The following is a 56,286-nucleotide window of genomic DNA, read 5'->3' on the forward strand; positions in this document are numbered from 1 at the left end:
ACACCGGGCGAGGGCCGCAGTGGGGCGGGACCCCACTGCGGCCCTCGCCCGGGGGTTGTCCCGGCACCGCCCGTCCCGGCGGCGCACCGCACCGCCCACGCCACGGCGTCCGAGACGGCCGGGTGCGGCCCGCGTATGCCGACCGCAGGTGACCGCCGGTGCAGTGAGGCGGGCATTCAGGTGTCCGGGGCACCTCGTGGCGCGGGACCGTGCCAGCGATGGTGGACGGGTACCCCTCGCCCGCCCCTCACCGCTGGAGCATCGTGAACGCGTTGATTATCGGAACATCCTATTCTGCCGCCACCCTGGCGCTGCCCCGGCAACGCGCGGCCTCCTTCGAGGCCGAGGTGTCCGACGATGTCGTCGCCGAGTTGTGCGCCGTCCTGTTATCCCTGCTGAGTCGAAGAGACCGCAGGCTGCGCGCCGAGCAGTACCTGCGCGGCCTGCTGACCACCCCGGGCCGCAAGTCCGTCCGCAACATCGCCGCCCACCTGGGCGGAGCGGGGGTGGAGCAGAGCCTGCACCACTTCATCTCCAGCTCCGCCTGGGACTGGCGTCCCCTGCGGATCGCTCTGGCCGACTACATCGAGCGCACCGCGCCGCCACAGGCCTGGGTGGTGCGGCCGATCCACATACCCAAGGCGGGGAAGCACTCGGTGGGAGTGGACCAGCAGTTCGCCCCCCATCTCGGCCAGGTCTTCCGCGGCCAGCAGGCCCTCGGCGTGTGGCTCGCCTCCACCGAGCTGAGCACGCCCGTCAACTGGCGCATGGTGCTTCCCGAACTCTGGACCAACGATCCCGAGCGGCGCGAGCAGGCCGAAGTACCCGAAGGGCTGAGGGCGGAGAGCGCGGAGGAGTGCGCCGTGTCCGCGGTCGTGGAGATGGCCCGGCAGTGGAGCGTTCCGCGCCGGCCGGCCCTGCTCGACCTGCGGCGCGGCGGCATCTCCGCCGCGACCGTCCGGCTCGCCGCGGGCGGGGTGCCCTTCATCGCGCGGATCAGCCCGTCGTGCCGGGTGGTCGTGGCGGACCCGGCGCTCCCCGGCCACCGGGCCGGCTCACTGCCCGCCCACCGCGTGCTCGAACTGGTCAAGGGGATGCGGGTCCCCGTCTCATGGCGCGACGCGGCCCAGGAGAACACCGTGCGCACCACCACGGCCGCGGTCGTCCCCATCACGCTGCCGGCCCCCGCGGGGGCCGGGTCCCGGCGCCTGCTGCTGCTGGGCGAGTGGAGCGGTCCGGCGCAGCCCCCTTCCCGTCTCTGGGTCACCGGCATGACCCGTGCACCGGTCGGGGCACTGCTGCGCGTCGCCAAGCTGGACGGCCGGGTGGAGCGGGACTTCGCCCGCATCGGTGACCGGACCGGACTGCGCGACTTCGCGGGACGGTCCTTCCGCGGCTGGCACCGCCACATGACGCTGGCCTCCGTGGCCCATACGGCGATCGCCCTGGGCGCATCCGACTGAGGGACCGTCCGGGCGCGGGCGGCGGCCAGGTGGACCGCCCGCGCCCGGACGGGCGTGCTTCCTCGCCCGCGGCACGCCGGTGGGGTCCTCCGGTCACCGGACTCGGGGGGGGCGGACCCGGGCCGTCAGGAGCCTGCACCACCCGGGGAGCGCAGGCGCAGTACGGCCCTCATCCGGTGCATCCGCAGGGCCAGCTGAACGTCCAGGACGCGGCTCGGCCGCTGCCACTCCCCACCGAGCAGCGCGGTGATGCGTTCCAGGCGCCGCGACACGGTGTTGGGATGGACGTGGAGCGTTTCGGCGGCCTTGCTCGGACTGGAGCCCGTGGCGAAGTACGCCTCCAGCGTCTCGGTGAGTCCGGTGGCGTGCGTGCGGTCGTAGTCGAGCACCGGCCCGAGGGCCGCTTCGACGAAACCGCTCACGTCATGGGCCTCGGAGAGCAGCAGTCCCATGAAACCGAGGTCCTCCAGGGACGCGGTGCTTCCGGCGGCGTCGAGCGTGGTCAGCGCCTCCAGGCAGCGCACCGCCTCCCTGTACAGGCGGCTGACGTCGGCGAGGCCCCGTCCCGGTCCGGCCGCGCCCACGGTCGTCGGATGGCCCAGCATCGACGTCAGCTCACCGCCCACGGAGCGTGCGACGGCGGACGCGTCCGTACCGGGCAGCAGAAGTATGATGCAGCCGTCCTGAACGGTCTTTAGGCCGCCCTGGCGGTGGGCGTGGGAAGAAGCCCACACGATGGCGCGTCCGTACCCCCTGCCCTCGGGCCGCACCGCCAGCAGGACGTGCGGCTCCGTCAGGTCCATACCAACCCCGCTCAGGTTCTGTTCGAGGCGGCGCGCCTGCTGCGGGGCTCGCGACGGCAACGCGAGCAGTTCGTCGAAGAGAGCGTCGTGCACCGGCGCCTGCGTCATCGCCGTGCCGCGCTGCAGGAGCAGCTGGAGCGCGAAGGACTGGGTGACCAGGCGCAACAGCTGCTGGTCCACCCCAACCAGCGCGGCGCTGGGGCGCAGCACGACGAAACCCAGGTTCTCGGCACCGGCCAGCACGGGCGCCACCCAGGTCTCCTCGTTGTGTATCACCGGGGCACGGTCCGCATGCGCCTCCCAGGACGCCTTGGCCATCGCGGCGTCGTCCAGGTCCGGCAGGTCTGCCGTGGCCGCCATGACCCGGCCCGCGGGGTCGCGCAGCTGCACGGTGCTGTCCAGCGCGTCGGCGGCGGCTCGGGCCACGGTGTCGAGGTCCGCTCCGGACAGCAGCAGGCTCAGCATGCGGCCGTGGGCGTCCCCGAGGTGTTCGAGTCTGGCCAGGGCCGTACGGGCACGAAAGCCGTCCAGTTCGAGTGCGTTCACCTCGCTTCTGGCATCCTGGAGCCGTTCCGCCCGCTCGATCGCCACGGCGCCGAGCGCGGCCAGCGAGCACACCAGCCCGATCTCGCCCGGGGTGAGGCGTCGCACCGAACGGGAAGCGCAGAACAGGACGCCCAGGGCGCTGTCGCCATGTATCAGGGGCACGGCCAGCAGTGACTTGACACCCTCGGCACGGATGAAGTCATCGGCCTGCGGGCAGTGCTCCAGGGCGGGATCGCGCAGGTAGTCGGCGATCCACAGTGGAGCTCCCGTGGCGATGGCCCGCTGCCCCGGACCACCCTTCAGACGCATTCCCGGTGTGATGGCCGTGGTGGCGCCCTCGGCGGCGCGCAGGCTCAGCGCGTCGTCCTCCTCGCTCAGGCAGATGTACGCGAGGTCAGCGTTGACGATCCGTCTGAGGCGCCGGGTGATGACGTTCAGGAGCTCGCCCAGGTCGTGCGGCTGGGTCATGTCGCGGGCCGTGTCCACCAGTTCGGCGAGCGCATCCTCACGCTGCCGGCGCCGGCCCTGGGAGACGTTGACGACATAGGCCAGCCTGACCGCCTGCTCCAGACGGAGCCGCTCGGCCGTGGAGCACTCCCGGTCCGCGCGCAGCAGGAGCTCCTCGTAACTCTCCAGTGGTGCTTCTTCCGCAAGGAACCGGAGCACAGTGAGTAAGTCGAGGCGGTCTGTGTCTGCTTCGTCTTCCATGCCCGCCCTCCCCCTGGCTGTGCGGCAGTGCCGAACCTAGACAGCGCAAGATCGGCCCGTCAAGCACACTTGTGCGTATCCGCGCCGCCGGCAGGTTACGGAGACGCGGTGGTGGGGCCGGACGTCCCGGCCGCGCCGTGCCGGCCGGATCCCTCCGGACCGCGGGTCAGGCGCTCCGAAGCCGCGCGACCCCGTGGGCGGCCGCGAGGCTGAGGGCGCGGTCGCTGCCGCAGGCCGTGCGCGCCGCTTCCCGGCCCGCCGCGGGGCGGTGTGCCGTGAGCTCCGGGGTGGCGCGGCGCCGGCGCAGATGCCGCTCGATCACCCCGGGTTCCTGGCCCTCGACCTCCAGTTCGGCCTTCAGCTGGGCGTACAGCAGTCCCGGCGAGCGGAACCGGGTGAGGATCCGCGCCAGGTCGGCGCACAGTTCCCGCCGGCGCCCGAGCCTGAGGTCCACGTCGATCCACCGGTCCACGGCACGCTGCCAGGAGTCGACGAGCAGGTCCGCCTGGGAGCGCAGATGCGGCCCCAGGGCCACCCCCGCGAACGGGGCGGCGGTCCACAGGTCCAGCGCCTCGCGCAGCCGTCTGCTCGCCAGGTCCAGGTTCCCCGCGTCCATGGCACGGTAGCCCGCCCCGGCCGTCCGCTGGAAATCCCGGGCGTCGCTGGAACCCCCGCCGGTGTCCAGCCGGTACCCGCCCGGCACCCAGGCCAGCACCTCCTCGGTGGTCCGCGCGCTGCCCTGTGCCCGCAGAGCCGCACCGATGACGGCGCGCAGCTGCCATACGTGCGTTTCCAGTGTCCGCTCCGCGTGCGCGGGCGCTCCCTCCGGCCACAGCTCCTCGGCCAAGGCGCATGTCGGCACGACCTGGTCGGCGGAGGCCGCCAGCAGCGCGAGCACCTGCCTGGTCGCCGCCGCCGGGGGAGAGATCGGCACTCCCCCCTCGCGTACTGACAGCTCGCCGAGCAACCTCAGGTCCATGCCGTCCCCCTTCGACCCGGGCCTCCGGCCCGACCGTTGCCGACCCAGCAAAGAGTAACATATTCATTTTTTTGTTTTTCGCGGTCCCTGGCTACGCTCGAACGCGGTTAATCTCGTGGAGCGTTCAGCGGCTGCGACAGCGTGGACGCAGCCCCGAGGAAGGGCGATGATGAGGCAGGAGAGGGCCAGTCGTACGCGCCAGGCCTTGCTGGCCGCGGCTGCGGGGGAGTTCGACCGCCGCGGTTACGCGGGGGCCTCGCTCGCCGGGATCGCACGGTCTGCGGGCATCTCCCTGGGAGCGCTGACTTTCCACTTCGCTTCGAAGGAGGAGCTGTCGAAGGCCGTGCGGGAGCAGGGCAACGCGGCCACTCGCGCCCTCGTGACCCGTACGGCGGCCGACCGGGAACCGCCCGTCCAGTGGGTCGTGTCCCTCACCGTCGAGCTGGTGGAACTCCTGCAACGGGACGCTTCGGTCCGGGCCGCCGCACGGCTGGACCGGGAGGCGGCCGATCCGCGGTACAGCTGGCGGGGCGTCTGGAGCCCGGTGATCAGCGAGCGCCTGCGGTCGGCGACCGAGGAGGAGCGGCCTGCGGGCATGGACACGGCGGTGCTCGCGGCCCTGGCCGTGCACCTGGTCTGCGGGATGGAGGCGACCCTGCCCCACCGCAGCCGGTCCGACGGCGACCACGGCGGCGCCACGCTGCTGGCCCGCATCTGGCGGCAGATCCTCCCCCGGGCGGTGCCGGCGGAGCACGGCGCCGGCCCCGCCGGCCCCGCCGGCCCTCCTGCCCCGCACACCCGCAGACTCTGACCGCGGCTGCACGGGCAGTCCCGCGGCACTCACACGGCGCTGCATCCCCCGTCCACCGGAACCGCGGCTCCGGTGACGAAGGAGGCATGGTCGCTGCAGAGCCAGAGCGCCGCGTGTGCCACCTCCTCCGGGTCGGCCAGCCGCCGCTGGACGGCCCTGGCGACGGCGGTCTGCTCCAGCCTGGGGACCTGCTCCATGGCCGCTTCCATCAACTCGGTGCGGGTGCTGCCCACCATCAGCGCGTTGACGCGGACGCCCTGCCCGCCGTACTCGGCGGCCGCGGCCCTGGTCAGGCCGAGCACCGCGTGCTTGGCCGCCACGTAGGCGGCCATCGCCCCCGTCGCGAACGCGCCTGCCGTGCTGGAGGTGTTGACGATCGAACCGGACCCCTGCCGCAGCATGACGGGGACCTGCTGCTTCAGACAGTTCCACACACCCCGCGCGTTCACGTCCATGATGCGCCCGTAGACGGCGTCGTCCGTCTCGTGCAGGGGCGTGCCGATCCCTCCCCAGCCGGCGTTGTTGAACGCCGCGTCCAACCTGCCGTGTACAGCGACCGTCGCACTCACGGCCCGCTCCACGTCCTCCGGCGACGTCACGTCCCCCGCCGCCACCAGGGCCCTGCCGCCGGCCGCCTCGATCTCCTCCGCCAGCGCGCGCAGTCTCTCCTCACGCCGCGCCACGACCGTCACCGCCGCTCCCTGGGCGGCGAAAAGCCGGGCCGCCGCCCTGCCTATACCGCTGGAGGCGCCGGTGACCATGACGACCTTGCCCTGTAACAGACCGTGCGCAGACTCCACCACACCGCTCCCTTGTCGAGGCGCCCGCCCGGGCGCTGCTCGGACCGTACGTGTACGGGCCGCACGGGCGCACCCGGATTCCCCCGGCCCCGCGGGAATCCGGGTGCGCCCGTGCGGCTTCAGCGGAAGCGCTCGGCGTGGTCCGCGGCCCAGTCGGCGAACGTCCTCGGCGCGCGGCCGGTGACGGCGGCCACGGAGCCCTCCGGGCGCGCGGCGTCCCCGGTCCCACGGCGGCGGGCGGCCTCGGCAAGCGCCTGCGCCACCGGCTCCGGCAGCCTTCGGCGCCAGCCCTCCAGCGCCTGGTCGAGGGTGAGTTCCTCGAAGCGCAGGGGACGCTCCAGTACCTCGGACAGCGTCCGCGTCTGCTCGCGGGGCGACAGCGCCTGCGGCCCGGCCAGGGCGTAGACCCTGCCCTCGTGCCCCGGTTCGGTGAGCGCCCGTACCGCCACGGCGGCCACGTCGCGCGGGTCCACGCAAGCGGTCGGCGCGTCGCCGCCCGGCGCGCGTACGACGCCCTCCCGGCGGATCACGGGCGCCCAGGCCAGCGTGTTCGACATGGGGCTGCGCATACGGAGCACCGTCCAGTCCAGGCCCGAGGCGTGCAGCAGCCGCTCGGCGGCGCGGTTCCAGCGGACGATGAGGTCGTCCGCGCCGGGGTCGGTGACGGCCAGCCAGGAAATCTTCACCGCGCGCCGTACGCGCGCCGCGCGCGCGGCCGCCAGAAGGTTCTCGTCGTGTTCGGGCCGCATCGGGTCCGCGGTCACGACGAACACCGAGTCGGCCCCCTCCAGGGCCTTCTCCAGCAGCGGGCGATCGGCGTAGTCCGCGGTCACGGTCTCGCCCCCGAGCCCGAGCGCGCGGGCCCTGCTCGCGTCCCGCACGAGCAACCGGGTCCGCGCCCGTCCGGCGAGCTGGGCGGCGACGTGCCGCCCCACGGCCCCGGTGGCCCCGGTCACCACAACCAACGGCCGGTCCATCACGCGCTCCCCGCCCGGGACCGGTCGAACTCCAGGCGCTCGACGACATCCGGCTCGGCCATGGCCCCCAGCAGGCACCGCCATATCTCCACCACCCGGTTCGGAAGGTCCCGCCGTCTGGTTTCGAGGAAGGAGTGCATCTGAGCGCCCGTGCACGCGTTGACCACCAGGCGGGCCAGCGCCTCCACGTCGGTCTCCGGCCGCAGTTCACGGCGCCGCCGGGCCTCGCACAGGTCCTCGGAGACGATGCGCGTCCACTGCTGGTGGGAGTTCTCCCCCGGCTCGACGAAGTGCTCCTGTTCCATGACCAGCCGCGCCCCGGCGAGCAGCACCGGGTCGTCGAGCAGGCGGTAGGCCCAGGTGAGGGTGACGTCCACCGCGTGCTGCAGCCCTATGGAGGGGTGCGGCGGCACCACGAGTTCCGGCTGTGAGAGCACGATCTCCCGGGCGAGAGCGCCCTTGTTCCGGAAGTGGAAGTAGATGGCGCCCAGCGTGAGGCCCGCCCGTTCCGCGATGGTCGACACGTTCGCCCCGGCGTACCCCGACTCGGCGAACACCTCCGCGGCGGCGCGCAGGAGCGTCGCTCTGGTCCGCAACGCGCGCTCCTGCCTGATCACTCGGCCTCCCATGACACCCTTTCCCGACCCTCGACAAAGAAAAGAACGAGCTTTATTTTTACCTGAGGTCGTTCCGGACGGTGATTCTTCCCGTTTTCCGCTGCACATCAGCCGCACGTCGACGTCCCGAGAGGGAAGGACGCACATGCCCAGCAGCGCACACACCAGTCTGTCCACCGCCGATCTACAGCGGTTGGCCCGCAAGTCGAACCCCGGCGAGCTCCTCGTCCGCCGATTACACGAAGAGTCCCCGCAGATCCACGTGGTCACCCTCGGCTGGCCGGGCCCCCACGCCTTCTACACACTCCGCGACGGCGCCACCAGCCCGCTGCTCCTCGTCGAGGCCGTCCGGCAGGCGCTCGCCGTCCTGTCCCACACGGTTCAGGAGGTGCCCCTGGCCCACCGCCTCGGGTGGGAGTACGCACGCTGTGCCTTCGCGCCGGCGGCCTTCTGGGAGCGCACGGCGCCCGCGGACGCCGAACTGCGCGTCAGGCACGGCGACATTACCAGGCGCCGGCTCGGCACGACCCGGTCCACCGCCCACATCGAGGCCTTCCGCGGCAACGAACTCCTCGGATCCTGCGAGATCCGCTACATCACCCATCCGCCCGCCATCTACGACCGCCTGCGCAGCAAGTACGCCGACGCGCAGCGGGCCTTCGCCGCCGCGCTGCCGCCGGCGCCGCCGGTCACTCCCTCGCTGGTCGGCCGCACCGACCCCGGAGACGTCGTCATCGCGCCCACGTCCAGGCCGCACCGCTACCAGCTGCGCACGGACACCTCGAACCCGGTCCTCTTCGACCATCCGCACGACCACGTTCCGGGCATGGTGCTGCTCGAAGCCGTGGTCCAGGTCGTGCGGGCGTCTGTCCCGGGGCACGCGCGGACCACCGCCCTGGACACCACGTTCCTGCGGTACGTCGAGTTCGACGCGCCCTGCTGGATCGACGTCGCACCGGAACCACCGGACGGGCGGGAACGTTCACGGCTGCTGGTGACCGCCACCCAGAACGGCCGGGAGGTCTTCTCCACCACCGCGACGTTCGAGTCCCGGAGCGTAGTCCTCGTCTCCGAGGCAGCGGAGGCGGCCGGAGGACCCGGAGACCTCACACAGCTGTGCGACAGGGCCGCACCGGCCGCCTGCCCGGCCCCGTAGCGCCGTGCGCCGTGCGGGCCGCCGAAGAGGACCGGGTGCCGGCGAAGACATCGGCGGCCGCTGCGAATCCGTCGGCCGCGGCCCGCACGAGAGCCAGGGGCCGCGGCCGACGCACCGGGGCGGGCGCGGAGACCGTCTGCTATGCCTTCACCATGACCTCCGTCCCCGCGGCCCCAGGCGGCACGCATCTCCCCCGGCCATCCCTCTTCCCGGAGCAGTTGGCCCGCACCCGCCGCTTCTCGCTCGGAGTCCCCCGGCATCCGGTGGTGTCTGCGGACGGCGCGCGCGTGCTGTTCCTCCGCACCGGGTGCGGGGACGACCCCGTCGGACGACTGTGGCTGTGGGAGGGCGGCCGTGAGCGGCTGCTGGCCGCCCCGCACGGCGCGGACGGCGGCACGCGCCCGGTCCCGCCCGAGGAGAGGGCGCGGCGCGAACGGGCCCGCGAGCGGACCACGGGCGTGGTGGCGTACGCGGCCGACCGGGAGCTGCGGCGTGCGGTGTACGCGCTCGGCGGCGCGCTGTGGGCGGTGGACACCGGCGGCGGCGCGCCGTTCCCGGTACCGGCGGCCGGTCCCGTGGTGGATCCGCGGCCTTCCCCGGACGGGGAGCTGGTCGCCTACGTCACCGGCGGCGCGCTGCACGTCACCGGCTTCGGCGGCGGTCTCGATGGCGACCGGTGCCTGGCCGCCCCCGAGGGGCCTTCGGTGACGTACGGGCTGACCGACCATGTGTCGGCCGAGTCGATGGGGCGGCTGCGCGGTCACTGGTGGGCGCCCGACGGCCGGGCCCTGCTGGCGGCCCGGGTGGACACCACCGCTGTGCGGCGGCGGTGGGTCTGCGATCCGGCGCGTCCCGAGATCCCGCCGCGCCCCATGGCCTACCCGGCCGCGGGAACGCCCAACGCCGACGTCTCCCTGCATCTGCTCTCCCTCGACGGCGGCCGCACCGAGGTCGTCTGGGACCGCGCGGCCTTCGAGTACGTGGTGGCCGCCGGCTGGGACGCCCACGGTCCGCTGGTCACCGTGCAGAGCCGCGACCAGCGCGTGCTGCGGGTCCTGGCCGTCGATCCCGCCACGGGCGCCACCCGTGTCCTGCACGAGCAGCGCGACCGGCACTGGGTGGAGCTGGTGCCGGGCGCGCCGTGCCGCACCGCCTCGGGACTGCTGGTGAGGCCCGAGGAGTCGGCCGGGACCCGGCGGCTGCGCGTCGGGGACGTCCTCACCCCGGAGGGTCTGCAGGTCACCGGGGTGCTGGGCGCGGACGGCGACGAGGTGCTGTTCACCGGGTGCGAGGACCCGCTCGAGGAGCATGTGTGGACGATGGGGCCGGGGACGGGCTGCCGCCGGGTCAGCGACGGGCCCGGGGTGCACTCGGCCGCCGCGGCGGGCGGCACCGTGGTGCTCGACAGCCTGACCCCGAACGGGCGCACGGTCGCCGTCCTGCGGGGCGGGAGGGCGGTGGGGCGGATCGCCTGCCTGGCCGAGGAGCCCGTCGTCACCCCCCGTCCCCTCTTTCCCGTACACGGCGCCCGGCGGCTGCGCAGCGCGCTGTTCCTGCCCTCGGGGTACGACCCGGGGGCTCCGGACGCCCGCCCCCTGCCCGTTCTGCTCAGCCCCTACGCCGGGCCGGGGATGCGGCTGGTGGTGCGGGCCCGGACGTGGTGGGCGTGTGTGGCCCAGTGGTTCGCCGAGCAGGGCTTCGCCGTACTGGTCACCGACGGGCGCGGCACCCCGGGGCGGGGCCCGGGGTGGGAGAAGGAGATCCGCGGCGACCAGCTCACCCCCGTGCTGGAGGACCAGATCGACGCCCTGCGCACGGCGGTGGCCGAGCGTCCGTATCTGGACGCGGGTCGGGTGGCGATCCGCGGCTGGTCCTTCGGGGGCACCCTCGCCGCCGCGGCCGTGCTGCGCCACCCGGAGGTCTTCCACGCCGCGGTCGCCGGAGCGGCCCCCACCGACCAGCGGATGTACGACACGCACTGGAAGGAGCGTTATCTGGGCCACCCGGAGCGGGAGCCGGAGAACTACGAGCGCTCCTCGCTGCTGCGCGACGCCCACCGGCTGCGCCGTCGGCTGCTGCTGGTGCACGGCACCTGCGACGACAACGTGGCCTTCGCGCACACGCTGCGGCTGTCGGCGGCGCTGCTGGCCGCCGGGCGTGAGCACGCGGTGCTGCCGTTGTCCGGCGCGGGGCACACCGGCGGCGACGGGACGGCCGCCGGACGGCTGCTCGGTTTCGAGCTCGGCTTCCTGCGCGACGCCCTCGGGCTCGGAACCGGGAGCGGAGCCGGGGCCGGGTGACGGCCGGGGGGTGACCGGGGCCGGACGGCCTCCGCGTCAGCCGCCGACACCGTCGGCGGCCGTGCGCAGCGCCTCCACCGCCGCCCGGATGGACGGCCTGCGGTCGGCGTCCTCCCGCCAGACCGCGTAGACGTGCCGCTTCATCGGGTGCCGCACGGGGGCGACGGCCACTCCCCTCGGCAGCGGCCCGCGGCCGAGGCGGGGCGCGACGGCGACCCCCAGTCCGGCGCCGACCAGGGCGAGCTGGGTGTGGTGCTCCCCGGCCGTGTGGCACAGCCTGGGCTCGATGCCCTGGCCTCGCAGGGTGAACAGCAGCCAGTCGTGACAGAACTCGCCCCCGGGCCAGGAGATCCACTCGTCGTCCGCGAAGTCCGCCAGCTCCACCCACCGGGCCCCGGCACGGGGATGGCCGGCGGGCATCGCCACATCGGCCGGGTCGTCCAGGAGCGGCTCCTTGGCCAGCCCTGCGGGCAGGGACAGCGGGCGGTTGTACCAGTCCAGGACGACCGCGAGGTCGATGTCTCCGCGCACCAGCGCCCGTACCGACTCCTCGGGCTCCATCTCCCGCATCCGGGCCCGCAGTTGGGGGTGATCGGCGCGCAGTGCGGCCAGGGCGGCGGGGAACAGTCCCCGGGCGGCGGTGGGGAAGGCGCCCAGCAGCAGTTCGCCGACGGCCCGGCCGCGGTGCGCCTCCAGTTCGGCCTCGGCGAGTTCGAGCTGGGACAGCACACGCCGGGCGTGCTCGGCGAGCAGGCGGCCGGCGTCGGTGAGGCGGACGCCGCGGCCGTTCCTGGCGAGCAGCTGCTGACCGGTCTCGCGTTCCAGTTTGGCCATCTGCTGGGATACGGCCGAGGTGGTGACGTGCAGCCCCTCGGCCGCGCCGCTCACCGAGCCGTGGCGGGCGACGGCGTGGAGGATGCGGAGCCGGTCCAGGTTCAACATGTAAGCGATGCTAAGCGGTTCACTCCAGGACTTCTCGCTTGTCCTTAATCGTTGAAGGCGCGATCGTTGACGCATGTCCGCCTCCGCTCGCGCCGGCACCGTGCCGGTCCCCGACTCCCCCGGCCCCACCGCCCCGGTCGCCGCTCCGGCCGCCCCGGTCGCCGCTCCGGCCGCCCCGGGCTCCGCGTCCGTCCGCCGCCCGCCCGCGGTCGACTGGCGTGTGCGCTTCGCCGCCCTCAGCCTGATCTGGGGTTTCAGCTTCCTGCTGATCAAGATCGGCACTCACGGCTTCGCCCCGCTCCAGGTCACCCTGGGGCGTCTGGTGTTCGGCACGGCCGTTCTGGGCGCGGTACTGCTGGTGCGGCGCGAGCGGCTGCCGCGGGGCCTGCGCACCTGGGGGCATCTGGCGGTCGCGGCGTTCCTGCTGAACGCGCTGCCGTTCACCCTCTTCTCCTACGCCGAACTGACCATCTCCTCCACCCTGGCGGGCATCTGCAATGCCACCACCCCGCTGTGGGGCATGCTGCTCTCCCTGGTCGCCCTCTCCGACGACCGGCCCACCCGGCGCCGGGTGGCCGGGCTCGGCATCGGCTTCGCGGGCGTCCTGACCGTGCTCGGCGCCTGGCAGGGGTTCGACGGGCAGGACCCCGCCGGCACGGCCATGGCGCTGGTCGCCGCGCTCAGCTACGCGGTCGGCTGGGTCTACGTGCGGCGCACACTGGCGGGCGCGGACGGTTCCAATGTGGCGATGGCCGGTTCCCAGCTTCTGCTCGGCACTCTCCAACTGGCGGTTGTCACGCCCCTGTTCACCTCCTTCCCCGCCTCGTTCCCCGCCGGGCCGCTGCTGGCGGTCGCGGCACTGGGGGCGCTGGGCACCGGGGTCGCCTTCCTGCTGCAGTACGGACTGGTGGCGGAGGTGGGGCCGACCACGGCCACCCTGGTGACGTACTTCATCCCCGTGATCGCCACGGCGGCCGGGGTGGCGCTGCTGGACGAGCGTCTGGCCTGGAGCACCCCCGTCGGCGCGCTGGTCGTGCTCACCGGCGCGGCCCTCACACAGAGCCGGACAGGGAGCCGGTCACAGGTCCGGACCCGGAGCCGGGCAGGGAGCGCGCGGCCGTGACAGGCGGTACGGTTCAGCCGTACCGCCGCGCCTCGCCGGGCCGGATCGCCGCCGCCACCGCGTCGGCGACCGGCCCGGCCTCGTTCTCGGACAGGGCCGAGACGGTCAGCCGGATACCGGGCGGTGAGGCGATCCGGAAGCGGGCCCCCGGGGCGACGGCCCAGCCGGCCCGCAGCAGCCGGGCGACCGCGCCGGTCTCGTCGGGTACCGGCACCCACACGTTCATCCCGCTGCGTCCGTGGGCCTCGACGCCCCGCGCGGCGAGCGCGTCGAGCAGCGCGGCGCGGCGGCGGCCGTAGGAGCCGGCCACCTCGGCGGGGTCGATCGCCCGGCTCTCCCACAGCGCGGTGACGGTGTGCTGGAGCAGATGGCTGACCCAGCCGGGCCCCAGCCGCTGCCGTCCGCGCACCCGGTCGACGGTGACGGCGTCACCGGTCAACACCGCCAGCCGCAGGTCGGGGCCGTAGGCCTTGGCGGTGGAGCGCACCAGCGCCCAGTGCTCGGCCGGGCCGTCCTCACCCGCCAGCGGATGCAGGGGCAGATCGACGATGCCGTGCCCGTGGTCGTCCTCGATCAGCAGTACGCGCGGGTGTGCGGCCAGGACACGGCGCAGTTCGCGGGCGCGCGGCGCACTGATGGCGGCGCCGGTCGGGTTCTGGGCCCGGTCGGTGACGACCAGGGCCCGCGCGCCCTGCCTCAGCGCCCGTTCGACCGCCTCGGGCAGCGGGCCGTCGCCGTCCAGGGCGACCGGGAGCGTCCGCAGGCCCAGCGCGGGGACGAGGTCCAGCAGACTTCCCCACCCCGGGTCCTCCACGGCGACCGCGTCGCCGGGTTTCAGATGGGCCGCCAGTACCCGCTCGATGGCGTCCAGCGATCCGGAGGCGGCGGCGACGGGACCGGGCGGCACCGCGTCCGCGTCGAAGGCCTCGCGCGCCAGCCGGGCCAGGTCGCCGGTGAGTCCGGGGGCTCCGTAGAGCGTCGGGTGCCGCTCGTGACGCCGTGCGGCGGCGGCGAGGGCCGCGTCCAGCGAGGGCAGCAGCGCCGGGTCCGGGTTGCCCGTGGAGATGTCGCGCACGCCCTCGGGCGCCTCGACGCCGATGGCCTCGCGGGCGGTGGTGGCCGGGCGCGGGCGCACCCGGCTGCCGCGCCGTCCGGCCGTCTCGATCACCCCGCGCTCGCGCAGGGCGCGGTAGGCGGCGGCGACCGTGTTGGGGTTCACGCCCAGTTCCGCCGCCAGCTCGCGCATCGGGGGCAGCGGTTCGCCCGGCCCCAACTCCCCTGCACCGACCCCACGTTCCACGCTGGCGGCGATTTCGGCAGCGCGCCGCCCCTCGATCCGATATCCTCCTAGCACAAAAAAGATTATGCACTAGTGCAATATGAGGAGCAAGTCGGCGGGCCGCCGCCGCGGACGAGAGGGAGCCGAACACCATGTCCACCACCGCCCCCGGGGACGCGTACGCCCCGACCGAGCGCACCGTCCCCACCCGCGGCCGCGGGCGCGCGGCGTACGACCGCGAACTGGTGCACGCGATCCTCGACGACGGCTGCCTGTGCCACCTCGGTTTCGTCCGCGACGGCGCACCGGTCGTCCTGCCGACGCTCTACGCCCGGGTCGGTGAGCGCCTGTACGTCCACGGCTCCACCGGCTCCCGGCCGCTGCGGGCCGCCGGGGGCTCCCCCGGCGCGGGGCTGCCCGTCTGCCTGACCGTGACGCATCTGGACGGGCTGGTACTGGCCCGCTCCGCGTTCCACCACTCGGTCAACTACCGCTCGGTGGTGGTGCACGGCACCGCTCACCGGGTCGACGACCCCGCCGAGCGGGCCGTCGCCCTCGACGCCATCGTCGACCAGGCCGTCCCCGGGCGCTCGGCCGACTCGCGTCCGGCCGACGCACGGGAACTGGCCGCCACCGCCGTCATCGCCCTGGACCTGGAGGAGGTCTCGGCGAAGGTCCGCACCGGCGGCCCGAACGACGAGCCGGAGGACCTCTCCCTGCCCCACTGGAGCGGCGTGGTGCCGGTGCGCAGGACCTACGGCACTCCCGTACCGGCCGAGGACATGGCCGCCGGCGCCGCCGTGCCGGGCTATCTCGACCCCAAAGTCCTGGCCCGGACAACGGGGAACGGGTGACCCGCCGGCGGTTTGTCGGGCCAGGCCGCCTTCAACGTGCCGCCCTCGCGGAGCAGGTGCATGACGGGATCGAGCTTCGGGCGGGACGCCTTCGCGCCGCCGGCGTGGACGTCGTCACGGTCGACGCCGTGGCGGAAGCAGTGCGTCGACCCGACGCTCGGGGTTCCGGTCGGCCGTCGATGTGCGGCGGTGGCCGATGAGCATCGTCGGAAACCACCCGAAGAACCGTTCCCCGACGTTGATTCTCGGCGCGAGTCGCCGACACTACCCGTCCGCGGGTCTGTGATCACTGCACCGAGTGTCGGCAAACGGTCGTTTGCCGACACTCGAAGCAGCCCGGTCCGGGAGGTAGCGGCGCACTTTGCCACTCGGGTCACCAGCCAGCTGGGCTGCTCTACGGTCCACTTCCCCCGGGTCCAGAACACCCAGAGTACGCCACGCTTCGGCGCGTATTCGCGCCTTGCGGTGTGTGATGAATTCCAGTACCCGCGGCACGTCGCACGCACCTCCCAGGTCGGCGAGCCCTCCCAGCGCGCCGATGATGACCGCATCCGACGGATCACCGGACATCAAGGCATCGCGATACACCTTTGGCGCGAGATTCGTATGGCCGCGGGCGTACAGGGTGGCGCGAGCGTGGTAGCGGACTCGGGCATCACGATCGAGCATCGCGCTGCGCAGTTCCATTTCACCGTGTTGCCGACGGGCCCGGACACGCAGTGCCCGCAAACGTATGCGGGGACTACTGCTGTTTTCCAGGTACGGCAGGAGCGCGTCCTGTTCGTCCGGTGTCAGCCGCGACGACGTGGCCACACGGGCGGCCCACCGCCACAGAGACGGGTCCCGGGCCGCGAAAGCGGTCTCGACGGCCGCAGCCGGGTCGATCCGGGCGAGCCACCGTAGACAGCAGGCGCGCATCGGAGGGTCCGTCGACCGGGCGCCCTGCCACAACGCCTCTACTCCGCCACGGTAGAGAAGGTCCTCCACCATGGCCAGCAGAGGACTTGCCCGACGGCGTCTGCTCAAGCCGTCAAGAAGAGGCAGCGCCTGAACGAGGAAATCCACGTGTTCCGGGGTCAGCCGTGCGGCCAGCGCTTCCTGTGCGAGGTCTCGCACTTCCCCGACCGGATCATTGAGCCGCAGCAACAGAAAGGGAACCGGGAAGGAATCCGGAGTGTCGGCAAGCCTGGCGACACCCTCTTCCCTGACATACCCGGACCGGTCGAACGACATCAAAGCGGCCGCAGCCATGGCATACCGATCGGGCACGGCATCACTAAAGGCGCTCAGCCCGAGAGAACTGAGACTGTAACGCCGACTGCGGTAGCCCGATTCCAGACGCATCAACTCGGACGGCGTTGCCCTTCGCAGCAAGGTGTCCAAGCGACGCGCCGCCAGGGCCGGCTCCTCGTCCCACGACAGCATGACCTGGACAACGGAACTCAAAAGCACCGATCGGATGAATCGAACCTCGGAATCGGACATCCCCCGCGCCTCGCCTCTGCCTGGTTGTTCTCGGCCTGCTTCCAGTTTTCCTTCGCGGTGCCGGATGTTCCACACGATTATGCGACGCCACGGCATGGATCTCGGGTGCGGGGCGGACGGCTGTCCATGTCGGGACGGAAGGTGCCGCACGGGTTGACGTTCGACCGGAACAGCGCGGTCAGGGCGCCGTCCTTGCCGTAGTGCGGCGCAGTGTTCGCGCTGTTCCGGCTCTTCGAGGGCCCGGCGGGCGGGGTGCTCGGGTCCACCACGGGCGAAGCGCCGCAGCGCCTGCCCGGCCTCCGTGCTGCCCGGACGCGGGACGGAGGTGTAAGCGGTTCCTCCGCCCGCGCCCCGGCTGTCACCCTCCGGCTGTCACGCCCCGGCTCCGCCTCCGACGCCTCCGGTGCCCCCGACACCCGCGCCCTCGGCGGCCGCCCGGCGCGCCCCGGAGGCCAGGCGTGCCTCGGCGATCGCCAGCCCCGTCACGGCGGTGAGCAGCAGCGCGGTGCCCGCCACGGTCGCCGCGGTCAGCCGCTCGCCCAGCAGCGCCACGGCGATCACGGCCGCGCTCACCGGCTCGATGAGCATGATCACCGAGGCGGTCGCCGACCGTACGACCGCCGCCCCCGCGAAGTACAACGCGTACGCCAGCGCCGTCGGCACCGCTGCGGTGTACGCCAGCAGGAGCAGCACCCGCACCGGGTCCTCGGCGGTGTGCGGCAGCAGGCCCTCGGCCAGTCCCAGCGGCAGCAGGCACACCGCGCCGACGCCGAACGCCCAGGTGGTGGTGGAGTACGGGTCGCCGCCAGCGCCGTTGCGGCCCATCCACCGGGTCAACAGGGTGATGGCGGCGTAGCCGGAGGCGGACAGCAGCGCGAGGCCGACGCCCAGCGGCCGCACCGTGCTCTCGTCGCCGCCCAGGTACAGCACCGCCAGGCCGGCCAGCGCGCCGGCCACGGCCGCCAGGCCGTCGCGTCCGAGCCGCTCGCCCATCGTCAGCCGGGCCCCGAGCGCGATCAGCACGGGCCCGGCGCCGAGGGTGACGGCCGTGCCGACGGCGAGCCCGGTGGCCTGGACGGCCGCGAAGTAGGCGGTCTGGAAGAGCGTCAGACCGAGTCCGGTGGCCACGATCCGCCCCACCCGGCGGCGCCGCGGCTCGGGCGCGGCCGGGGTGGTGCGCCCCTGACCGGCGGCGCGGGCGGTGCGGCGCAGGGGGAGGAACGCCAGCAGCAGGACGATCCCGCCGACGTAGCGCCAGAAGGACAGGGCGATCGGCCCCAGGTCGCTGGCGCGGTACAGCAGGGCGGCCGCGGCTCCGGCGGTGCCCCAGGCGACTCCGGCGACGACCAGGTAGAGCAGCCCGCGCCCGACGGACAGCCCGTCGGCCGGGGCGGAACCGCTTGCGGAATTACCGCTTCCACCGGTGGGCGCGGCGGTGGACAGGGCAGAAGTGGGTTTCGACACGTGTGAGTTCTCCGCGTACGTCGGGAAGCTGTCATGTGGTCCCGTACGCGGGCAGCGATGACCTGCGCGGCGGCGTCGGCGCCCCGCGCGGTACTCCTCGGCAGCCCGCCCTAGGCGGCGGGCGGGGGCAGTACGGTCAAATGCATGCCCGCACCCTACGGCGCGGGCACGTCCTGCGACAACCGCTGCCCCGCGCGCCCTCCCTCACTCGTGGCCCCGCCCGCGCCGCCCTCCGCGGCCACCGGCCCGGCCGGTGGCGCGGGGGGACTCGCGGGGGTGGCGCGCTGCGCGATGAACGCGCCCGCCAGCACCACGGCTCCGCCGAACAACTGGACCGCCGACAACCGCTCCTCCAGCAGCACCCAGGCCAGCACGGTGGCCACCACCGCCTCCAGGCAGGCCACCACCCCCGCCACCTGCGGCGAGAGCCTGCGCACCGATATCACCCCGGTCAGATAGGCGGCCACGGTCGCCACCAGCACGATCCAGCCCAGCAGTACGGCCGCGGGCACCTGGACGCCGCCGAGACCGGCCGGCCCGGTCCGGCTGCCCAGCACCGACCACTCCATCTCCCAGGGCCGGGCGACGGCGGTGAGCACCAGCGCGCCGATGAGCAGCCCGTGGGCGATGACGCCCAGCGGATCGGGGGCCGCGCCCCTGCCGGGCTCCTGGCCTCTGCCGCCGGTCCCGTGGTCGGACAGGACGAAGTAGCCGACCTGGCAGCAGGCGGCGCCCAGCGCCAGCAGCAACCCCCAGACGTCGAAGCCGAGTCCGGCCCAGATCTCCACCACGCACGCCAGGCCGCCGACCGCGAGCACCACCCCGGCCCCCGCCGCCCGGCTCACCGGGCGGCGCTGGACGAAGCGCACCCAGCCCAGCACCAGCGCGGGCGCGAGGTACTCCACCAGCAGGGCGACTCCGACCGGGATGCGGGAGATGGCCGCGAAGTAGCACGCCTGCACGCCCGCGACGGCCAGCAGCCCGAACCCGGCCAGCAGCGCCGGACGCCGCCGCAGCAGGCCGCGGTGGCGCCAGGCCAGCGGCAGCAGCACGACGGCGGCGCCCGCGACCCTGAGCCAGGTGACGTGCAGCGGGTCGAGCCCGGCGTCGATCAGCGGTTTCGCCGCCGGGCCGGAGCCGCCGAAGGCGACGGCGGAGACGAGGGCGAGGGTGAGGCCGGCACTCGCCCTCGAAGGGGCGGGCGGGGATGTCGGGGCATGCACCGGCCCATCATGCCAGCGCCCGACAGGTGTGTCAGCGGCTGCGCCCCTGACAGAGCCGCAGGGGGCGGTCCCCGGCACCCCGCGCCACCGTTCCCGCGAAGGCCTGGGCGGAAGCGGAGCCGGGACCGGGTACGGGTACGGCGCCCGCGCGGCGCAGCACCTCCACCGCCCGGCAGCACGGATCGGCGAGCAGCGCGTCCAGCAGGTCCACGCCCTCCACCCGTGCGCCACCCCGTGCCCGTGCCCGGCGGGGCGCGTCCTCCAGCGCCGCCGCGGCGGCGGGGGACCAGCCGGGGGCACCGCCCGGCGCGGCGACCGGTGCCTCCGCGGCCGCCCCACCCGCCGCACCCGCCGCGTCCTCGACAGCCCGCTGCCAGCGCAGCCCGTAGCCGATGCTGCGCTGCGCCAGATAGCCGAGGACCCGCGTCAGGCGCGCCGTACCGCCCAGAGCCGCGCGTACGGCCGGGTCCGACTCGACCAGGCCGTGCAGCAGATGGGCGGTGTCGACCTGCCGGTCCCCGTCCCGCACGGCGCGGCGGCGCGCGCTCGACAGCGCCGCCGCCGGCCCCGGGGCGAGCGCGGCGCAGACCTTCGGCCTCCGCCCGGCGATGCCCGGGCGGGACGTATGACTGTGCACGCTCCCCACTCCATCACCCCGCCGGCGTCCGGGCATCCGCGCCACGACCCATTCGCGCATCCCCCCAGGGGCGGGGTGCGCGGCCCGCCGCCTCCTTCCCCGGACGGAGGAACGGACGGCCCCGTTTCGTCCGGCCGCCTCCCGGGGACTCGTGGTCGGCACAGCCGCCGACAGGTGCACTGGAAGGAGACAGGGGCTCCATGACCGACACCGCCGCACAGACCGGGGATACCGGACCGTCCACTTCGGGGGGACTGCTCCACGGCGCACAGCCGGACGTGGCGGGGGCCGCGGGCCACCGCGACCACCCGCAGCGTGTGGGCTTCTTCACCGACACCTCGATCTGCATCGGCTGCAAGGCCTGCGAGGTGGCGTGCAAGGAGTGGAACGCCGTGCCCGAGGACGGCCTGGAGCTGACCGGTATGTCCTACGACAACTCCCAGGGGCTGAGCGCCTCCACCTGGCGGCATGTGGCCTTCATCGAGCAGCGCAAGCCCCTGGGGAGCCAGGAGCCGGGCGTGGCGCACGGAGCCCTGGGCAGTGCCGATGGCACGGACGGCATGGGCGACTTCGACGTCTTCGCCGCCGCGCAGCGCCTGGGCGCCACAACCTCTGAGCCGGGCGCCCGGGCCGGGGCCGGCCCGGGCGCCCCCACCGGCGAGATCTCCCCCATCGCGCCCGACGGGCGCACCGAGCTGCGCTGGCTTATGGCATCGGACGTGTGCAAGCACTGCACCCACGCGGCCTGTCTGGACGTGTGCCCCACGGGTTCGCTGTTCCGCACCGAGTTCGGCACCGTCGTCGTCCAGGAGGACATCTGCAACGGCTGCGGCTACTGCGTCCCGGCCTGCCCCTACGGGGTGATCGACCAGCGCAAGGACGACGGCCGCGCCTGGAAGTGCACCCTGTGCTACGACCGGCTGGGCGCGGGGATGGAGCCGGCCTGCGCCAAGGCGTGCCCCACCGACTCCATCCAGTTCGGTCCGCTGGACGAGCTCCGGGAGCGGGCCGCCGCCCGGGTCGCGCAACTGCACGCCGCGGGCGTGCCCGACGCCCGGCTGTACGGCGAGGACCCCGAGGACGGCGTCGGCGGTGACGGCGCCTTCTTCCTGCTGCTGGACGAACCGGAGACCTACGGCATGCCGCCCGATCCGGTGGTGACCACCCGTGACCTGCCGTCGATGTGGCGCCACGCGGCGGTCGCGGCGGCGACGATGGCCGCCGGAGTGGCCGCCTGCTTCGCGGGGAGGCGCCGGTGAGCACCCCCGAGCCGAACATGCCGGGCCCGGTCACCCCCGGCGGCCCCGGCGGAGCGGAGACGGACGGCGAGCGCCCCGGCCGGACGGCCGCGACCGGCCAGGGCGGCGGCAGGCACCGCCGCAGGCGCCGGCGCGGAGAGCAGCCGGTCGTCCCTGAGGCCGAGTTCACCTCGTACTACGGCATGCCGATCCTCAACCGGCCCACCTGGAAGACCCTCGACATCGCGGGCTACCTCTTCCTGGGAGGCCTGGCCGGGGGCTCCTCGCTGCTGGCCGCCGGGGCGCACGCCACCGGGCGCCGCGTCCTGGCCCGGTCGGCGAAGATCGGGGCGCTGGGGGCCGTCTCCGCCTCCACGGTGGCCCTGATCCACGATCTGGGCCGCCCGGGACGCTTCTACAACATGCTGCGGGTCGCCAAGCCCACCTCGCCCATGAGCATGGGGTCCTGGCTCCTGGCCGCCTACGGCCCGCTCGCCGGGGTGTCCGCCGTCACCGATGTGACCGGTCTGTTCCGGCGTTCCGGCGCGGCGGCCACCGTCGGCGCGGCGGTGCTGGGCCCGGCCGTCGCCTCCTACACGGCCGTGCTGATCGCCGACACGGCCGTGCCGTCCTGGCACGAGGGCTACCGCGAACTGCCCTTCGTCTTCACCGGCTCGGGGGCGGCGGCGGCCGCCGGGCTGGGCATGCTGGCCGCTCCCGTGGAGCAGGCCGGCCCGGCCCGCCGGGCCGCCGTCTTCGGGGCCGCGCTCGAACTGGGGGCCACGGCGGTGATGACCCGCCGCATGGGGCTGGCCGCCGAGCCGCTGGAGCGCGGCAGGCCGGGAGCCCTGATGCGCGCCTCCAAGGTGCTCACCGCGGCCGGCGCGGCCGCCGGGCTGCTGGCCGGACGGCGCAGCCGGACGGCCGCGGCGCTCTCGGGCGTCGCCCTGCTGGCCGGTTCGGCGGCCCTGCGGTTCGGCGTCTTCACCGCGGGCGTGGCGTCCGCCGAGGACCCCAAGTACACGGTCGTGCCCCAGCGCGAACGGCTGCGGGCCAGGGCCCGGGAGCGCCGCCGCGAGCACGCCGGCGACGGTGCGGACGGCGGGGGCGACGGGAACGGCACGGGCGGTGGGGACGACGGAACGGCGGTGTGAAAGCCGGTTTGGCGGGCGCGGCCCCGGGTACCCCGGAGAGCCGGTGACAGGGTGGCCCGTGCCGTCCCCCGACGGGGGGCGGCACGGGCGGTCGCACACGGACCAGTGGCACTAGTTCAGCGAGGACGGCAGTCGTGGGCATCCGAACCTGGATCAACTCCTGGCCGGTCTACCGGCAGCTCACCGGTGACGACCCGCTGGGCCGCGGTGCCGCGGCGAGCAGCGAGCACACCGCGAACCTGACGCCGCGGGTGGAGACCGCCGACAGGGTGGTGAAGTCCATCTGCCCCTACTGCGCGGTCGGCTGCGGCCAGAACGTCTACGTCGAGAACGGGAAGGTCACCCAGATCGAGGGGGATCCCGACTCCCCTGTCTCGCGGGGGCGTCTGTGCCCCAAGGGCGCCGCCAGCCTCCAGCTGACCACCGGCTCCGCCCGCGCCGGACACGTCCTGTACCGGCGGCCGTACGGCACCGAGTGGGAGCGGCTGGACCTGGACACCGCGATGGACATGATCGCCGACCGGGTGATCGAGTCGCGCCGGTCGGGCTGGGAGGAGGAGCACGACGGCAAGCGGGTGCGGCGCACCATGGGCTTCGCGAGCCTGGGCGGCGCCACGCTCGACAACGAGGAGAACTACCTGATCAAGAAGCTGTTCACGGCGCTGGGCGCCGTACAGATCGAGAACCAGGCACGTATTTGACACTCCTCCACGGTCCCCAGTCTGGGGACCTCGTTCGGCCGCGGCGGCGCGACCACCTTCCAGCAGGACCTGCAGAACTCGGACTGCATCGTCATCCAGGGCTCGAACATGGCCGAGTGCCACCCGGTCGGGTTCCAGTGGGTGATGGAGGCCAAGGCCCGGGGCGCGAAGGTGATCCACGTCGACCCCCGGTTCACCCGCACCAGCGCGCTGTCCGACGTCCATGTGCCGCTGCGCGCGGGCAGTGACATCGCGTTCCTCGGCGCGATCGTCAACCACGTCCTGAGCGAGGAGAAGTACTTCCGCGACTACCTGCTGGCCTACACCAACGCACCGGTCATCCTGCGCGAGGACTTCCGTGACACCGAGGACCTCGACGGTGTCTTCTCCGGACTGGACCCGGAGCACCGCATGTACGACGCGAGCACCTGGCAGTACGAGGGGATGCGGGCGCAGGCCGCCTCGGGGCACCGGGAGCAGAACTACCCGGACACCGGCGGAGAGGACGAGGCGTCCTCCGACGAGAGCGCCGACGAGCTCTCCGAGGAGGCCCGCGGCGAGTCCCACGGCTCCGGCGGCGCCGACCCCGGCGAGGGCAAGCCCCGGCGGGACGAGACGCTCAGCGACCCGCGCTGCGTCTTCCAGGTACTCAAACGGCACTTCGCCCGGTACACGCCCGAGCTGGTCGAGGAGGTCTGCGGCGTACCGCGCGACGCCTTCCTCCAGGTCTGCGAGCTGATCACCGAGAACTCCGGCCGGGACCGCACCACGGCGCTCGCCTACGCCGTCGGCTGGACCCAGCACACGGTCGGCGTGCAGTACATCCGGACCGCGGCGATCCTCCAGACCCTGCTGGGCAACATCGGGCGCCCGGGCGGCGGAATCCTCGCCCTGCGCGGGCACGCCTCGATCCAGGGATCGACCGACATCCCGACGCTGTTCAACCTGCTGCCCGGCTACATCCCCATGCCGCACGCCCACACCGGCACCGACCTGGACACCTTCGTCGACGCCGAGGCGGGCAAGCGGGGCTACTGGGGCAACATGCGCGAGTATCTGGTGAGCCTGCTCAAGGCGTACTGGGGAGAGGCCGCCACACAGGAGAACGACTTCTGCTTCGACTACCTGCCCCGCCTGACCGGCTCGCACGACACCTACACCACCGTGCAGAACCAGCTGGACGGGGTCTGCGAGGGCTACTTCCTGATGGGCGAGAACCCCTCCGTCGGCTCCGCCAACGGCAGGATGCAGCGCCTGGGCATGGCGAACCTGGACTGGCTGGTGGTGCGTGACCTCTCCCTGATCGAGAGCGCCACCTGGTGGAAGGACGGCCCCGAGATCGAGTCGGGCGAGTTGCGCACCGAGGACATCCGCACCGAGGTGTTCTTCCTGCCCGCGGCCACCCACACCGAGAAGGACGGCAGTTTCACCAACACCCAGCGCATGCTCCAGTGGCGCCACAAGGCGGTGGAACCGTCCGGGGACGCGCGCAGCGACCTGTGGTTCATGTACCACCTCGGGCGGATCATCCGGGAGAAGCTGGCCGGGTCCACCGACGACAGGGACCGTCCGGTCCTGGACCTGACCTGGGACTACCCGGTCCACGGCGACAATGCCGAGCCGGACGCCGAGGCCGTCCTCGCCGAGATCAACGGCTTCGACGCCGAGGGCGGGCCGCTGTCCTCCTACACCCAGCTCAGGGGAGACGGCTCGACGGCGTGCGGCTGCTGGATCTACTGCGGCGTCTACGCCGACGGCGTCAACCAGGCGGCGCGCCGCAAACCGGGGGAGCGGCAGAACTGGGTGGCGCCCGAGTGGGGCTGGGCCTGGCCCGCCAACCGCCGGATCCTGTACAACCGGGCGTCGGCGGATCCCGAGGGCAGGCCGTGGAGCGAGCGCAAGGCGCTGGTGTGGTGGGACGAGGAGAAGGGGCGGTGGACCGGGCACGACGTCCCGGACTTCCCCAAGGAGCGGCGCCCGGACCACGTACCGGCCGAGGACGCCGAGGGCCCCGACGCCCTGTCGGGCACCGACGCCTTCATCATGCAGGCCGACGGCAAGGCCTGGCTGTACGTGCCGGCCGGCCTGCTGGACGGGCCGCTGCCGGCGCACTACGAACCGCAGGAGACACCGTTCACCAACCCGCTCTACCGCCAGCAGCGCAACCCGGTCCGGGTGCTGGGGAAGCCGCACCCGGTCAACCGGTACCAGCCCGTCGGCGCGGAGCCGGGCTCGGAGGTGTTCCCGTACGTGGCGACCACCTACCGGCTCACCGAGCACCACACCGCGGGCGGCATGTCCCGGTGGCAGCCGTACCTGTCCGAACTCCAGCCGGAGTTCTTCTGCGAGGTATCGCCGGAGCTGGCGGCCGAGCGGGGACTGGAGCACATGGGATGGGCCACGGTGATCAGTGCCCGCTCCGCGATCGAGGCCCGGGTGATGGTGACCGACCGGGTGTCGCCGATCACCGTGCAGGGCCGGACCCTGCACCAGATCGGGCTCCCCTACCACTGGGGTTCCAACGGTTACTCGCGCGGGGACTCGGCGAACGAGCTGCTCCACGTGTCGCTGGACCCCAACGTGCACATCCAGGAGACCAAGGCGCTGGCGTGCGACATCCGGCCGGGGCGGCGGCCGCGCGGGCCGGAGCTGCTGGATCTGGTGCGCGAGTACCGGGTGCGGTCGGGGATCACGGAGGAGACGGGCCGGGGCATGTGACGGCCCGCGGGGGCGGCATGCGCCTTTCCGTGCCGCCCCCGCGGGATCCCGGCGGGGTCCGGCCCGTGTTCCGGCGGCGCCCGTCAGCGGATCACCAGCGTGTGCTCCCTGGCCGGGACCAGCTCTCCGATCACGGGCGCGCCGGGGATCTCCCCCGCCACCAGCAGGCCGCCGGAGGTCTGGGCGTCGGCCAGCAGCAGCCGGGTGTGTTCGTCCGCGGAGCCGAAGTCGGTGTGCGGGGCGACCCATTCGAGGTTGCGGCGGGTGCCGCCGCTGACGTAGCCGTCGCGCACCGCCTCCCACGCCCCGTCCAGGTAGGGGACGGCCGATGAGTCCACCACGGCGCTCACCCCCGAGGCGCGCGCCATCTTGTACAGGTGGCCCAGCAGGCCGAAGCCGGTGACGTCCGTGGCGCACCGCGCGCCGGCCGCCAGGGCCGCCCGTGCCGCGTCCCGGTTGAGGGCCGCCATGGTCTCCACCGCGTGCCCGAAGAACTCGCCGGTGGCCTTGTGCCGGTTGTTGAGCACGCCCAGGCCCAGCGGCTTGGTCAGCGACAGCGGCATCCCCGGCCGCCCTGCGTCGTTGCGCAGCAGTGCGTCCGGGTCGGCGATCCCGGTGACGGCCATGCCGTACTTGGGCTCGACGTCGTCGACGCTGTGGCCGCCGCCGACGTGGCAGCCCGCCTGCGCGGCGACCTCCAGCCCGCCGCGCAGCACCTCCCGTGCCAGCTCGAACGGCAGCTTTCCGCGCGGCCAGCCCAGCAGGTTCACCGCCACCAGGGGCCGGCCGCCCATCGCGTACACGTCCGACAGCGCGTTGGCGGCGGCGATGCGCCCCCAGTGGTAGGGGTCGTCCACCACGGGGGTGAAGAAGTCGGCGGTGGCGACGACGGCGGGACCGCCCTCCGGCCCGGGCAGGCGCACGGCGGCCGCGTCGTCGCCGGTGTCCAGTCCGACCAGCAGCTCACCGGCGGGCTCGGTGGTGGGCTGGATGCCCGTCAGCCCGGCCACGGCCTCCTCCAGTTCGCCGGGCGGGATCTTGCAGGCGCAGCCGCCGCCGTGGGCGTAGCGGGTCAGCCGTACGGGTGTCTCCACCGCACCGCCGTCCCGGTGGCCGTCCGTCTCGTTCCGGGTGTACATCGCGATCCTCCCTCACCGCCCCCGTGCCGGATGTCGGGGCACTGACTGCCCCGCGGTCACCGGCCGAAACGCCGCGGGAGGAGATTGACTCCCCCCGAGCGGCGGCGTTTGGATGATCCACATGCGGGCACGAGTGCCCCGGCGGTATGGAGGCGTAAGGGTGCCTGGTGGCCCTCCCGGTCTTCAAAACCGAGGTGCCCGAGGATCTCGGGCAGGTGGGTTCGATTCCCATCCGCCTCCGCCGGCCGCCCGCCGGGCCGGCGGTCCGCCGCCGCTCACCGCGTCCGTACGCCTTCCCCCGCTTCCGGTTCGGGCGCCGGATCCGGTGCCTCGCCCGGTGGTTCCTCCTCGCTCGGCCAGCGGCCCTCGATCCAGGAGCGCAGGAGCGCCGCGTGGGAGAGCGGGGTCGCCAAATCGGCGACATCGCCGTTGGTGGTGTGGTCGAGCAGCACCACGTCCGCGATGAGGCCCCTTTCACCGGTCTGGTTCCTCGGTGCGGCTCGCGTCGCCTTTGCACGAGGAGCAGGGTCTCGGCTGCTACTCAGGCGCCGACGCACACCTCCCGCAGCAGTCGCGCGTAGCGGCGGCGGGTCATGCCCGGCCCGACGGGCGGGGCGGCGACCCGAGCGGTGTCGGCGGGCCGGGGGCGCCGACCGAGCCGACGCCGGCATTCCTCGCGGCGTGCGCGGACACCGGCCCCGGCGGCGTGGCGGGGGCGACCGCGCTGGTCCCGGTGGAGGCGATCCCCCGCGGCACGGTCGTGGAGCTGCGCGCGGCGGCCGCCGCCGACCCGGACCTGGTCGTCGCGTCGATCGAGTACCGGGGGATGCGCGACACCCGCCGCCTGTTCACCGGCGGGCTGGTCGACCAGGCGCTCGCGCGGGCGTTCCGGCTCAGCGGCCGGGCGGTGGTGCAGGGGTGACCCGCCGAGTCTCACCACGACGGCCCCCTACCGAAGTAGGGGGCCGTTTGGCACACCGCGGGCGGGCCCGGTGGGTACGGTTCTGGGTGTCAGCGCCAGAACTTGGAGACCAGTATGCCTGTTCCCTATGACGAGCGCACCGGTGCCCGTATCGCGCGGGCCCGGAAACTACGCCACGTGACTCAGCGCCAGCTGGCCGAACTGGCGGGCCTCAGCCAGTCCACCATCGCCAAGGTGGAGCAGGGGCTGATGTCCGCGAGTCCGTCTGTGACCGGCGCGGTGGCCCGTGCCCTGTCCATCCCAGTGACGGACTTGACCGGCCAGCCCTACTTGGACGAACTGCGCCGGGATCAGCTCGACAGGTTGATACAGCCGATCCGTGAGGCGCTGGACCTGTACGACATCGGCAGTGACGACGATCCGGCACCGCGTGGCCTGGACGACCTCCACGCGGACACCGAGCAGCTGTGCGCCCAAGTGCGTGAAGGAAACCTGAAGCGGGCAGCGGCTGACCTTCCCGGCTTGATCGTGGAAGCCACAGCGGCCGCACACACCGACGGCTCCGACCGGGCGTGGCGCATCCTCGCGTCGACCTACCGCACCGCCTACGACGTGACAGGGAAACTCGGGCACGTCGACCTGAGCACGGTGGCGCTGGACCGGATGGACTGGGCGGCTCAGCGCGCGAGTGACCCGGTGATGGCCGCCATCCGCCAGTACATGCGTGCCTTGGTGCACCTGCGGGCCAGTCACTACTTGATCGGTCAGCGCCTGGTGCGGTCCGGTCTGGCGATGCTGGAGCACACACCGGCCAGCCGTGAGCGCCAGGTGGTTCGCGGGCAGTTGCACCTGGGCGCGGCGGTCCTCGGCGCGCGGGCACAGGACGGCTCTACCGCCGACGAGCACCTGGACGAGGCGGAGCGCATCGCGCGGGAGACCGGCGAGGCCACGACCGTGCACTGGCTCGCGTTCGGACCGACGAACGTCGGCGTGCACCGGGTGGCGAGCCTGGCCGAGCGGGACATGTTCCCCGAGGCGCTGGAGGCCGCGGCCACGGTGACAGTGCCGGCTTCCTGGCCGGCATCCCGGAGGAGCCACCATCTGGCGGAGGTGGCCCGGGCGCAGTTGTGGACCGGCCGCACTGACGCCGCTTTCCGGTCGTTGCAGGAGGCGCGGCAGGTATCGCCTCAGCAGACGAAGTACCACCCGTTGGTTCGTGAGACCTACGCATCGCTGATGTCCGCTCATCGTCGGCTGCCGCATACGTTCGCCAACTACGGTACCTGGCTGGGTATCTAACTCCACGTAAGGTTCTGACCCGAGCTGTCATTCAACACTGACAGTTCGGGCGTTGCCATGTCGGCATCCTGTGACGGTCAGCGCACAGAGCATCACACGGAGCCGATCATGACGTTGCGCGTGCCCGCCTCCCCTGCCGCCAGTCGCCCCGTCACAGACGCCATCGACCGGGCCATGGCCGCAGGGTGTGTCCCTCCCCGCTACGAGGGCCTCCAGGCGCTTGAAGCCGAGCTGCAGCACCACCTTCAGGTGCTGCAGCCCGCCGCGCCTGCCGGGTCCTCCCGGGCAGCCGCTGCCGCAGCCCAGTCCCGTAAAGGACTGGGAGAGGGGCTGCGCTCGGCGGTGGACCAGGTGCGGCTGCTGGCACTGGACTGCCGGTGGCCGCTGCGGCACCTCGACCACGAGGGGAGGCCGGCCCGTTGACCGCCTCCTCCTGTCCCGTCCCGCTGGCCCGGCCGGGCGTGTGGTGCGAGGCGATCAGCACCTACTCGGGCGCGCCGGGAACGGCCACGCGCCGGGACGGGTACGCGGCCCCGGACCCCGAGGCGGCGCTCCGGTGGATCCGGGCCGGGGTACGCACCGTGGCCTGCGTACTCGGCCCGCAGCAATCCACGTTTGTGCTGGATTGGTGGGTGGACGGACCCGGCTCGACCAGGGCGTGCGCCCGGCTGTGTGAGCACGGCGACTGCTCGCTGACCCTCTACCCCGGCATCCAGGAACTCACCTGGCAGGCCCGCCCGGTGCGGTTCCTGCGCCTGGCGGAGGTCAACGGCCGTCCCCCGTGCGGCCGCCGGCACCGGCCGCGGCTGCTGCTGACCGGGAGGGGCGACCGTGCCCGGTGACACACCCCGGACGCCCGGCAGCGCGAGGAGGACCGGGCAGCCCGGCCGGCTGGGCTGCGCGTACCTGACCGTCAAGGCCAACCCCGGTGCCCTCGCGATCGTGCTGGTGATCCTCGGCCTTGCCGTCTGGTGGCTGTGGCCCCTCGCCGTCTTCTTCCTCGGCTGGTAGCAGCCAGCTCTCTTGAACCGCCCCGCGGCCGGCCGACCGACCCCCGGGCCCGCCGCCGCGGGGCCCTCCTCCCGTACCACCTGACCGAAAGGCACCACGACCCGTGAACCCGCCCCCGCCCACGACTTTGGCGCGTCCCGCCGTGGACCTGTCGGACCTGATCCTCGGCCCCCTGGAGCTGGGGTGGCTGCGGCCGACCGGCCGCGCCCCGGATGTGCTGCGCGCCTGGGAGCACGGGGCGCTGGGCGAGGCGCCGGCCGGGCTCGCCTGGGACGTGGTACGCCTGCCCACCGGCACCGCGCATGCGACGGTGCGGCGGCTGCGCGCGGCCCGCGCACCGCTCGGGCCCGTCCTGGCCACCCCGCTCGGGGTGGACTTCCTCCTCGCACCCGGCTCGGCAGACGGCTGGAGTGCCCCCGCCAGCACGCGCCTGCCCGACCACACCCTGGTGCCGCTGCCGCACCCGGACTACACCGACCCCCGCCACCTGGGAGGCCGGTCATGGATCGTGCGCCCCACCACCGGGACACTGACCGAAGGGCCCGCCCTGCGGGACGCCTACACCGCCGCCCGCGCCGCGGCGGAGGAGGCCGCCCGGTGAGCGGAACCCGCACGACACCCGACGACAGCCGCCCCACGCGCCTCGCCGAGCGGATGAGCGTGGTGCCCTACATCGCCGCCTGGTCCGGCGAGCCGATGGTCCACCCCCGGCCCGTCCGGGTCGCCCTCGGCGGCGGCCGCCTCGGCTTTCCCGACGGGGACGCCACCTCCTACGGCCACGACTGGCGCGGCGCGCTGTGGGCCCGGCAGTTCCCCGGTCCGGGGAAGGGCCGCCCTCAGTACGAGACGGTCCATGTGCAGCGGCAGCGCCGCGCGATGAGTGACCTGTTGTGCCAGGTCTGCGGGACGACCACGGTGACCGGCGCGGTCGGCGAGCGGTTTCTGTTCCTGGTCAAGGATGTGGGCCGCCCGGTCCTCGAAGGCGAGCGGACCACGTCACCGCCGGTGTGCGTGCCCTGCGCCCACATCGCCGTACGCGAGTGCCCCTACCTGGCCAGAGGGCACGTCGCCGCGTGGGTGCGCGACGCCGTCCCGTGGGGTGTCGCCGGCATCGTCCACCACCCCTACTTCGTCCGGCCTCTCCCCTCCGAGGGGCTGGTGGATGTCTCCTACGACGCCCCCGCGCTCGCCTGGACCCTCGCCCACCGGCAGGTCGTGGCCCTGTACGGCTGCACCCCCGTGAACCTCGTCGAACTCACCGACCCCGCCTGAAAGGGATGACCGCCCATGTGCCGGCACACGCCCCCGTGCCCGCCCGCCGACTCCCCCGACCGGGAGGCCGCCCACCTCGCCGTACACCGGCCCGAACAGGGCTGGTCGCTGCTGTGCAACGGCGTCCTGACGTTCGAGGACACCGGTGAGCTGCTGCCCGACGGGCAGACCATCGCCCCGCACCGCCCGCCCGGCCGCCTCACGACCCCTGCCCCCGGCAACGGAAGTTCCGAATCCCCTGCGGCCCGCAGCCCGGGGCAGGCGCCAGGCCTCCACCCCATTACCAGGAGAACACCGAGCATGCCTACCACTCCCGCAGCCTTCCTCCTGGACAGCTTCGACTGGGCCCTCCAGTGCCTCGTGGAGCGCGTCCCCCACACCCGTAGCGCGGTTCTGCTGTCGTCCGACGGTTTGGCGAAGTCGTGGTCCGGCCTGGACGAGGCCGCCGCCGACCGGCTGGCGGCCCTGGCCTCCGGCCTGTCCGGGCTGGCCGACGGCGCCGCGCGGCTCCTCCAGCCCAACGCGGCCGAGGAACTGTCCCTGAACGTGGTGGTGATCGACCTCGGTGCCGTCGCGCTGCTGGTGTGCGCGGGCGTGGAGGGCAGCCGCCTGCTGGTCACCGCCGACCGGGAAGCCGATCACGGCGAGGTCGGCTACGCGATGGCCAGGCTCGCCGGCAGCCTCCACGACCACATCACCACCCCCGCCCGCACATAGGGCCGCTACTCCCAGGTCCTGGCCGGTCACACCACCCTCACAGGAGAACGCGGCAGCGTCCTTCTGAGATGTCCCTCTGCATTCCCGAGCCCTCATCCTCTGGAGGCCAACGATGCATCCCCCGCTCGCCTCGTCCACCACCGACTACACGGCCCTGCACAACTTCGCTGCCCTACGCGGCCAGCTCCGGATCTCCCTCACACCGCGCTGCAACATCGCCTGCTGGTTCTGCCACAACGAGGGCGATGTCCCTCCGCCTCTGACCCGGGCAGATCGCACCCGGCAGCCGCGGGAACGGAAACTCAGCGCCGACGACTACCTGACCGTCATCCGCACGCTCATGGACCGCGGCCTGAAGCGGGTGTACTTCACTGGTGGTGAACCGCTCACCTCGCCTTTCGCCCGTCCCGTGCTGGAGGACCTGCCCGAGCAGGGGACCGACGGGGCCTACACCCTGATCACCAACGGCACCCGCGTACGGACACACCGGTCGTGGCTGGCCGACACGCGCCTGGACAAGGTGAAAGTGTCGCTGCACTACTTTTCGGACGAGTCACTGCGGGCGATCGCTCACACGTCCATCGGCATCAACGCGGTTCTCGACGGGATCGAGGTGTCGCGCGACATCTTTCCGCGCGTCGAACTCAACTGCCTGCTCCAGAAGGAGAACACCCACGAGGTAGAGGCGATCTTGGAATTCGCTCTGCAGCGGCGTCTGCCCGTGCAGTTCATCGAGCTGGTCGGCACCGACTTCAACGCGGCCCGCGCCGACTCCGCGGTCTCCGCCGACGGCATCATCGCCCACTTGCGGACCCTCACCAGCGACGAGCACACCGAAGTGGTCGGCGTCGGCCAAGGTCGCCGCGTCTTCCGCGTCGACGGCATCGAGGTCGATGTCATCCATCGCGGCCTCGGCCGTCACCACGTCGGCCAGTGCGGCACCTGCCTGCGGCGCACCGACTGTGTCGAGGGGTTCTGGGCGCTGCGCCTGGACCACAACGGCGGCATCCAGCCATGCGTGCTACGCGACGACCTGCGCCTGGACGTGCGCCCGCACCTGGGCGACCCGGGGCGTCTGGCGGACACCGTGGCCGGCCACGTCGCATCCTTCACGGAGGGGGTGCTGTGAACTTCGGTCTTCCCGTCCCCTACCGGCCTGCCCGCCGCGAGGGCACCATCGGCCCGTTCATCGTGCTGGAAGGAGTCTCCGGCATCGGCAAGTCCACCCTCGCCCGGCTCCTGACCGACCGGCTCGCAGCGACCGGGCTGCACACCCTCCCCGACCCTCACGCCGCCTGGTCGAAGACCGTGAACGAGGAGCTGCGACCGCTGCCCCAGCTCGGGTTCTACCTGTCCGGCCTCCTGCACGCCTCGGACGTGGTGCGCCGAGGCCGCGCGACCGGCCCCGTCATCGCCGACCGCTACCTGTCCTCCGTGATCGCCTGCCACGCCGCCGTACACCACATGGACACCGGCACCGTGACACGACTGATCGAGCCGTTCCGCCCTTACCTGGAGCAGCCCAACCGCACCTTCTACCTGCGCTGCTCCGAAGAACAACTCCGTGCCCGGCTGGCGACCAAGCAGGACACCAAACGCGACGACCTCGAACTGCTGAATGTTCCCGGCCGGCTCGCGCGGCTGCTGGAGAACTTCGAACAGGTCGCTGCGGCCGACCCCTCAGCGGTGTGGGCGGACACCAACGGCCAGACCCCGGACGGCCTCGCCGACTGGATCATCGCCCAGATGGAGGCTCCTGGTGCTTAATCCCATCGACACCGCCGCCGTCATCCGCGACGGCGGCGCCACCGGCCGCTTCCCCGGCCAGATCCACGAGGGCGTCGCCTGGTGGCTGGGCGCCTGCCTGGTCGTGACACGGCAAGCGCGGCAACTCGTGGTCGCCCACGACGGCCACCCGGCGATCACCGAGTTCGCGCACCGGCTGTGCCGCGGCGCCACCAACGCCCGGCACTACGGCTGCAGTGTCCACTACATGGGCCAACAGACCGAGGAGACGTTCCACGCCGGCCTCGCTGAACTGCCCGACACACCTGGCGCGTGGCTGACCGGCACCGACCACAGCGACGCCACCGAGGTGCGTATCCGGCTGTACGCCCGCCAGGGCGTCGTCCTGGACGACGCGGGCGGACTCGCTCAGATCCGGACTCTGATCGACGCCGACCGCGTCCCCATCCCCGTCAGCGACAGCGCTAAAGGCTCCATCGAACTGTGGCACCATCCGCTCACCCAGGGAGACCGCCCGTGATAAACGCTGCCGAGATCATCGAATCCGGCGACGGCATCCTGTTCGTCACCCTCGACTCGCTGCGCTACGACGTGGCCCAGGCCACGCTGGGGGCCGAGATGACGCCCCGCCTGGCCGGCCTGCTCCCGGACGGCCACTGGGAGCGGCGCGAAACCCCGGGGACGTTCACGCTGCCCGCCCACGTGGCGTTCTTCTCTGGGTTCCTGCCCAAGCTGCCCCAGCCCGTACAGCCACCCCGCCTGTGGGAGTGCCGGCCACCCGCCTTCAAACAGGTGCCGCCCGAGACGTTCCTGTTCGATGCAGCCAACCTCCTCCAAGGGCTGAAACAGCACGGCTACCGCACCGTATGCGTCGGTGGCGTCACCTACTTCTCCCGGGAGACACCGCTGGGCTCGGTCCTACCCGACCTGTTCGACGAGGACCACTGGCGCCCCGAGTTCTGCTCCCCGGAGCCGGACTCCACACGCCACCAGGTCGACCAGGCCCTCGAACTGGCCGAGTTCTACCACGGGCGACAGCCGTTGTACCTGTTCGTCAACGTCTCCGCCACGCACGTCCCCCACGGCCACTACATCGGCTCCAGCGACGACACCACCGCCTCCCAGGCCGCCGCCCTCGCATACGCCGACGCACACCTGGGGCGCCTGCTCGACGGACTCGCCGAGAAGGGCCGATGGCTGGTCATCCTGTGCGCAGACCACGGCGACGCCTACGGAGACGACGGCTTCTACGGCCGAGGCATCGCACACCGGGCGGTCTTCACCGTGCCATATGCCGCGTGGATACACCCCTGAGCGCTACGCTCACGGCCATGAGCGAAGCGATGCGCGATGCCTCGGTGGTCGTGGCGCGCGATGAGCAGGGCCTTGTCGCCCTGCTGAGCGCCGACTTCCCCCGCCACGGCGGCGACTACCTGTTCCTGCCCGGCGGCCGCTTCGAGGAAGGGGAGGATGCCCTGGCGTGCGCGCGCCGCGAACTGCGGGAGGAGGCCGGTGTCACCGCCGAACGGTGGAAACCGCTCGGCGCGTACGCCATGACACTCGGTTCCACCGCCCGCGTCCACCTGTTCGAAGCCCGCGACCTCGCCCTCGGCCCGCAAGAACTAACCCTCGCCGAAGCCGACTACAAGCTATCGTGGTGGCCCATGCAGGACGCCCTCGACGCCATCCGCGAGGGCCGCTTCCTGCTCCCCGCAGGCCCCCTCGCCCTCCTCCTGGCGCACCGGTTGCAGGACTGAGCGCCCGCCGTCCGCGAGCTCTGTGGCCCGGCCCCGCCTTCGCAGGGTCGGGCCACAGGTGTGTTCCCGTGCCCTCTGGGCCGGGCCGCCCCGGAGGACACCAGCTGGCACCGGTTGGCACGCGTTGATATCAGCTGGTACGCGGTTGGTCCTGTTTTACGGCGAAACCTCAGGCCACAAGGCTATACAAATGGGTTCGATTCCCATCCGCCTCCGCCGGCCGCCCGCCGGGCCGGCGGTCCGCCGCCGCTCACCGCGTCCGTACGCCTTCCCCCGCTTCCGGTTCGGGCGCCGGATCCGGTGCCTCGCCCGGTGGTTCCTCCTCGCTCGGCCAGCGGTCCTCGATCCATGAGCGCAGGAGCGCCGCGTGGGAGAGCGGGGTCGTCAAATCGGCGACATCGCCGTTGGTGGTGTGGTCGAGCAGCACCACGTCCGCCTCCGCGGCCGTCCTGCGGAGCCGCTCGACCAGGTCTGCGGCACGGTTCTCCAGAACCCACCGGTAGGACGGCAGATAGACCAGGCGGCGGGCCGCCTCGTACCCCAGCAACCGCTCCCCCGACGGACCTGCGCGGTGCCCGAGCACCGGCCCGTACCGCCGCACCGTCCGCTTCAGCCCGCGCATCGTCGTGATGTCGAGCTTCGACAGGTCGACGTCGGTGTCGCGGAAGACCTTGAGCGCCTGCCAGACGCCCTCCACCGACCGGCCCGTCAGGCCTACCGCGAAGGGCACCGGTATGCCGCCGTGCGGGAAGAAGGGGCTCAGCCGCACCCACGGCTCCTCCGCCCGGGAGGTCACGTCGACGATCTCCGCACCGGGGAACGTCCTGCCCAGCGATTCGGGCGTACGGCGGCGGCCGGCCACATGGATCGTCATCAGAAAGGCTTTCCTGTAGGCGGTACGGACCACCGAGGATCCCCCATGCCACTGACACCGGCTCCCCGTCGCCCCCGGCGTTCGGCGAACGCCCGCTCGGGAGCGGCCCCGGCGCCGTCAGTCCGGGACGGGGCCCGCGCCGGGAGGCGTCGCCTGCTCCGGTCCGCTGCCGAGTGCGCCCGCCCGGCGGCGCAGGACGACGGCGGCGGCCGCGGTGCTCGCGGCGAAGGCGGCCGCCATCACCCAGGGGCGGTTGAGGCGGTGGCCAAGTACGTGGTCCAGGGAGTGGCGCCCGGGGCCGGTGACGCTCAGACAGGTGGCGACGAACCCCAGGAAGGCCGGGTACTCGTAGCCGCCCTCGGTGACGAAGAAGCCCGCCGGGGCGTGGACCGACACCGCCCCCGTCATGGTCCCCGCGACCGCCGCTCCCGCGGCCGGCGTGGCCAGTCCCAGCGCCAGCAGCACACCGCCGCCGGCCTCGGCCAGTCCGGCGGCGAGCGCGCTCGTCCTGCCGGGCGTGAACCCCATGTACTCCATCGCCTCCCGGGTACCCTCCAGGCCGTGTCCGCCGAACCAGCCGAAGAGCTTCTGGGCGCCGTGCGCGAACAGGACACCGCCCGTTCCCGCCCTGAGGACGAGCAGTCCCAGGTCGCCGCGGTCGATCGGGGGCACGGGCATGAGAGTCACCTCTTCGGGGTTCGGTCGCCCTCCCCAGCCTCGCCGCTCCCCCGCGCTCCCACCACTTCCCGGGCCCGTTCGGGGCAGTCGCGACCCGGATTCAGAGCACCGCGCGCCACAGGGCGATGACGGCGGCGGCCACCGCGGCGACCACCGAGGCGACCAGGACCAGCAGCAGGAGCAGGAACACCCCTGCCAGGACGCCCGCGAGCGCACGGGTGGCGCGGCTGCGCTCCGCATGGGCCGAGCGGGTGCGCTCCCCGCGCCCGCCGCGCTCCCGGCGCCGTGCGGGCCGGTCGGCGTCGTCGCGGTCGGCATGCTCGTCGCACACGGCGACGGCCAGGGCCGCGAGGTAGCGCAGCCGCTCCGGGGGGAGCGGCTCGACCAGTTCCGGGCCCAGTTGCCGTTCGACGGCCGCCACGCGCGGATCCCCGTCGTTGATGAGCTCGCGCGCACGTGTGCCGGTCCGCGCGCCGATCGCGTCGACGGGCCGGTCGCCTGACTGATCACCGCGCTGATCGCCGAAGTGGTGGTCGGACATCGGCAAGCCCCCTCCTCGCACTGATGCTTCGCGCAGGGAGCGTAGTGGGCCGGTGCGGCGGCCGCACCGGGCGGCGTGTCAGCCGTCCGGTGCGGCGGCCGCCTGTTCGAAGGGGCGTTCGCAGCGCCGCCGGGTGTTGTCCAGACGGACCGTCAGACCGCGTGCGTCCAGGTGCTCCAGCAGGGGGATCACGACGCGGCGCGTGGTGTCCAGGGCGCGGCGCGCCTCACTGGTGGTGAAGGGCTGCTCCAGCCGGGCCAGCAGGGCGGCGGCCCGGTCGTCGGCGCCGGGCAGCAGCACGATCCCGTCGCCGATCCGCAGCAGCTCGCCGGCGGCGGCGGCCGCGGCGATCGCGTTCGGGCCGAGGCCGAGCTCCGCCAGCCGGTGCGCCTCCGGGGCGCGGAAGGGTGCGGCGCGCAGCTCGGCGCGTACGGCGTCCACCGCCCTGCGCACCCGGGGCGGCAGCCGGGGCCGTGCGGCACTGCCGTAGACCCGGCCGTCGCGGTGCTCCAGGGGCGGCCGGGGCGCGGCGTCCACCAGAGCCCGTACGAGGGCGCGTTCGGGCAGGCCGAGGACGCGGCGGGCGGCCTCGGCGGGCAGCCCCGGGTCCATCGGGTGCCGGGCGGCGTGCTCCTCCACTGCCCGCGCCAGCGCGCGCCGCAGCCCTGCCCAGTGGCCGGGGTCCGCGAGCCAGTCCCCGGCGACGGGTTCGCAAGGGGGGCGCACCCCCATCGCCAGCAGTTCGGTGCGCCGTACCAGTCCCCGGCGCCGCACCTGGGCCGCACCGTCGGGAGTGCCGGCCGCCGTCTCCAGCTCTCGTGCCCTGGCCCGCCCCGCGCCGCGCCGCTCCAGCCGGGGCGGGCGGACGTCGAGCACGGTGATCCCGGCGGGGATCCGGTGCCGCCCGGGATCCCGCAGCAGCGCCGTGTCGCCCACCCGCAGCGGCAGCGGGCGCTCAAGGGTCAGGCGGGCGGTGTCCTCCCCCAGCGGCCGTACGGTGGCGGGGACGGCGGCGGAGCCGGCGTGCAGCACCAGGTGCCGGGGCAGGTCGGCCGCCGGGTCGCCGTGCAGCCGTACGTCCAGCAGACCGGTGGTGATCCAGCGGCCGGGGGTGAGCAGGGCGTCGCCGCGCCGCAGCGTGTCGGCCCCGGCGCCGTGCACGTTGACCGCGACGCGGGCGACCGCGCCCACCTCCTCGCGGTCCTCCTTGAGCGACTGCAGCCCGCGCACTCGGACCACCGCCCGGTCTCCGGAGGCGAGGGCGAGGCGGTCGCCGGTGCGGATCGTGCCCGCGGCGAGTGTGCCGGTCACCACGGTGCCGCGGCCGCGCACGGTGAAGGAGCGGTCCACCCACAGCCGTACGTCGGCGGCCCGGTCGGGCTCGGGCAACGCGGCGCTCAGCCGGACCAGGGCGGCGCGCAGCTCCTCCAGTCCCGCGCCGGTGACGGCGCTGACGGGCACGGCCTCGACCTTCCCCAGCGAGGTCTCGGCGATCCTGGCGAGCGCGTCGTCGCGGACCGGGCCGGGGTCGGCGAGATCGGCGCGGGTGACGGCGAGCACGCCGTGCCGCACCCGCAGCGCGTCCAGGACGGCCAGATGTTCCTCGGACTGCGGCTGCCAGCCCTGGTCGGCGGCGACGGCGATCAGGACGGCCGGTACGGGCCCGACTCCGGCCAGCATGTTGCCGACCAGCCTCTCGTGGCCGGGCACGTCGACGAAGGCGATCCGTCCGGCGCCGGGCAGGGACGTCCACACGAAGCCCAGGTCGAGGGTGAGGCCGCGGCGGCGCTCCTCCTCCCAGCGGTCGGGCTCCATGCCGGTCAGCGCGCGGACGAGGGTGGACTTGCCGTGGTCGACGTGACCGGCGGTGGCGATGACGTGCACGTCCGCGCTCACTCCTCACCCGGGCCGTTCGCGGCGGTCTTGGCCGCCCGCCGCACGGCCTCCGCCACATCGGCGTCCCGCTCCGGCGGGACGGTGCGCAGGTCGATCAGGCACCGCCCGCCCTCCACCCGTCCCAGGACGGCGGGCTCGCCCGTCCGCAGCGGCCCGGCGTACTCCCCGGGCAGTGAAACGGCCGCGCTGGGCAGGGTGACGCCGGGCGCTCCTCCCCCGCCGACGGCGGCCTCGCTGTCCACGGCGCGTGCGTCCGCGTCCGCGCCCCGCAGTTCGGCGGCGAGCCGCTCGGCGCGTACCCGCAGACCCTCCACATCGGCGTGGAGCATCGTGTGGACGGGGGTTGCGGGGCCGCGCACCGTGGCCGCAAGCGCCGCCAGCGTCAGCTTGTCCACGCGCAGCGCGCGGGCCAGCGGGTGGCGGCCCAGGCGCCGTACCAGGCCGGCCCGGCCCAGGAGCAGGCCGCACTGCGGGCCGCCGAGCAGCTTGTCTCCGCTGGCGGTGACCAGGGACGCGCCCGCGCGCAGCCAGCCGGAGGCGTCCGGCTCGTCCGGCAGCGCCGGTTCGGGGCGCAGCAGCCCGGAGCCGATGTCGGCGACGACGGGGACGCCGGGAGGGCAGATCCGGGCCAGCTCGGCCACGGAGGCCGAGCGGGTGAAGCCGGTGATGCGGAAGTTGGAGGGGTGAACCTTGAGCACGAAGCCGGTGTCCGGGCCGATGGCCGCCGCGTAGTCCTCGGCCGAGGTGCGGTTGGTGGTGCCGACCTCGCGCAGCCGGGCGCCGGTGGACACCAGCAGGTCGGGCAGGCGGAAGCCGTCGCCGATCTCGACCATCTCGCCCCGGCTGACGACGATCTCCTTCCCCGCCGCGAGCGCGGTCGCGGCCAGGACGAGGGCGGCCGCGCCGTTGCCCACCACATGGGCGGCCTCGGCGTGCGGCACAGCCTCGCACAGGGCGTCCAGGGCGGAGGCCCCGCGCCGGGAGCGGGCGCCGGTGGCCAGGTCGAGTTCCACGTCGGTGGGGCCGCAGGCGGCGTCCACCGCCTCCCGGGCGGCCCGCGACAGCGGGGCCCTGCCCAGGTTGGTGTGGAGCAGCACCCCGGTGGCGTTGACCACCGGCCGCAGTCCTCCGGCCGTCGGGGGCAGTGCCCCGGCCGCGGTGTCGGCGACGGACTCCGGGGGGATCTCGCCGGCCCGGGCCCGCTGCAGGGCCCGGACCACCTCGGACTTCACCAGGGCGCGGCCCAGGCGCCGGGCGGCACCGGCCAGCCGGGGGTCGGCGAGCACCGCGTCCGTTCGGGGGAGCCGGCGCCGCACGTCGGCCGGAGGCGTCCTCGACGCCTGCGCGTCCGCCGTCGCGGTGTCGCGGTCCATCCGGTGGCCTCCTGGTGGGACGCGGTACGGGTAGGGGTCCGGCCGTCCGTCGCCGGTCCGGTGCCGTCCGTCCGGCACCGTCCGTCCGGCGCGGCCGCGGACGGGCGAGGGCGGCTGACGGCATGGCGCGGGGCGTCGGCCAGGATAGGCGCGCGGCGGCCCGGCACCGTGGTGCCGCACCGCCGTACGCCGCGTTCTGGCTCGTGCCCGCGCCCGGTCCGGTCAGTCCTCGCCGTCCGGACTCCTTCCGGGCCACCCGACCGCCATTGGCCGTGGCCGGTGCCGCCCAGGCCTTCTAGGCTGCCGATCATGAGGATTCGTATCGTCGACGCCTTCACCGACCGGCCCTTCGCGGGCAACCCCGCCGCCGTCGTACTCCTGGACTCCGGGCCGTTCCCGGGCGACGACCGGCTCCAGAAACTCGCCGCCGAGGTCAACCTCTCCGAGACCGCCTACGCCCGCCCGCTGCCCGAGAGCTCCGAGGCCGACTGGGCGCTGCGCTGGTTCACCCCGGTCACCGAGGTCAACCTCTGCGGCCACGCCACGCTCGCCACCGCCCATGTGCTGCGCTCCGCCGGCGCGGCCGCCGGCACCATCCGCTTCGCCACCCGCAGCGGCATCCTCACCGCCGAGACGGCCACCGACGGTTCGATCACCCTGGACTTCCCCACCGCCCCGCTCACCGAGCTCCCCGTGGGCGAGGACGTCCGCGCGGCCCTGGGCGCCGATGTGCTCTCCGCCCACGACACCGGTCCCGACCTCGGCGATCTGCTGGTGGAACTGGCCGACGAGAAGACCGTCCGCACCCTGACCCCCGACCTCGCCGCCGTGGCGCGGCTGAGTCACCGGGGTGTCATCGTCACCGCCCAGGCCTCGGGCGACGGCGGGAAGCAGGGGGCGTACGACTACGTTTCACGCTTCTTCGGTCCGGCCGTCGGCATCGACGAGGACCCGGTCACCGGCAGCGCCCACACCGCGCTCGCGCCCCTGTGGTCGGGCCGGCTGGGCCGGGAGTCCCTCACCGGCCTCCAGGCTTCGGCCCGCACCGGCCTGGTGCGCACCACCGTGCGCGGCGACCGCACCCTGCTGACCGGTGACGCCGTGACCGTCATCGACGGGGAGCTGCTCGCCGGGCCGTGACACGGTCCGCACCGGCCCGCACCGGCCCGCACCCGCGCCACCGGACGGGGGCGGGCCGGTGCGGGCCGTCAGCCCGTGGGCAGCCAGCCCACCCGGCCCGCCAGCAGCGCGTATCCGACGAACGCCACGATGTCGATCAGGGCGTGCGCGGCGACCAGCGGCCCGACCCGGCCCCACCGCCGGTACAGCCACACGAAGACCACCCCCATCACCACGTTGCCGACGAACCCGCCGATCCCCTGGTAGAGGTGGTACGTACCGCGCAGCAGCGAACTGGCCGCCAGCGCCGCCGCCGGGCTCCAGCCCAGCTGGTCGAGCCTGCGCAGCAGGTAGCCGACGACGATGACCTCCTCCACCACGGAGTTCTGGATCGCCGAGGCGATCAGCACCGGGATCTTCCACCACACCTCGGGCAGTGACTCGGGCACCACCGTGAGGTTGAAGCCGCTCGCCCGTGCGCCCAGGTAGAGCAGCAGACCGCTGCCCCCGATCCCCGCCGCGACCACCGCGCCCCGGCCCAGGTCGGACCAGGGGCGGTGCGGGTCGAGGCCGATTCCGCCCAGCCCCGGCCCGCTTCCGGCGCCACCGGCGGACCCGTCCGGTCCCTCGCGCGTCAGGAGGTGGGCGACGAGCAGGACCGGGACCAGGGCTGTGGCGATGCCGAACAGCTGCCAGGCCAGGTCCAGCCAGGGCCGGTCGGGGGCGTACGAGCCGTTGAGCCGGGCCGCCTGGTCCTTCAGACCGCCGGGCCTGGTCAGCGACCCGACGAAGCTGATGAGCGCCGACACGGCGCTCGCGCCCAGCGACAGAGCCAGCACGAGCAGCGTCTCGCGGCCCAGCATCCGCCGCTCAAGCGCACCGCCTCCGCTTCCCGGCCTCCGCTCCCGTCCGCGCCCCGGCCCGTCTTCCTCGTCGCGCACGCCCGCTCGCACTCGCGCCTCCCGCTTCGCCGTTCGTCCGTTCCGGACGTGGAACGACACAGCCTGCCCCATCGCTCCCGCACTCCGGCGGCGGGTCCGGGACAGGGCGGGGCGGGGCGGCGGGCGCGGCCCGCAGGCCGCTCCGGGGCCGCCGGGGCCTTACGGGCCGGCCGGCCAGCCGTGCACCGGCTCCCCGGTGCGCACCAGCTCGCAGTAGCGCCGCACCGTCGCAGCCAGCGCCTTCTCCCGGTCCAGTCCGCTCTCCAGGGCCCGGTGGTAGGCCTCGGCCTGCCAGGACGCCCCGTTGACCCGGCGGCGGCAGCGCTCCTCGATGACCGACAGGTAGCGGTCCCGGTCACCGGGCTCGATGCCCCAGACGTCCAGGCCCCGGGCCGCCATCGGCAGCAGCTCCTCCAGCACCAGCCGGTCCACGGGCACGGCCGACAGCTCTCCGCCGCGGCCGGGTCGGGGCCACCACAGCCTGGCGTCCATGCCATGGCGGCAGGCGGCGTCGAAGTTCTCGGCGGCGGCGGAGAACGGCATCCGGCTCCACACCGGACGCGGGTCGTCGGCCAGTGTGCGCACCAGGCCGTAGTAGAGGGCGGTGTTGGCCAGCACGTCGGTGACGGTGGGGCCGGCGGGCAGCACCCGGTTCTCCACCCGCAGGTGCGGCACCCCGTCGGCGACGCCGTACACGGGCCGGTTCCAGCGGTAGACCGTGCCGTTGAGCAGCGTCATCTCGGCCAGCGAGGGGACGCCGCCCGCGTCCAGCACCTCCAGCGGTTCCTCGTCCTCGCAGACGGGCAGCAGCGGCGGGAAGTAGCGGCTGTTCTCCTCGAACAGCTCGTACGCCGAGGAGATCCACCGCTCGCCGAACCAGGTCCGCGGCCGCACCCCCTGGGCGATCAGCTCCGGCTGCCTGGTGTCGGTGGCCTGGAGGAAGAGCGGGGGGCGGGACTCCCGCCACAGCTCGTGGCCGAAGAGGAAGGGAGAATTGGCGCCCACCGCGACCTGGACGGCCGAGACGGCCTGGGCGGCGTTCCACACATCGGCGAAGCGGCCGGGGGTGACCTGCAGATGGAGCTGCACGGAGGTGCAGGCGGCTTCCGGGGCGATGGAGGACGAGGCGTACCTCAGATGTTCCACGCCCTCGATGTCCAGGACCACCTCCTCGCCCCGGACGGTCATGATCTGGTCGTTGAGCAGGGTGTAGCGGTCCGCTGCGGTGAGATTCGCCGACACCAGGTCGTCTCCCGTGAGAGTCGGCAGAATACCGATCATCACAATACGCGCGTCGACCTCGGCGGCTTTGCGGTCGGCATAGGCCAGACCGGTGCGCAACTCCTCGGCGAGCTGGTCCAGCACCCGCCCGGACAGCCGGTGCGGAAGGATGTTCACCTCGAGATTGAACTGCCCCAATTCCGTCTGGAAATCCCGGCTCGCTATGCGCTCCAGCACCTGGGCGTTCATCATCCTCGGCATACCCTCGGTGTCCGCGAGGTTCAACTCGATCTCCAGCCCCATGAGATCGCGGGGACGGTCGAAGCGCTGCTCGTCCAGCAGCCGCCGCAGCCCCTGGAGACACCGCTGGAGCTTGTCCCGGTACCGCCGACGGTCGGACAGGGCGAACCCGCCGGCCTCGACCTTCTCGCCCATCGATGCGTCCCTCCTCAAGTGAACCGTGACCGGATGATGCCCCGCGGATGCGAGAGATAACGCCTCGTGCGACAGTGAGGTTCCGGTAAGCTGAACTCAGGCTTTCGCGGGGCACATTCCCGTGTCATACGCCAGGGATACCTCACCGCCCTCGGCTCGCCGACATCCGCCCGTCGGCACCGGGCCCGCGGACCTCGCCTGCGGGGAATAGCGAACAGATACGGACGACCGCATAGTCAGTCGCTTTCCAGGTCAGCGGTCGGACTCCCGGAAAATCGCAGATGAAACACCGCCGAGAAATGTCCGGATGACCTCTTGCCGGTAACATTCGGGACAGCTAGCCGAAACACCGGCCGAACAACTCTCGTATAAACTCCACGAAAGCGGCTGAGACGCGACCCGACGACGGGCGCGCATCCGCCGTCTCCCTCCCCTCCAGGTTTCTTCCCGGCCTTCTCCAGGGCCCTTCCGTACGCCGACAGCGCCGTCCGCGCCAGCAGCCGAGCACCACCGTGTCTCCGATCGAGAGGCGACCCACCATGCCCCTGCGTGTCCAACCGGCCCCGGCACCCGCTCTGCGCAGTGTGCACGCGGCCCTCGGTTCCCCCGCCGGCCTCCGAGGCGACGCCGTTCCTCCCGGCCTCCGGGCCCGGACGGGCCCGGTGCGCCCGGACCTCTCCCTGCCGCTCCACGTGCTGAACGGGATCACCGCGTCGGCGGGGCCGCCCCGCACCAGGCTGGCGGGCTGGCGCTTCCTGCTGCGGGACGCGCACGGCGTGGTGGGCGCAGCCGACGCGATGCTCACCGCGGACGGCTGGACGTTCTCGCACTTCTGCGAGGGGCCGTTCGTCGCCTCGGCCGAGACCGCCCTGCGCCGCGCCGAGACGGTACCGTCGGCGTACCAGCCGCGGCTGCTGTCGGTACCGGAGCTCTACATGCTGACGCTGTGGCTGCACGGCGACACGGAGTCCGACGCCGCCGACGGCTCACCCGCCCCGGCGGATCTGCTGGTGCCGCTGGCCCCCGCCCCGCCCGGGATCGCGGCGCACCGGCCGCACCGCGTCGACAGCCTGCTGCCGCTGCTGACCCGGCGGCTGGCGCCCCCGCCCCTGCTGGGCACGCTCGCCTGATCCGCGGCGGCACGGCCCGGTGACGGGCCCGGACAGCGACAGTGGTGCCCCGCGGCCGACCGCGGGGCACCACTGTCGTTTCCGGCTTCCCGGATACCGGTCGTCCACGGCTTCGATATCACCCGAACGGATGGTTCTGGCCCGGGCAACCGTCCTCAGGAGGGGTGCGTCGTCAGAACGTGGGGACAGCCGCGGCGAAATCCCTGCGGAATTCCGGCCGCGGGAGAACACTGGGGGGATCGACCAGGAGACACGGGGGCGGTCATGAACCACGCATCCAGCCGAAGCACCACCACATCGCAGCGAGAGAACTCCACCATGTGCCAGCACCAGCCGCCCTGCCCGTCAGCCGACTCCGCCGACCGGGAGGCCGCCCATCTCGTGGCACACCACCCGGAGCAGGGCTGGAGCCTGCTGTGCAACGGTGTCCTGCTCTTCGAGGACACCGGCGAGCTGCTGCCCGACGGGCAGGTCATCGCACCGCACCGGCCGCTCGGCACCGGACACGTCACCACCGCCGCCTGACGGCGGACGGCGCCGCAGGGGCGGCCCCCGCCGTGCGGCGGGGGCCGCCCCTGCGAACACCCGGCACCGGCCGGTCGAGGCTCAGCCGTCGTACTCGTCCACCGGGGGGCACGAGCAGACCAGGTTGCGGTCGCCGTAGGCTCCGTCGATGCGCCGCACCGGCGGCCAGTACTTGTCGGCCGCCGCGACACCGGCCGGGAACGCCGCCTCCTCGCGCCCGTAGGAGTGCTCCCACTCGCCGGCGAGCTGCGCGGCGGTGTGCGGGGCGTTGCGCAGCGGGTTGTCCTGCGCCTCCCACTCCCCCGAGGCGACCTTCTCGATCTCGGCCCGGATCGCGATCATCGCGTCGCAGAAGCGGTCCAGCTCCGCCAGGTCCTCGCTCTCGGTGGGCTCGATCATCAGCGTCCCCGCCACGGGGAAGGACATCGTCGGGGCGTGGAAACCGTAGTCGATCAGCCGCTTGGCCACGTCGTCGATGCTGACGCCGGTGGCCTTGGTCAGCGGGCGGACGTCGATGATGCACTCGTGCGCCACCAGGCCGCCCGGACCGGTGTAGAGCACCGGGTAGTGCGGCTCCAGCCGCTTGGCGACGTAGTTGGCTCCGAGTACGGCCACCTGGGTGGCGCGGCGCAGCCCCTCGGCGCCCATCAGACGCACGTACGCCCACGAGATGGGCAGGATGCCGGCCGAGCCCCAGGGCGCCGCCGAGATCGGCCCCACGCCCGTCTCGGGGCCGGCCGCGGGCTGGAGCGGGTGGTTGGGCAGGTAGGGCGCCAGGTGAGAGCGGACGGCCACCGGGCCGACGCCCGGGCCGCCGCCGCCGTGCGGGATGCAGAAGGTCTTGTGCAGGTTCAGGTGGGAGACGTCCGCGCCGAACTTCCCCGGCTTGGCCAGGCCCACCAGTGCGTTGAGGTTGGCCCCGTCCACGTAGACCTGTCCGCCCGCCTCGTGCACGGCCGCGCAGATGTCGGTGATGTGCTCCTCGAACACACCGTGGGTGGAGGGGTAGGTGACCATGAGCACCGCCAGCTCCTCGCGGTGCTTGTCGATCTTGGCCCGCAGGTCCTCGACGTCCACGTCGCCGTTCTCGCCGGTCCTGACGACGACGACCCTCATCCCGGCCATAACGGCGCTGGCGGCGTTGGTGCCGTGCGCGGAGGAGGGGATCAGACAGACGGTACGGCCCGTCTCGCCGTTCGCCCGGTGGTACGCCCGTACCGCCAGCAGGCCCGCCAGCTCACCCTGGGAGCCGGCGTTGGGCTGGATGGAGACCTTGTCGTAACCGGTGACCTCGGCCAGCCGCTCCTCCAGCTCTCGGATCAGCGTCAGGTACCCCTCGGCCTGCTCGGCGGGCGCGAAGGGGTGCAGTGCGCCGAACTCCGGCCAGGTGACCGGCTCCATCTCGGTGGTCGCGTTGAGCTTCATGGTGCACGAGCCCAGCGGGATCATGCCGCGGTCCAGCGCGTAGTCCCGGTCGGCCAGCCGGCGCAGGTAGCGCAGCATCGACGTCTCGGAGCGGTGCCGGTGGAAGACCGGATGGGTCAGGTACTCGTCGGTACGCAGCAGGGCGGCGGGCAGCACCTCGCCGGCGGCCTCGTCCAGCACCTCGGCGTCCGCGGCCCCGGACTCCACACCGAAGGCGCCCCACACCGCGGCGAGCTGCTCGCGTCCGGTGGTCTCGTCGCAGGCGATGCCGACATGGTCGGCGTCGGTCAGGCGCAGGTTGACCCCGGCCTCGCGGGCGGCGGCCACGACCTCGGCGGCCCGGCCGGGCACCCGCGCGGTGACGGTGTCGAAGAACGTGTCGTGGACGATCTCCACTCCGCCCTCGCGCAGCCCCTGGGCGAGGACGGCGGCGTAGCGGTGGGTGCGGCGGGCGATGGCGGCCAGCCCGTCGGGGCCGTGGTAGACGGCGTACATCCCGGCCATCACGGCGAGAAGCACCTGGGCGGTGCAGATGTTGCTGGTGGCCTTCTCCCGGCGGATGTGCTGCTCCCGGGTCTGCAGGGCCAGGCGGTAGGCCCTGGTGCCGTCGGCGTCCACCGAGACGCCCACCAGGCGGCCGGGCAGGTTGCGCGCGAACTTCTCCCGCACCGCCATGAACCCGGCATGCGGCCCGCCGAAGCCCATCGGCACGCCGAAGCGCTGGCTGGATCCCACCGCGATGTCGGCGCCCAGCTCGCCGGGGGAGGGCAGCAGGGTGAGGGCGAGGAGGTCGGCTGCGACGGTGACGACCGCGCCCAGTCCGTGCGCCTCCTCGATCACGGCGCGCAGGTCGCGCACGGCGCCGGAGGCGCCCGGGTACTGCAGCAGCACGCCGAAGACACCCCGCTCGGCGACCTCGGCGGGGATACCGCCGGACAGGTCGGCGACGACGACCTCCACCCCGGTGGGCTCGGCGCGGGTCTCGATCACGGCGATGGTCTGCGGCAGGCAGTCCGCGTCGACCAGGAAGACACCCTGCCTGACCCTGCCGGCCCGCCGGGACAGCGCCATGGCCTCGGCAGCCGCGGTGCCCTCGTCCAGCAGCGAGGCCCCCGAGGTCGGCAGCCCGGTCAGGTCCGCGACCACGGTCTGGAAGTTCAGCAGCGCCTCCAGGCGCCCCTGCGAGATCTCCGGCTGGTACGGGGTGTAGGCCGTGTACCAGGCGGGGTTCTCCATGACGTTGCGCAGGATGACCGGCGGAGTGAAGGTGCCGTGGTAGCCCAGGCCGATCATGGAGTCCAGCACCTGGTTGCGCCCCGCCAGGGAGCGCAGCTCCGCCAGGACCTCCGCCTCGCTGCGGGCCGCGGGCAGGTCCAGCGCCTCGGTACTCCTGATCACCTCCGGTACGGCGGCGGCCGCCAGCTCGTCCAGCGATCCGTAGCCGACCTGGGCGAGCATCTTGGCCCGCTCACCGGCGTCGGGGCCGATGTGGCGCTCCTCGAAGGGAGTGCCCCGCTCCAGCTCCGCGAGGGAGATGGTGTGAGGAGTGCGGTCTGCTGTCATCTGGAGGCCTCCTGGTCTGCGCGACCTGCGAGGGGCACCGCGGCGCGGGTGCCCCGACGGCCTCCCCCTCTGTCATCGCGACCTGAGAGCTTCACCGGTCCGCGCGCGGCCCGGTTTTCACCGTCGGTGAGGAGGGGCTGCGGCGTCGTCCGTCGTGGCCCGCCCTGCTTTCCAGAGTGACCTCACCCGCGCGGTACGTGAGCCTGAGAGATTCCGGGGAGGATTTGCTCCTTCGGCGCCCCCGGCACTGTCGCCGGAGGACTCTCCCGCTCGGGGTCAACAGCCACTTCAGAGCCTACCAGCGCCCGCCGGCACCGACCCGGCGGCGGTTCCCGCCCGCCTCCCCGAGTGGCCGATGCGCCGAATATGCCGTTTCGTTGTTTGTGGCGACTGTTCGCGAGCAGGCGCCTTCTCGTGCGAGGAGTTGGAGGGACCACCGTGCAGACCGACATCGACCCGCGGGATCTGATAGGCCTCAAGGCGTTCGACAGCACCGGACAGAAGATAGGGACCGTGGACGAGGTGTACCTCGACGACGCCACCGGCGTCCCCGAGTGGGCGGCCGTGCGCACCGGGTTCTTCAGCCGCGACGCCTTCGTCCCGCTGGAACCCAGCGAGGTGGCGGACGGGGCGCTGAAGGTGCCCTTCGAGCGTTCCCTGGTAAAGGAGGCGCCGGACTTCGGCGTGGGCCGCCACCTCTCCCCCGAGCAGGAACTGCAGCTCTACCGCCACTACGGGCTGGGGGCGCCCGGCGCCCGCACACCCGCCTCCGACGAGGACATGACATTCGGGCGGATCGCGGGCTCCGAGGCCTGACCACCCCACGGCGGCAGCGGCTCGGAGGGCTCCAGCTCCGGGTCGTCCACCGCGAAGGTGCGCACCCGGCCCGGCGGCGACCCGGGCTGCTCGAACCGCACCGTGACCCGCCCCAGACCACTGCCCTGCACCCAGCCCGGCCCGTACCGCGCATGCCGTATGTCCAGGCCGGGCAGCCAGTGCCTTACCTCCCGCGTCTCCCTCCCGGCCGCCGGTCCGCCCGCCGCCTCAGGCGGAGCGGGGCTCGGCGGCCGGTCCGCACCGGGGAGCCCCGCGGCCCGGGCGCCGGCCTGGGCGAACAGGTCCTCCTGGGTGAAGTCGGCCAGCCCGCTCACCCCGACTCCCAGCAGTCTCACCCCGGCGGTGGTGTCCACGCCCTCGACGAGCCGGGCGGCGGCCTCCCTCACCACAGCCGGGTCGTCGGTCGGGCCGCGCAGCGTCTCGGAGCGGGTGAGCGTGGAGAAGTCGTAGCTGCGGATCTTGACCACCACCGTGCGTCCGCTGCGCCCCGCCGCCCGCAGCCGTGCGACACAGCGGTCGGCGAGCCGTGCGATCTCGGCCTGAATCCTGGCGCGGTCGGTGAGGTCGGTGTCGAAGGTGTCCTCGACCGAGACCGACTTGGCGTCGCGCTCGGCGACCACCGGCCGTTCGTCGATCCCCCGCGCCATCTCGTACAGCGCTCCGCCGTGCGCCCGGCCCAGCAGGCGGACCAGCTCCGCCTCTCCCGCCTCGGCGATCTCGCCGACGGTGGCTATCCCCGCCCGGCGCAGGGTCTGGGCGGTGGCGGGCCCGACACCGGGCAGTGTGCGCACCGGCATCGGCGCCAGCAGTTCCCGCTCGGTGCCCGGCGGGATCACCACCAGCCCGTCGGGTTTGGCCTGTTCCGAGGCGATCTTGGCGAGCATCTTGGACCCGGCCAGCCCCACCGAGCCGCTGAGCCCGGTGGCGGCACGGATGTCCCGGCGCAGCCGTTCGCCCACGGCACGGGCGGCGTCGGCGGACCAGCGCCCCGCCTCTCCCGCCGCCCCGCCCGCCTGGAGGTCCACGAACGCCTCGTCCAGACTGAGCGGCTCCACCAGCGGCGACAGCTCGCGCAGCAGTCCCATCACCACCTCGCTGACCCGGCGGTAGAGCCCGAAACGGGGAGTGAGGTAAGCGGCGTTCGGGCACAGCCGGCGGGCCTGTGCCATCGGCATCGCCGAGTGCACCCCGAAGACCCGGGCCTCGTAGGAGGCGGTGGCGACCACCCCCCGCGGCCCGAGACCACCGACGATCACGGGCTTCTCACGCAGGCTGGGCTTGGCCGCCTGCTCCACGGCGGCGTAGAAGGCGTCCATGTCCAGATGCAGGACCGTCGGTGTCCCTCTCACACCCTTGATACTGCCCTACGTCACCGACAGGGACGGCCGCGTCGTCCGCCTGCCCCGCCCCGCCGGGCGGTACCGGTGGTCCGGCCGTCGCGCCGGGTCATCCCGCCCGGTTGCGGCGGCGCGCCAGTTCGTCGGCCGGGTTGTCCCCGACGACGGTCTCCCCGGTGTCGACCCGCTCGGCGTGCAGCCGGGACAGGGCGGCCTCGACGTCCCGCCACACCACGCCGACCGCGATCCCGAAGACCCCCTGACCGCCCTGGAGGAGGTCGACGACCTCGTCGGGCGATGAGCACTCGTAGACCGTCGCGCCGTCGCTCATGAGCGTCATCCGCTCCAGGTCCCCGATCCCGCGCGAGCGCAGGTGCCTCACGGCGGTACGGATGTTCTGCAACGACACCCCGGCGTCCAGAAGCCGCTTGACGATCTTCAGTACGACCACGTCGCGGAAGCTGTAGAGCCGCTGGGTGCCCGAGCCGTACGCCGGGCGGACACTGGGCTCGACCAGACCGGTACGGGCCCAGTAGTCCAGCTGCCGGTAGGTGATGCCCGCGGCCGCGCAGGCCGTCGGCCCGCGGTAGCCGACCAGCTCGGGCCCTGCGCCCTGTGCGGTGGGGGCGGACCGGGCAGTGGGCCGTATGGAGGATCCGCGCAACGGATACGGATCGCCCGCCGCCCTGCTGTCGCCGGTGCTTCCCACGCCGACCCTCCGTCCTTCACGTCCCGCGGATATGCCCGGGACCTGCCCAATCGACGGTAGGCAGTCACTCGGGGTGCGTCAACGATCGCCACACTCGGCACGCCGAGTGATAATCACCCAGGGAGTGGTTTCGCGTGTCCCCATCGCGGGAATGGGTGCCGGAATGGTCTGATGTGGGCGGCGCTCACTGGTTGCTGGTACCGAAGTCCTCCGGGGAAATCTGGTCGAGGAACTCGCGGAACTTCTCCACCTCGTCCTCCTGCTCGTCCGGGATCGCGATCCCGGCGTCGTCCAGCACACCGTCGCTGCCGTAGATCGGCGTCCCGGTGCGCAGGGCCAGCGCTATGGCGTCGGACGGGCGGGCGCTCACCTCCACACCGCTGGCGAAGACCAGCTCGGCGTAGAAGACGCCCTCTCTGAGGTCGGTGATCCGCACGGCGGTGAGCTCCTGCCCGACCGCCTCCAGGACGTCCTTGAACAGGTCATGGGTCAGCGGGCGGGCGGGCGTCATACCCTGCTGGGCGAAGGCGATCGCTGTCGCCTCCCCAGGACCGATCCAGATGGGAAGGTACCGGTCGCCTCCCACCTCTCGCAGGAGAACGATCGGCTGGTTGGAGGGCATTTCGACCCGGACACCCACAACGTCGAGCTCGTTCACACAGCAACCCTAGGACGTGCGCGCCCCCTTTGGGTAGTCGGGCACCCCGTGACCCGGCCCCGTGTCAGCGCGGCCGCGCCTTCAGCGCCGACCGCACCAGGGCCGCGTGCAGCCGCACGGCCAGCGTCGCCAGCTCCCGCGCGGTCGTCTCCGCGTGCGCCCTGGTCTGCGGATTGCGGTGCCGCCGCAGCGGTGCCACGACCTGCTCCACCAGCCCGGCCTCCCGCTCCGCGGCGGCCTTCACCACCCGCAGATGCCGCGGCTCCAGACCGTACCGGCCCAGGTCCGCGACGATCCGGGCGACGACGACGGCCTCGGCGTCGTACCCGCCGTCCCCTCCGGGACCGAGCAGGCCGTACGACTCCCACTCGGCGAGCTGCTCCTCCCCCGCCCCGACGGCGGCCAGGAGCTCCGCGCGCCCCACACGCGCCGTGCGGGGGAGGTCCGCGCCGTCCGAGCCGTCCGGATCGCGGTCCTGCGGGGCGGCGGCCGAAACCGGACCACCCTCCTGCGAGTCGAACGGATCGATGACCTCGGACGGCCTCACCGGGCCGGGCAGGGCCACCTCCTCGCCGCGGTCGAGCGCGTCGAGGTACTCCCTGATGACCCGCAGCGGCAGATAGTGGTCGCGCTGCATCCGCAGTACCCGGCTCAGCCGCTCCACGTCCGCCGCGGTGAACTTGCGGTACCCCGACGGAGTCCGCTGCGGCTCCACCAGCCCCTCGGACTCCAGGAAGCGGATCTTGGAGATGGTCACCTCGGGGAACTCGTCCCGCAGCAGGTTGAGCACGGCTCCGATGCTCATCGGAGCGGACTTCGCGCCGGCGGTGCCCCTGCGGGCACCGCCGGACCGTGGTTGCAGCATGGACGCCCCCGGGGCGGTGGGTCAGACGGTGCGCTGGCTGGCGAAGAAGACCAGCCTGTACTTCCCGATCTGGACCTCGTCACCGTTGTTGAGCACGACCGAGTCGATCCGCTCGCGGTTGACGTACGTGCCGTTGAGACTGCCGACGTCGGCGACCGTGAACCGGCCGTCCGGGCCGCGCCGGAACTCCACATGACGGCGGGAGACGGTCACGTCGTCCAGGAAGATGTCGCTCTCGGGGTGGCGCCCCGCCGTCGTCAGCTCGCTGTCCAGCAGGAAACGGCTGCCGGAGTTCGGCCCCCGGCGCACCACCAGCAGCGCCGAGCCCATCGGCAGCGCGTCCACGGCCGCCTGAGCCTCGGGGGACAGCGACGGCAGGGCCGTCTGTCCCGTCATCTCCGCGTCGTAGGCCTCGATACCCGAGATCGAGATGGTGGAGGTCGTCTCCGAGGAACGCTCGGGTGCGGCACCTCCCCGCAGCGGTGCCCCGCAGTTGGAGCAGAAACGGCTCGCCTCGGCGGCGCGGGTCCCGCACCTGGCACAGACCGGCAAGTCGGCTCCTCCACCCGTACTCGAGGCTGATGGTGCCTCGGAACCTATGCGGCCGGATGCTTCCCGGTCAACAGAGACAGGGCCGTGACCACTCGAATCGTGGCCGGACGCGACCTCGTCACGGAAGAGCGGGCGTTCCGTCCCCTCCGCCGCGGGCTCGCCGCCGCGGGGCGCACGGTGCCGGGCACCGTCCCCGGCACCCTGACGCTTACTACCGAACAACTTCCCAAGAAAACTCACGGGCGATTCCCCTCGCACGAAACAGACCCGCCCGTGGGGCAGGACAGACCCTCGATGCTCACAGTGGCCGAACCGGACGCCCTCACAACGTCCCTGGCCTTCGGACAGTTTCCCTTACCCGCAGGTCGGCAAGCGCGCCGACCCCCGGTTTCTTCACGCGTCGGCTCACTGCGATGACGACTGAGCGTAGTCAGGCCGCTTCGCCGATCGCAAGGCATCCACGACGATCTTCTCTGAACGTGTTATGGACACGGTGGCCTGCTCCTTCTCCAGGGACTGGACGACACCGCCCGGGATGTTGAGCGCCGGCTCGAGGTCCTGCGGTTCGCCGATGACCTCGAAACGGTAGGGCGAGGCCACCTTGCGGCCGTCGACCCTGATGCCGCCGCCGCTGTCGGTGAAGTGGGTGCTCGTCACCACCCGTACACCGTTGACCTCGATGGCCTCGGCGCCCGCGGCACGCAGTTCCTGGATCGCGTCCAGCAGCATGTGGGCCTCGACCGTGCCCGCGGCGTCGTCCACCGTCATCCGGATCCCCGGCCCCTCGGCCGCGACCGTGCCCGCCAGCACACCCAGCTGCCGCGCCCTCTCCTCGGTCTGCCGACGCGCCTCCTCCGCCTGGTCCGAGCTGTTCTCCAGCTCGGACTTCTGGTTCTCCAGCGTCCGCTTCTCCTCCTCCAACCGCTGGGTGCGGCTGTCGAGCTCGTCGAGGATCCGCACGAGGTCCTCCTGCCGCGCACCGCGCAGCGGACTGTTCTCGCTGGTGGAGCGGACCTGGATGGCGAGCCCCAGCCCGAGGACGAACAGCAGCAGCGCCACGGTGAGTTGGTTGCGGTTCACCCGCGGCGGCCACAGCCCGCGGACCAGCCGTTCGCGTCCGTCCGGAGCAGGGGTTCCACTGACCGGGGCGGTGCCCTCCGCGGCCTCCTCCGGCCCCGCGGCGGTCCCGTCGCGTCCCTCCTGCGGGCCCATGCCCGGCGGTGTCGTCCTGTCGTCGCTCATCGCTCACTCACGCCCGGAACACATGCCGCCGGATGGCGGCGGCATTGGAGAAGATACGGATGCCCAGCACCACCACGACGCCCGTCGACAGCTGCGCACCGACGCCGAGTTTGTCGCCGAGGAAGACGATCAGTGCCGCCACCACCACGTTCGACAGGAAGGACACCACGAAGACCTTGTCGTCGAAGATGCCGTCCAGCATCGCACGCAGTCCGCCGAAGACCGCGTCCAGCGCCGCCACGACGGCGATCGGCAGATAGGGCTCGACGACCGTCGGCACCACGGGACGGACCAGGAGTCCGGCCACGACTCCCACGATGAGGCCCAGAACGGCGATCACGATGTGCTGCCCTTTCCTGTTTTCACGGGCTCTGCCGTACGAACGGTGAGGCTGGGCGCGGCCGGCAGCCGCACCCGGTCCTGGACGGAGATGCCGGTGCGGATGCCGTAGTTGTCCTGGAGCACCTCCAGGTACAGGCCGTCGTCACTGTCCTGGAAGGTTTCGCTCAGGTCCTCGCCGTCGC

General features: G+C 73.2%; 55 protein-coding genes, 1 tRNA gene, 1 pseudogene and 1 riboswitch (1 of these 58 only partly in view). Of the genes and pseudogenes, 28 read left to right on the forward strand and 29 right to left on the reverse strand.

The annotated features are described in order from the left end of the window. Positions 1–311 precede the first annotated feature (311 nt). Complete coding sequence (locus tag ACW69E_RS24205; RefSeq protein ID WP_457500452.1) at positions 312–1,463, forward strand: IS701 family transposase; 1,152 nt, start codon at positions 312–314, stop codon at positions 1,461–1,463. Positions 1,464–1,588: 125 nt separating this feature from the next. Here ACW69E_RS24205 and ACW69E_RS24210 read toward each other — a convergent pair whose 3' ends face one another. Continuing rightward, positions 1,589–3,520 carry a helix-turn-helix domain-containing protein gene (locus ACW69E_RS24210; protein ID WP_457500406.1) on the reverse strand — a complete coding sequence of 644 codons (1,932 nt, stop codon included), beginning with the start codon at positions 3,518–3,520 and terminating at the stop codon, positions 1,589–1,591. A 166-nt stretch (positions 3,521–3,686) separates the two neighbouring features. Continuing rightward, on the reverse strand, positions 3,687–4,499 hold the full coding sequence (locus ACW69E_RS24215; RefSeq protein ID WP_457500407.1) for an AfsR/SARP family transcriptional regulator: 813 nt from the start codon (positions 4,497–4,499) through the stop codon (positions 3,687–3,689). Positions 4,500–4,665: 166 nt separating this feature from the next. On the opposite strand from ACW69E_RS24215, the gene ACW69E_RS24220 reads away from it, so the two are divergent. Then, entirely contained in the window at positions 4,666–5,310 is a 645-nt protein-coding gene (locus ACW69E_RS24220; protein WP_457500408.1) for a TetR family transcriptional regulator, read from the forward strand. 29 nt (positions 5,311–5,339) lie between these two features. Here ACW69E_RS24220 and ACW69E_RS24225 read toward each other — a convergent pair whose 3' ends face one another. From ACW69E_RS24225 to ACW69E_RS24235, 3 genes are all read right to left on the reverse strand, one after another. Further along, positions 5,340–6,113, reverse strand: a complete 774-nt coding sequence (locus tag ACW69E_RS24225; protein WP_457500409.1) for an SDR family NAD(P)-dependent oxidoreductase — start codon at positions 6,111–6,113, stop codon at positions 5,340–5,342. 116 nt (positions 6,114–6,229) lie between these two features. Continuing rightward, the gene (locus ACW69E_RS24230) at positions 6,230–7,087 is read right to left on the reverse strand and encodes an NAD(P)H-binding protein (protein ID WP_457500410.1); all 858 of its coding nucleotides are present in this window, start codon (positions 7,085–7,087) and stop codon (positions 6,230–6,232) included. Further along, on the reverse strand, positions 7,087–7,716 hold the full coding sequence (locus tag ACW69E_RS24235; RefSeq protein WP_457500411.1) for a ScbR family autoregulator-binding transcription factor: 630 nt from the start codon (positions 7,714–7,716) through the stop codon (positions 7,087–7,089). The genes ACW69E_RS24230 and ACW69E_RS24235 overlap by 1 nt, the downstream gene beginning before the upstream one ends. Positions 7,717–7,849: 133 nt before the next feature. On the opposite strand from ACW69E_RS24235, the gene ACW69E_RS24240 reads away from it, so the two are divergent. Both ACW69E_RS24240 and ACW69E_RS24245 read left to right on the forward strand, forming a co-directional pair. After that, positions 7,850–8,860 carry a ScbA/BarX family gamma-butyrolactone biosynthesis protein gene (locus ACW69E_RS24240; RefSeq protein WP_457500412.1) on the forward strand — a complete coding sequence of 337 codons (1,011 nt, stop codon included), beginning with the start codon at positions 7,850–7,852 and terminating at the stop codon, positions 8,858–8,860. A gap of 152 nt (positions 8,861–9,012) precedes the next feature. Next, positions 9,013–11,160: an alpha/beta fold hydrolase gene (locus ACW69E_RS24245; protein WP_457500413.1), complete on the forward strand. Its 2,148-nt coding sequence runs from the start codon at positions 9,013–9,015 to the stop codon at positions 11,158–11,160. Positions 11,161–11,196: 36 nt separating this feature from the next. On the opposite strand, the gene ACW69E_RS24250 is transcribed toward ACW69E_RS24245, so the two are convergent. Continuing rightward, positions 11,197–12,102: a LysR family transcriptional regulator gene (locus ACW69E_RS24250; protein ID WP_457500414.1), complete on the reverse strand. Its 906-nt coding sequence runs from the start codon at positions 12,100–12,102 to the stop codon at positions 11,197–11,199. Between the two features lie 73 nt (positions 12,103–12,175). On the opposite strand from ACW69E_RS24250, the gene ACW69E_RS24255 reads away from it, so the two are divergent. Then, positions 12,176–13,225: a DMT family transporter gene (locus ACW69E_RS24255; RefSeq protein WP_457500415.1), complete on the forward strand. Its 1,050-nt coding sequence runs from the start codon at positions 12,176–12,178 to the stop codon at positions 13,223–13,225. Between the two features lie 13 nt (positions 13,226–13,238). Here the strand turns inward: ACW69E_RS24255 and ACW69E_RS24260 are convergent, their stop codons facing one another. After that, positions 13,239–14,579: an aminotransferase class I/II-fold pyridoxal phosphate-dependent enzyme gene (locus ACW69E_RS24260; RefSeq protein WP_457500416.1), complete on the reverse strand. Its 1,341-nt coding sequence runs from the start codon at positions 14,577–14,579 to the stop codon at positions 13,239–13,241. Between the two features lie 77 nt (positions 14,580–14,656). Between ACW69E_RS24260 and ACW69E_RS24265 the strand changes: the two genes are divergently transcribed. Further along, positions 14,657–15,358, forward strand: coding sequence for a pyridoxamine 5'-phosphate oxidase family protein (locus ACW69E_RS24265; RefSeq protein ID WP_457500417.1), 702 nt, complete (start codon positions 14,657–14,659; stop codon positions 15,356–15,358). A gap of 264 nt (positions 15,359–15,622) precedes the next feature. On the opposite strand, the gene ACW69E_RS24270 is transcribed toward ACW69E_RS24265, so the two are convergent. From ACW69E_RS24270 to ACW69E_RS24285, 4 genes are all read right to left on the reverse strand, one after another. Further along, positions 15,623–16,843: a hypothetical protein gene (locus ACW69E_RS24270; protein ID WP_457500418.1), complete on the reverse strand. Its 1,221-nt coding sequence runs from the start codon at positions 16,841–16,843 to the stop codon at positions 15,623–15,625. 372 nt (positions 16,844–17,215) lie between these two features. Further along, complete coding sequence (locus tag ACW69E_RS24275) at positions 17,216–18,220, reverse strand: DMT family transporter (protein ID WP_457500453.1); 1,005 nt, start codon at positions 18,218–18,220, stop codon at positions 17,216–17,218. Between the two features lie 242 nt (positions 18,221–18,462). Further along, positions 18,463–19,530: an EamA family transporter gene (locus ACW69E_RS24280; protein ID WP_457500419.1), complete on the reverse strand. Its 1,068-nt coding sequence runs from the start codon at positions 19,528–19,530 to the stop codon at positions 18,463–18,465. A 31-nt stretch (positions 19,531–19,561) separates the two neighbouring features. Beyond that, positions 19,562–20,140: a Clp protease N-terminal domain-containing protein gene (locus ACW69E_RS24285; protein ID WP_457500454.1), complete on the reverse strand. Its 579-nt coding sequence runs from the start codon at positions 20,138–20,140 to the stop codon at positions 19,562–19,564. A 227-nt stretch (positions 20,141–20,367) separates the two neighbouring features. Here ACW69E_RS24285 and ACW69E_RS24290 point away from each other — a divergent pair, with 227 nt between their 5' ends. The 3 genes from ACW69E_RS24290 to fdh all read left to right on the forward strand — a co-directional run bounded on the left by ACW69E_RS24290 (position 20,368) and on the right by fdh (position 25,978). Then, positions 20,368–21,426, forward strand: coding sequence for a 4Fe-4S dicluster domain-containing protein (locus ACW69E_RS24290; protein ID WP_457500420.1), 1,059 nt, complete (start codon positions 20,368–20,370; stop codon positions 21,424–21,426). A 17-nt stretch (positions 21,427–21,443) separates the two neighbouring features. Further along, entirely contained in the window at positions 21,444–22,559 is a 1,116-nt protein-coding gene (gene nrfD / locus ACW69E_RS24295; protein ID WP_457500455.1) for an NrfD/PsrC family molybdoenzyme membrane anchor subunit, read from the forward strand. Positions 22,560–22,693: 134 nt separating this feature from the next. Further along, entirely contained in the window at positions 22,694–25,978 is a 3,285-nt protein-coding gene (gene fdh, locus ACW69E_RS24300) for a formate dehydrogenase (protein ID WP_457500421.1), read from the forward strand. 83 nt (positions 25,979–26,061) lie between these two features. On the opposite strand, the gene selD is transcribed toward fdh, so the two are convergent. Continuing rightward, positions 26,062–27,117 carry a selenide, water dikinase SelD gene (gene selD, locus ACW69E_RS24305; RefSeq protein ID WP_457500422.1) on the reverse strand — a complete coding sequence of 352 codons (1,056 nt, stop codon included), beginning with the start codon at positions 27,115–27,117 and terminating at the stop codon, positions 26,062–26,064. A gap of 148 nt (positions 27,118–27,265) precedes the next feature. Here selD and ACW69E_RS24310 point away from each other — a divergent pair. Further along, a tRNA-Sec gene (locus ACW69E_RS24310) sits at positions 27,266–27,358 on the forward strand. A 34-nt stretch (positions 27,359–27,392) separates the two neighbouring features. Here ACW69E_RS24310 and ACW69E_RS24315 read toward each other — a convergent pair. Next, positions 27,393–27,572 (reverse strand): hypothetical protein, encoded by a 180-nt coding sequence (locus ACW69E_RS24315; protein WP_457500423.1) that lies wholly within the window; start codon positions 27,570–27,572, stop codon positions 27,393–27,395. Between the two features lie 38 nt (positions 27,573–27,610). Here ACW69E_RS24315 and ACW69E_RS24320 point away from each other — a divergent pair, with 38 nt between their 5' ends. The 14 genes and pseudogenes from ACW69E_RS24320 to ACW69E_RS24385 all read left to right on the forward strand — a co-directional run bounded on the left by ACW69E_RS24320 (position 27,611) and on the right by ACW69E_RS24385 (position 35,841). Continuing rightward, positions 27,611–28,039 (forward strand): hypothetical protein, encoded by a 429-nt coding sequence (locus ACW69E_RS24320; protein WP_457500424.1) that lies wholly within the window; start codon positions 27,611–27,613, stop codon positions 28,037–28,039. 114 nt (positions 28,040–28,153) lie between these two features. After that, on the forward strand, positions 28,154–29,338 hold the full coding sequence (locus ACW69E_RS24325) for a helix-turn-helix domain-containing protein (protein ID WP_457500425.1): 1,185 nt from the start codon (positions 28,154–28,156) through the stop codon (positions 29,336–29,338). Positions 29,339–29,446: 108 nt separating this feature from the next. Next, the gene (locus ACW69E_RS24330; RefSeq protein ID WP_457500426.1) at positions 29,447–29,761 is read left to right on the forward strand and encodes a DUF6415 family natural product biosynthesis protein; all 315 of its coding nucleotides are present in this window, start codon (positions 29,447–29,449) and stop codon (positions 29,759–29,761) included. Beyond that, positions 29,758–30,180, forward strand: a complete 423-nt coding sequence (locus ACW69E_RS24335) for a hypothetical protein (protein WP_457500427.1) — start codon at positions 29,758–29,760, stop codon at positions 30,178–30,180. Before ACW69E_RS24330 ends, ACW69E_RS24335 begins: the two co-directional genes overlap by 4 nt. Continuing rightward, positions 30,170–30,349: a hypothetical protein gene (locus ACW69E_RS24340; protein ID WP_457500428.1), complete on the forward strand. Its 180-nt coding sequence runs from the start codon at positions 30,170–30,172 to the stop codon at positions 30,347–30,349. Before ACW69E_RS24335 ends, ACW69E_RS24340 begins: the two co-directional genes overlap by 11 nt. Before the next feature lie 103 nt (positions 30,350–30,452). Continuing rightward, entirely contained in the window at positions 30,453–30,950 is a 498-nt protein-coding gene (locus ACW69E_RS24345) for a hypothetical protein (protein WP_457500429.1), read from the forward strand. Then, positions 30,947–31,621 (forward strand): hypothetical protein, encoded by a 675-nt coding sequence (locus ACW69E_RS24350; RefSeq protein ID WP_457500430.1) that lies wholly within the window; start codon positions 30,947–30,949, stop codon positions 31,619–31,621. The genes ACW69E_RS24345 and ACW69E_RS24350 overlap by 4 nt, the downstream gene beginning before the upstream one ends. Before the next feature lie 15 nt (positions 31,622–31,636). Next, positions 31,637–31,810: pseudogene (locus tag ACW69E_RS24355) on the forward strand (DUF5999 family protein); the annotation flags it as partial. Beyond that, entirely contained in the window at positions 31,793–32,338 is a 546-nt protein-coding gene (locus ACW69E_RS24360; protein ID WP_457500456.1) for a roadblock/LC7 domain-containing protein, read from the forward strand. The pseudogene ACW69E_RS24355 and the gene ACW69E_RS24360, both read left to right, overlap by 18 nt. A gap of 112 nt (positions 32,339–32,450) precedes the next feature. Continuing rightward, positions 32,451–33,467 (forward strand): radical SAM protein, encoded by a 1,017-nt coding sequence (locus tag ACW69E_RS24365; protein WP_457500431.1) that lies wholly within the window; start codon positions 32,451–32,453, stop codon positions 33,465–33,467. Beyond that, entirely contained in the window at positions 33,464–34,105 is a 642-nt protein-coding gene (locus ACW69E_RS24370) for a dTMP kinase (RefSeq protein ID WP_457500432.1), read from the forward strand. Before ACW69E_RS24365 ends, ACW69E_RS24370 begins: the two co-directional genes overlap by 4 nt. Beyond that, positions 34,098–34,604, forward strand: coding sequence for a hypothetical protein (locus ACW69E_RS24375; protein ID WP_457500433.1), 507 nt, complete (start codon positions 34,098–34,100; stop codon positions 34,602–34,604). The genes ACW69E_RS24370 and ACW69E_RS24375 overlap by 8 nt, the downstream gene beginning before the upstream one ends. Beyond that, positions 34,601–35,398, forward strand: coding sequence for an STM4013/SEN3800 family hydrolase (locus ACW69E_RS24380; RefSeq protein WP_457500434.1), 798 nt, complete (start codon positions 34,601–34,603; stop codon positions 35,396–35,398). The genes ACW69E_RS24375 and ACW69E_RS24380 overlap by 4 nt, the downstream gene beginning before the upstream one ends. Positions 35,399–35,415: 17 nt before the next feature. Then, complete coding sequence (locus ACW69E_RS24385; RefSeq protein WP_457500435.1) at positions 35,416–35,841, forward strand: NUDIX hydrolase; 426 nt, start codon at positions 35,416–35,418, stop codon at positions 35,839–35,841. Positions 35,842–36,091: 250 nt separating this feature from the next. Here ACW69E_RS24385 and ACW69E_RS24390 read toward each other — a convergent pair whose 3' ends face one another. The 5 genes from ACW69E_RS24390 to selA all read right to left on the reverse strand — a co-directional run bounded on the left by ACW69E_RS24390 (position 36,092) and on the right by selA (position 41,203). Continuing rightward, positions 36,092–36,715, reverse strand: coding sequence for a DUF6939 family protein (locus ACW69E_RS24390; RefSeq protein WP_457500436.1), 624 nt, complete (start codon positions 36,713–36,715; stop codon positions 36,092–36,094). A gap of 117 nt (positions 36,716–36,832) precedes the next feature. After that, entirely contained in the window at positions 36,833–37,393 is a 561-nt protein-coding gene (locus ACW69E_RS24395; RefSeq protein WP_457500437.1) for a DoxX family protein, read from the reverse strand. A gap of 100 nt (positions 37,394–37,493) precedes the next feature. After that, a complete protein-coding gene (locus ACW69E_RS24400; RefSeq protein ID WP_457500438.1) occupies positions 37,494–37,934 on the reverse strand; it encodes a hypothetical protein in 441 nt (146 codons plus the stop codon). 78 nt (positions 37,935–38,012) lie between these two features. Continuing rightward, positions 38,013–39,818, reverse strand: coding sequence for a selenocysteine-specific translation elongation factor (gene selB, locus ACW69E_RS24405; RefSeq protein WP_457500439.1), 1,806 nt, complete (start codon positions 39,816–39,818; stop codon positions 38,013–38,015). Between the two features lie 8 nt (positions 39,819–39,826). After that, on the reverse strand, positions 39,827–41,203 hold the full coding sequence (gene selA / locus ACW69E_RS24410) for an L-seryl-tRNA(Sec) selenium transferase (RefSeq protein WP_457500440.1): 1,377 nt from the start codon (positions 41,201–41,203) through the stop codon (positions 39,827–39,829). 309 nt (positions 41,204–41,512) lie between these two features. Between selA and ACW69E_RS24415 the strand changes: the two genes are divergently transcribed. Continuing rightward, a complete protein-coding gene (locus ACW69E_RS24415; RefSeq protein ID WP_457500441.1) occupies positions 41,513–42,343 on the forward strand; it encodes a PhzF family phenazine biosynthesis protein in 831 nt (276 codons plus the stop codon). A 68-nt stretch (positions 42,344–42,411) separates the two neighbouring features. Here the strand turns inward: ACW69E_RS24415 and ACW69E_RS24420 are convergent, their stop codons facing one another. Together ACW69E_RS24420 and ACW69E_RS24425 are read right to left on the reverse strand one after the other, a co-directional pair. Then, on the reverse strand, positions 42,412–43,185 hold the full coding sequence (locus ACW69E_RS24420; RefSeq protein WP_457500457.1) for a CPBP family intramembrane glutamic endopeptidase: 774 nt from the start codon (positions 43,183–43,185) through the stop codon (positions 42,412–42,414). Positions 43,186–43,422: 237 nt separating this feature from the next. Beyond that, positions 43,423–44,919 carry a glutamate--cysteine ligase gene (locus tag ACW69E_RS24425; RefSeq protein ID WP_457500442.1) on the reverse strand — a complete coding sequence of 499 codons (1,497 nt, stop codon included), beginning with the start codon at positions 44,917–44,919 and terminating at the stop codon, positions 43,423–43,425. Positions 44,920–45,458: 539 nt separating this feature from the next. Here ACW69E_RS24425 and ACW69E_RS24430 point away from each other — a divergent pair. Next, complete coding sequence (locus ACW69E_RS24430) at positions 45,459–46,049, forward strand: hypothetical protein (RefSeq protein ID WP_457500443.1); 591 nt, start codon at positions 45,459–45,461, stop codon at positions 46,047–46,049. A 318-nt stretch (positions 46,050–46,367) separates the two neighbouring features. Beyond that, on the forward strand, positions 46,368–46,574 hold the full coding sequence (locus ACW69E_RS24435; RefSeq protein WP_457500458.1) for a DUF5999 family protein: 207 nt from the start codon (positions 46,368–46,370) through the stop codon (positions 46,572–46,574). An 81-nt stretch (positions 46,575–46,655) separates the two neighbouring features. Here the strand turns inward: ACW69E_RS24435 and gcvP are convergent, their stop codons facing one another. Next, positions 46,656–49,562, reverse strand: coding sequence for an aminomethyl-transferring glycine dehydrogenase (gcvP, locus tag ACW69E_RS24440; protein ID WP_457500444.1), 2,907 nt, complete (start codon positions 49,560–49,562; stop codon positions 46,656–46,658). A gap of 181 nt (positions 49,563–49,743) precedes the next feature. Further along, positions 49,744–49,841: riboswitch (glycine riboswitch) on the reverse strand. Positions 49,842–50,000: 159 nt separating this feature from the next. Here gcvP and ACW69E_RS24445 point away from each other — a divergent pair. Continuing rightward, a complete protein-coding gene (locus ACW69E_RS24445; RefSeq protein WP_457500445.1) occupies positions 50,001–50,378 on the forward strand; it encodes a PRC-barrel domain-containing protein in 378 nt (125 codons plus the stop codon). Here ACW69E_RS24445 and ACW69E_RS24450 read toward each other — a convergent pair. The 8 genes from ACW69E_RS24450 to ACW69E_RS24485 all read right to left on the reverse strand — a co-directional run. Beyond that, positions 50,294–51,748, reverse strand: a complete 1,455-nt coding sequence (locus ACW69E_RS24450) for a DNA polymerase IV (RefSeq protein WP_457500446.1) — start codon at positions 51,746–51,748, stop codon at positions 50,294–50,296. The two genes, ACW69E_RS24445 and ACW69E_RS24450, sit on opposite strands and share 85 nt — an antisense overlap. A gap of 97 nt (positions 51,749–51,845) precedes the next feature. Then, positions 51,846–52,445: a MerR family transcriptional regulator gene (locus ACW69E_RS24455; protein WP_457500447.1), complete on the reverse strand. Its 600-nt coding sequence runs from the start codon at positions 52,443–52,445 to the stop codon at positions 51,846–51,848. A 184-nt stretch (positions 52,446–52,629) separates the two neighbouring features. Beyond that, positions 52,630–53,103 (reverse strand): bifunctional nuclease family protein, encoded by a 474-nt coding sequence (locus tag ACW69E_RS24460; RefSeq protein ID WP_093658537.1) that lies wholly within the window; start codon positions 53,101–53,103, stop codon positions 52,630–52,632. A gap of 64 nt (positions 53,104–53,167) precedes the next feature. After that, positions 53,168–53,968, reverse strand: a complete 801-nt coding sequence (ftsR, locus tag ACW69E_RS24465) for a transcriptional regulator FtsR (RefSeq protein ID WP_457500448.1) — start codon at positions 53,966–53,968, stop codon at positions 53,168–53,170. 21 nt (positions 53,969–53,989) lie between these two features. Beyond that, on the reverse strand, positions 53,990–54,802 hold the full coding sequence (locus ACW69E_RS24470; RefSeq protein WP_457500459.1) for an FHA domain-containing protein: 813 nt from the start codon (positions 54,800–54,802) through the stop codon (positions 53,990–53,992). A 123-nt stretch (positions 54,803–54,925) separates the two neighbouring features. Beyond that, positions 54,926–55,762, reverse strand: a complete 837-nt coding sequence (locus ACW69E_RS24475) for a DUF881 domain-containing protein (RefSeq protein ID WP_457500449.1) — start codon at positions 55,760–55,762, stop codon at positions 54,926–54,928. Between the two features lie 7 nt (positions 55,763–55,769). Further along, complete coding sequence (locus tag ACW69E_RS24480; RefSeq protein ID WP_093658545.1) at positions 55,770–56,102, reverse strand: small basic family protein; 333 nt, start codon at positions 56,100–56,102, stop codon at positions 55,770–55,772. Further along, positions 56,099–56,286, reverse strand: the final stretch of a protein-coding gene (locus tag ACW69E_RS24485; RefSeq protein WP_457500450.1) for a DUF881 domain-containing protein. It continues 721 nt past the right edge of the window; only the last 188 of its 909 coding nucleotides appear in the window; its start codon lies off the right edge, out of view; it ends in the stop codon at positions 56,099–56,101. Before ACW69E_RS24485 ends, ACW69E_RS24480 begins: the two co-directional genes overlap by 4 nt.

The sequence above is a fragment of the Streptomyces sp. SS8 genome (assembly GCF_054072955.1).

Excerpts from the sequence above, each read along its gene's own strand:
- ftsR (WP_457500448.1), bottom strand. The coding sequence starts at position 53,968 with ATGCTGCAACCACGGTCCGGCGGTGCCCGCAGGGGCACCGCCGGCGCG.
- ACW69E_RS24425 (WP_457500442.1), bottom strand. The coding sequence starts at position 44,919 with ATGGGCGAGAAGGTCGAGGCCGGCGGGTTCGCCCTGTCCGACCGTCGG.
- ACW69E_RS24400 (WP_457500438.1), bottom strand. The coding sequence starts at position 37,934 with ATGTCCGACCACCACTTCGGCGATCAGCGCGGTGATCAGTCAGGCGAC.
- ACW69E_RS24250 (WP_457500414.1), bottom strand. The coding sequence starts at position 12,102 with ATGTTGAACCTGGACCGGCTCCGCATCCTCCACGCCGTCGCCCGCCAC.
- ACW69E_RS24255 (WP_457500415.1), top strand. The coding sequence starts at position 12,176 with ATGTCCGCCTCCGCTCGCGCCGGCACCGTGCCGGTCCCCGACTCCCCC.
- selD (WP_457500422.1), bottom strand. The coding sequence starts at position 27,117 with ATGTACACCCGGAACGAGACGGACGGCCACCGGGACGGCGGTGCGGTG.
- ACW69E_RS24210 (WP_457500406.1), bottom strand. The coding sequence starts at position 3,520 with ATGGAAGACGAAGCAGACACAGACCGCCTCGACTTACTCACTGTGCTC.
- ACW69E_RS24265 (WP_457500417.1), top strand. The coding sequence starts at position 14,657 with ATGTCCACCACCGCCCCCGGGGACGCGTACGCCCCGACCGAGCGCACC.
- ACW69E_RS24420 (WP_457500457.1), bottom strand. The coding sequence starts at position 43,185 with ATGCTGGGCCGCGAGACGCTGCTCGTGCTGGCTCTGTCGCTGGGCGCG.
- ACW69E_RS24220 (WP_457500408.1), top strand. The coding sequence starts at position 4,666 with ATGATGAGGCAGGAGAGGGCCAGTCGTACGCGCCAGGCCTTGCTGGCC.
- ACW69E_RS24415 (WP_457500441.1), top strand. The coding sequence starts at position 41,513 with ATGAGGATTCGTATCGTCGACGCCTTCACCGACCGGCCCTTCGCGGGC.
- gcvP (WP_457500444.1), bottom strand. The coding sequence starts at position 49,562 with ATGACAGCAGACCGCACTCCTCACACCATCTCCCTCGCGGAGCTGGAG.
- ACW69E_RS24395 (WP_457500437.1), bottom strand. The coding sequence starts at position 37,393 with ATGCCCGTGCCCCCGATCGACCGCGGCGACCTGGGACTGCTCGTCCTC.
- ACW69E_RS24230 (WP_457500410.1), bottom strand. The coding sequence starts at position 7,087 with ATGGACCGGCCGTTGGTTGTGGTGACCGGGGCCACCGGGGCCGTGGGG.
- ACW69E_RS24290 (WP_457500420.1), top strand. The coding sequence starts at position 20,368 with ATGACCGACACCGCCGCACAGACCGGGGATACCGGACCGTCCACTTCG.
- ACW69E_RS24325 (WP_457500425.1), top strand. The coding sequence starts at position 28,154 with ATGCCTGTTCCCTATGACGAGCGCACCGGTGCCCGTATCGCGCGGGCC.
- ACW69E_RS24215 (WP_457500407.1), bottom strand. The coding sequence starts at position 4,499 with ATGGACCTGAGGTTGCTCGGCGAGCTGTCAGTACGCGAGGGGGGAGTG.
- ACW69E_RS24430 (WP_457500443.1), top strand. The coding sequence starts at position 45,459 with ATGCCCCTGCGTGTCCAACCGGCCCCGGCACCCGCTCTGCGCAGTGTG.
- selA (WP_457500440.1), bottom strand. The coding sequence starts at position 41,203 with ATGGACCGCGACACCGCGACGGCGGACGCGCAGGCGTCGAGGACGCCT.
- nrfD (WP_457500455.1), top strand. The coding sequence starts at position 21,444 with ATGCCGGGCCCGGTCACCCCCGGCGGCCCCGGCGGAGCGGAGACGGAC.
- ACW69E_RS24475 (WP_457500449.1), bottom strand. The coding sequence starts at position 55,762 with ATGAGCGACGACAGGACGACACCGCCGGGCATGGGCCCGCAGGAGGGA.
- ACW69E_RS24330 (WP_457500426.1), top strand. The coding sequence starts at position 29,447 with ATGACGTTGCGCGTGCCCGCCTCCCCTGCCGCCAGTCGCCCCGTCACA.
- ACW69E_RS24385 (WP_457500435.1), top strand. The coding sequence starts at position 35,416 with ATGAGCGAAGCGATGCGCGATGCCTCGGTGGTCGTGGCGCGCGATGAG.
- ACW69E_RS24235 (WP_457500411.1), bottom strand. The coding sequence starts at position 7,716 with ATGGGAGGCCGAGTGATCAGGCAGGAGCGCGCGTTGCGGACCAGAGCG.
- ACW69E_RS24245 (WP_457500413.1), top strand. The coding sequence starts at position 9,013 with ATGACCTCCGTCCCCGCGGCCCCAGGCGGCACGCATCTCCCCCGGCCA.
- ACW69E_RS24365 (WP_457500431.1), top strand. The coding sequence starts at position 32,451 with ATGCATCCCCCGCTCGCCTCGTCCACCACCGACTACACGGCCCTGCAC.
- ACW69E_RS24240 (WP_457500412.1), top strand. The coding sequence starts at position 7,850 with ATGCCCAGCAGCGCACACACCAGTCTGTCCACCGCCGATCTACAGCGG.
- ACW69E_RS24435 (WP_457500458.1), top strand. The coding sequence starts at position 46,368 with ATGTGCCAGCACCAGCCGCCCTGCCCGTCAGCCGACTCCGCCGACCGG.
- ACW69E_RS24270 (WP_457500418.1), bottom strand. The coding sequence starts at position 16,843 with ATGTCCGATTCCGAGGTTCGATTCATCCGATCGGTGCTTTTGAGTTCC.
- ACW69E_RS24390 (WP_457500436.1), bottom strand. The coding sequence starts at position 36,715 with ATGACGATCCATGTGGCCGGCCGCCGCCGTACGCCCGAATCGCTGGGC.